54 protein-coding genes and 1 pseudogene (2 of these 55 cut by a window edge) are annotated in these 56321 nt (G+C 62.2%); 40 read left to right on the plus strand and 15 right to left on the minus strand.

What is annotated here, in order from left to right; all coding sequences use genetic code 11:
- A protein-coding gene (gene secA / locus IEX53_RS09635; RefSeq protein WP_188823850.1) for a preprotein translocase subunit SecA crosses the window boundary here: on the minus strand, positions 1-2720 show its 5' portion. The gene continues 7 nt to the left of window position 1, outside the view; only the first 2720 of its 2727 coding nucleotides appear in the window; its start codon is at positions 2718-2720; its stop codon lies off the left edge, out of view.
- A gap of 345 nt (positions 2721-3065) precedes the next feature.
- On the opposite strand from secA, the gene IEX53_RS09640 reads away from it, so the two are divergent.
- The 5 genes from IEX53_RS09640 (at position 3066) to IEX53_RS09660 (ending at position 7073) form a co-directional block, all read left to right on the plus strand.
- Positions 3066-3968 carry a peptidylprolyl isomerase gene (locus IEX53_RS09640; RefSeq protein ID WP_188823852.1) on the plus strand — a complete coding sequence of 301 codons (903 nt, stop codon included), beginning with the start codon at positions 3066-3068 and terminating at the stop codon, positions 3966-3968.
- Positions 3969-4210: 242 nt separating this feature from the next.
- Positions 4211-5452, plus strand: coding sequence for a bifunctional glutamate N-acetyltransferase/amino-acid acetyltransferase ArgJ (gene argJ, locus IEX53_RS09645; RefSeq protein ID WP_188823854.1), 1242 nt, complete (start codon positions 4211-4213; stop codon positions 5450-5452).
- 42 nt (positions 5453-5494) lie between these two features.
- Positions 5495-6253 carry a GNAT family N-acetyltransferase gene (locus IEX53_RS09650; RefSeq protein WP_188823855.1) on the plus strand — a complete coding sequence of 253 codons (759 nt, stop codon included), beginning with the start codon at positions 5495-5497 and terminating at the stop codon, positions 6251-6253.
- Positions 6250-6669: a (deoxy)nucleoside triphosphate pyrophosphohydrolase gene (locus tag IEX53_RS09655; RefSeq protein ID WP_188823857.1), complete on the plus strand. Its 420-nt coding sequence runs from the start codon at positions 6250-6252 to the stop codon at positions 6667-6669. The genes IEX53_RS09650 and IEX53_RS09655 overlap by 4 nt, the downstream gene beginning before the upstream one ends.
- Before the next feature lie 77 nt (positions 6670-6746).
- Positions 6747-7073 (plus strand): hypothetical protein, encoded by a 327-nt coding sequence (locus tag IEX53_RS09660; RefSeq protein ID WP_188823859.1) that lies wholly within the window; start codon positions 6747-6749, stop codon positions 7071-7073.
- Here the strand turns inward: IEX53_RS09660 and IEX53_RS09665 are convergent.
- Positions 7070-7954: a methyltransferase domain-containing protein gene (locus IEX53_RS09665; RefSeq protein ID WP_188823862.1), complete on the minus strand. Its 885-nt coding sequence runs from the start codon at positions 7952-7954 to the stop codon at positions 7070-7072. The two genes, IEX53_RS09660 and IEX53_RS09665, sit on opposite strands and share 4 nt — an antisense overlap.
- 115 nt (positions 7955-8069) lie before the next feature.
- Between IEX53_RS09665 and IEX53_RS09670 the strand changes: the two genes are divergently transcribed.
- The gene (locus IEX53_RS09670; protein ID WP_236016116.1) at positions 8070-8804 is read left to right on the plus strand and encodes a ComF family protein; all 735 of its coding nucleotides are present in this window, start codon (positions 8070-8072) and stop codon (positions 8802-8804) included.
- A 144-nt stretch (positions 8805-8948) separates the two neighbouring features.
- Here the strand turns inward: IEX53_RS09670 and gloB are convergent, their stop codons facing one another.
- The 6 genes from gloB to IEX53_RS09700 all read right to left on the minus strand — a co-directional run bounded on the left by gloB (position 8949) and on the right by IEX53_RS09700 (position 14188).
- Positions 8949-9734, minus strand: a complete 786-nt coding sequence (gene gloB / locus IEX53_RS09675) for a hydroxyacylglutathione hydrolase (RefSeq protein ID WP_188823866.1) — start codon at positions 9732-9734, stop codon at positions 8949-8951.
- A complete protein-coding gene (locus IEX53_RS09680) occupies positions 9734-10402 on the minus strand; it encodes a septation protein A (RefSeq protein WP_188823868.1) in 669 nt (222 codons plus the stop codon). Before IEX53_RS09680 ends, gloB begins: the two co-directional genes overlap by 1 nt.
- Positions 10403-11713 carry a signal recognition particle-docking protein FtsY gene (gene ftsY / locus IEX53_RS09685; RefSeq protein ID WP_188823870.1) on the minus strand — a complete coding sequence of 437 codons (1311 nt, stop codon included), beginning with the start codon at positions 11711-11713 and terminating at the stop codon, positions 10403-10405.
- A 25-nt stretch (positions 11714-11738) separates the two neighbouring features.
- Positions 11739-13022, minus strand: coding sequence for a tRNA (N(6)-L-threonylcarbamoyladenosine(37)-C(2))-methylthiotransferase MtaB (mtaB, locus tag IEX53_RS09690; RefSeq protein ID WP_188823872.1), 1284 nt, complete (start codon positions 13020-13022; stop codon positions 11739-11741).
- The gene (gene dapF, locus IEX53_RS09695; RefSeq protein ID WP_188823874.1) at positions 13022-13921 is read right to left on the minus strand and encodes a diaminopimelate epimerase; all 900 of its coding nucleotides are present in this window, start codon (positions 13919-13921) and stop codon (positions 13022-13024) included. The genes mtaB and dapF overlap by 1 nt, the downstream gene beginning before the upstream one ends.
- A 102-nt stretch (positions 13922-14023) precedes the next feature.
- Positions 14024-14188 carry a DUF1328 domain-containing protein gene (locus IEX53_RS09700; protein WP_188823875.1) on the minus strand — a complete coding sequence of 55 codons (165 nt, stop codon included), beginning with the start codon at positions 14186-14188 and terminating at the stop codon, positions 14024-14026.
- 338 nt (positions 14189-14526) lie between these two features.
- Between IEX53_RS09700 and IEX53_RS09705 the strand changes: the two genes are divergently transcribed.
- The 11 genes from IEX53_RS09705 (at position 14527) to lpdA (ending at position 27798) form a co-directional block, all read left to right on the plus strand.
- Positions 14527-15090, plus strand: coding sequence for a protease inhibitor Inh/omp19 family protein (locus IEX53_RS09705; protein WP_188823877.1), 564 nt, complete (start codon positions 14527-14529; stop codon positions 15088-15090).
- Between the two features lie 123 nt (positions 15091-15213).
- Positions 15214-16401 (plus strand): cell division protein ZapE, encoded by a 1188-nt coding sequence (gene zapE / locus IEX53_RS09710; RefSeq protein ID WP_188823879.1) that lies wholly within the window; start codon positions 15214-15216, stop codon positions 16399-16401.
- Between the two features lie 373 nt (positions 16402-16774).
- A complete protein-coding gene (gene mdh, locus IEX53_RS09715) occupies positions 16775-17737 on the plus strand; it encodes a malate dehydrogenase (RefSeq protein ID WP_188823881.1) in 963 nt (320 codons plus the stop codon).
- 153 nt (positions 17738-17890) lie between these two features.
- Positions 17891-19087 (plus strand): ADP-forming succinate--CoA ligase subunit beta, encoded by a 1197-nt coding sequence (gene sucC, locus IEX53_RS09720; RefSeq protein WP_188823883.1) that lies wholly within the window; start codon positions 17891-17893, stop codon positions 19085-19087.
- A gap of 4 nt (positions 19088-19091) precedes the next feature.
- Complete coding sequence (locus tag IEX53_RS09725; RefSeq protein ID WP_188823884.1) at positions 19092-19463, plus strand: cupin domain-containing protein; 372 nt, start codon at positions 19092-19094, stop codon at positions 19461-19463.
- 9 nt (positions 19464-19472) lie between these two features.
- Positions 19473-20375: a succinate--CoA ligase subunit alpha gene (gene sucD, locus IEX53_RS09730; RefSeq protein ID WP_188823886.1), complete on the plus strand. Its 903-nt coding sequence runs from the start codon at positions 19473-19475 to the stop codon at positions 20373-20375.
- Between the two features lie 199 nt (positions 20376-20574).
- On the plus strand, positions 20575-23580 hold the full coding sequence (locus IEX53_RS09735; RefSeq protein ID WP_188823888.1) for a 2-oxoglutarate dehydrogenase E1 component: 3006 nt from the start codon (positions 20575-20577) through the stop codon (positions 23578-23580).
- A gap of 45 nt (positions 23581-23625) precedes the next feature.
- Entirely contained in the window at positions 23626-24861 is a 1236-nt protein-coding gene (odhB, locus tag IEX53_RS09740; RefSeq protein WP_188823890.1) for a 2-oxoglutarate dehydrogenase complex dihydrolipoyllysine-residue succinyltransferase, read from the plus strand.
- A 264-nt stretch (positions 24862-25125) separates the two neighbouring features.
- Positions 25126-25767 carry a LysE family translocator gene (locus IEX53_RS09745; protein ID WP_188824009.1) on the plus strand — a complete coding sequence of 214 codons (642 nt, stop codon included), beginning with the start codon at positions 25126-25128 and terminating at the stop codon, positions 25765-25767.
- A gap of 21 nt (positions 25768-25788) precedes the next feature.
- On the plus strand, positions 25789-26316 hold the full coding sequence (locus tag IEX53_RS09750) for a hypothetical protein (RefSeq protein ID WP_373288621.1): 528 nt from the start codon (positions 25789-25791) through the stop codon (positions 26314-26316).
- Between the two features lie 78 nt (positions 26317-26394).
- Positions 26395-27798 carry a dihydrolipoyl dehydrogenase gene (gene lpdA, locus IEX53_RS09755; protein ID WP_188823893.1) on the plus strand — a complete coding sequence of 468 codons (1404 nt, stop codon included), beginning with the start codon at positions 26395-26397 and terminating at the stop codon, positions 27796-27798.
- 385 nt (positions 27799-28183) lie between these two features.
- On the opposite strand, the gene IEX53_RS09760 is transcribed toward lpdA, so the two are convergent.
- Complete coding sequence (locus tag IEX53_RS09760; protein ID WP_188823895.1) at positions 28184-29140, minus strand: tyrosine recombinase XerC; 957 nt, start codon at positions 29138-29140, stop codon at positions 28184-28186.
- 121 nt (positions 29141-29261) lie between these two features.
- Here IEX53_RS09760 and rimM point away from each other — a divergent pair, with 121 nt between their 5' ends.
- From rimM to IEX53_RS09785, 5 genes and pseudogenes are all read left to right on the plus strand, one after another.
- Positions 29262-29804: a ribosome maturation factor RimM gene (gene rimM, locus IEX53_RS09765; protein ID WP_188823898.1), complete on the plus strand. Its 543-nt coding sequence runs from the start codon at positions 29262-29264 to the stop codon at positions 29802-29804.
- A complete protein-coding gene (trmD, locus tag IEX53_RS09770) occupies positions 29801-30499 on the plus strand; it encodes a tRNA (guanosine(37)-N1)-methyltransferase TrmD (RefSeq protein ID WP_188823900.1) in 699 nt (232 codons plus the stop codon). Before rimM ends, trmD begins: the two co-directional genes overlap by 4 nt.
- Before the next feature lie 182 nt (positions 30500-30681).
- Positions 30682-31116 (plus strand): 50S ribosomal protein L19, encoded by a 435-nt coding sequence (gene rplS / locus IEX53_RS09775; protein WP_188823902.1) that lies wholly within the window; start codon positions 30682-30684, stop codon positions 31114-31116.
- A 149-nt stretch (positions 31117-31265) separates the two neighbouring features.
- A pseudogene (locus IEX53_RS09780) lies at positions 31266-32055 on the plus strand (transporter substrate-binding domain-containing protein).
- Positions 32056-32067: 12 nt separating this feature from the next.
- Positions 32068-32883 carry an amino acid ABC transporter permease gene (locus tag IEX53_RS09785; RefSeq protein WP_188823904.1) on the plus strand — a complete coding sequence of 272 codons (816 nt, stop codon included), beginning with the start codon at positions 32068-32070 and terminating at the stop codon, positions 32881-32883.
- Here IEX53_RS09785 and IEX53_RS09790 read toward each other — a convergent pair.
- Positions 32880-33086, minus strand: a complete 207-nt coding sequence (locus IEX53_RS09790; RefSeq protein ID WP_188824017.1) for a hypothetical protein — start codon at positions 33084-33086, stop codon at positions 32880-32882. The genes IEX53_RS09785 and IEX53_RS09790 overlap by 4 nt on opposite strands.
- A gap of 40 nt (positions 33087-33126) precedes the next feature.
- Between IEX53_RS09790 and leuC the strand changes: the two genes are divergently transcribed.
- The 10 genes from leuC to IEX53_RS09840 all read left to right on the plus strand — a co-directional run bounded on the left by leuC (position 33127) and on the right by IEX53_RS09840 (position 41323).
- A complete protein-coding gene (leuC, locus tag IEX53_RS09795; RefSeq protein ID WP_188823906.1) occupies positions 33127-34536 on the plus strand; it encodes a 3-isopropylmalate dehydratase large subunit in 1410 nt (469 codons plus the stop codon).
- 178 nt (positions 34537-34714) lie between these two features.
- The gene (locus tag IEX53_RS09800) at positions 34715-35929 is read left to right on the plus strand and encodes a GGDEF domain-containing protein (protein ID WP_188823907.1); all 1215 of its coding nucleotides are present in this window, start codon (positions 34715-34717) and stop codon (positions 35927-35929) included.
- A 104-nt stretch (positions 35930-36033) separates the two neighbouring features.
- Positions 36034-36501, plus strand: a complete 468-nt coding sequence (locus tag IEX53_RS09805) for a GNAT family N-acetyltransferase (RefSeq protein ID WP_188823909.1) — start codon at positions 36034-36036, stop codon at positions 36499-36501.
- 273 nt (positions 36502-36774) lie between these two features.
- Positions 36775-37173 carry a succinate dehydrogenase, cytochrome b556 subunit gene (gene sdhC / locus IEX53_RS09810; protein WP_188823911.1) on the plus strand — a complete coding sequence of 133 codons (399 nt, stop codon included), beginning with the start codon at positions 36775-36777 and terminating at the stop codon, positions 37171-37173.
- A gap of 3 nt (positions 37174-37176) precedes the next feature.
- Entirely contained in the window at positions 37177-37569 is a 393-nt protein-coding gene (gene sdhD / locus IEX53_RS09815) for a succinate dehydrogenase, hydrophobic membrane anchor protein (RefSeq protein WP_188824011.1), read from the plus strand.
- 8 nt (positions 37570-37577) lie between these two features.
- Entirely contained in the window at positions 37578-39422 is a 1845-nt protein-coding gene (sdhA, locus tag IEX53_RS09820) for a succinate dehydrogenase flavoprotein subunit (protein WP_188823913.1), read from the plus strand.
- A gap of 15 nt (positions 39423-39437) precedes the next feature.
- Positions 39438-40217 carry a succinate dehydrogenase iron-sulfur subunit gene (locus IEX53_RS09825; RefSeq protein ID WP_188823915.1) on the plus strand — a complete coding sequence of 260 codons (780 nt, stop codon included), beginning with the start codon at positions 39438-39440 and terminating at the stop codon, positions 40215-40217.
- A 77-nt stretch (positions 40218-40294) separates the two neighbouring features.
- Positions 40295-40528 carry an AbrB/MazE/SpoVT family DNA-binding domain-containing protein gene (locus IEX53_RS09830; RefSeq protein WP_188823917.1) on the plus strand — a complete coding sequence of 78 codons (234 nt, stop codon included), beginning with the start codon at positions 40295-40297 and terminating at the stop codon, positions 40526-40528.
- Positions 40525-40932: a type II toxin-antitoxin system VapC family toxin gene (locus IEX53_RS09835; RefSeq protein WP_188823919.1), complete on the plus strand. Its 408-nt coding sequence runs from the start codon at positions 40525-40527 to the stop codon at positions 40930-40932. Before IEX53_RS09830 ends, IEX53_RS09835 begins: the two co-directional genes overlap by 4 nt.
- A 19-nt stretch (positions 40933-40951) precedes the next feature.
- A complete protein-coding gene (locus tag IEX53_RS09840) occupies positions 40952-41323 on the plus strand; it encodes a VOC family protein (RefSeq protein ID WP_188823921.1) in 372 nt (123 codons plus the stop codon).
- Between the two features lie 43 nt (positions 41324-41366).
- Here IEX53_RS09840 and IEX53_RS09845 read toward each other — a convergent pair whose 3' ends face one another.
- Both IEX53_RS09845 and IEX53_RS09850 read right to left on the minus strand, forming a co-directional pair.
- Positions 41367-41804: an OsmC family protein gene (locus tag IEX53_RS09845; protein WP_188823923.1), complete on the minus strand. Its 438-nt coding sequence runs from the start codon at positions 41802-41804 to the stop codon at positions 41367-41369.
- A gap of 138 nt (positions 41805-41942) precedes the next feature.
- Positions 41943-43184, minus strand: a complete 1242-nt coding sequence (locus tag IEX53_RS09850; RefSeq protein WP_188823925.1) for a ubiquinone biosynthesis hydroxylase — start codon at positions 43182-43184, stop codon at positions 41943-41945.
- A gap of 124 nt (positions 43185-43308) precedes the next feature.
- Here IEX53_RS09850 and tesB point away from each other — a divergent pair, with 124 nt between their 5' ends.
- From tesB to IEX53_RS09885, 7 genes are all read left to right on the plus strand, one after another.
- A complete protein-coding gene (gene tesB / locus IEX53_RS09855; protein ID WP_188823927.1) occupies positions 43309-44178 on the plus strand; it encodes an acyl-CoA thioesterase II in 870 nt (289 codons plus the stop codon).
- A gap of 265 nt (positions 44179-44443) precedes the next feature.
- Positions 44444-44782 carry a P-II family nitrogen regulator gene (locus IEX53_RS09860; RefSeq protein ID WP_188824013.1) on the plus strand — a complete coding sequence of 113 codons (339 nt, stop codon included), beginning with the start codon at positions 44444-44446 and terminating at the stop codon, positions 44780-44782.
- Between the two features lie 257 nt (positions 44783-45039).
- Complete coding sequence (locus IEX53_RS09865; RefSeq protein ID WP_188823929.1) at positions 45040-46359, plus strand: ammonium transporter; 1320 nt, start codon at positions 45040-45042, stop codon at positions 46357-46359.
- A gap of 450 nt (positions 46360-46809) precedes the next feature.
- A complete protein-coding gene (locus tag IEX53_RS09870; RefSeq protein ID WP_188823930.1) occupies positions 46810-49365 on the plus strand; it encodes an FtsK/SpoIIIE family DNA translocase in 2556 nt (851 codons plus the stop codon).
- Positions 49366-49674: 309 nt separating this feature from the next.
- On the plus strand, positions 49675-50361 hold the full coding sequence (locus tag IEX53_RS09875; RefSeq protein WP_188823932.1) for an outer membrane lipoprotein carrier protein LolA: 687 nt from the start codon (positions 49675-49677) through the stop codon (positions 50359-50361).
- 275 nt (positions 50362-50636) lie between these two features.
- Positions 50637-51443 (plus strand): exodeoxyribonuclease III, encoded by an 807-nt coding sequence (locus tag IEX53_RS09880; protein ID WP_188823934.1) that lies wholly within the window; start codon positions 50637-50639, stop codon positions 51441-51443.
- Between the two features lie 108 nt (positions 51444-51551).
- Complete coding sequence (locus tag IEX53_RS09885; RefSeq protein ID WP_188823936.1) at positions 51552-53132, plus strand: ABC-F family ATP-binding cassette domain-containing protein; 1581 nt, start codon at positions 51552-51554, stop codon at positions 53130-53132.
- A 104-nt stretch (positions 53133-53236) separates the two neighbouring features.
- On the opposite strand, the gene IEX53_RS09890 is transcribed toward IEX53_RS09885, so the two are convergent.
- Together IEX53_RS09890 and optR are read right to left on the minus strand one after the other, a co-directional pair.
- Complete coding sequence (locus IEX53_RS09890; protein ID WP_188823938.1) at positions 53237-53701, minus strand: Crp/Fnr family transcriptional regulator; 465 nt, start codon at positions 53699-53701, stop codon at positions 53237-53239.
- 36 nt (positions 53702-53737) lie between these two features.
- The gene (optR, locus tag IEX53_RS09895) at positions 53738-54421 is read right to left on the minus strand and encodes a response regulator OptR (RefSeq protein WP_188823940.1); all 684 of its coding nucleotides are present in this window, start codon (positions 54419-54421) and stop codon (positions 53738-53740) included.
- Positions 54422-54543: 122 nt separating this feature from the next.
- Between optR and IEX53_RS09900 the strand changes: the two genes are divergently transcribed.
- Positions 54544-55086 (plus strand): L,D-transpeptidase family protein, encoded by a 543-nt coding sequence (locus IEX53_RS09900; RefSeq protein WP_188823942.1) that lies wholly within the window; start codon positions 54544-54546, stop codon positions 55084-55086.
- Between the two features lie 67 nt (positions 55087-55153).
- On the opposite strand, the gene IEX53_RS09905 is transcribed toward IEX53_RS09900, so the two are convergent.
- Positions 55154-56321 carry the 3' portion of an aminotransferase-like domain-containing protein gene (locus tag IEX53_RS09905; protein ID WP_188823944.1) on the minus strand. 290 nt of this gene lie beyond the right edge of the window, so the window shows 1168 of its 1458 coding nt (coding positions 291-1458); the start codon falls outside the window, past its right edge — the gene reads right to left on this strand; it ends in the stop codon at positions 55154-55156.

The raw sequence follows: 56321 nt of genomic DNA on the forward strand, positions 1-56321 counted from the left end.
AACGCGCCGTGGCAGTGCTTGTATTTCTTGCCCGAGCCGCAGGGGCATGCCTCGTTGCGGCCGACCTTGCCCCAGGTGGAGGGATCGTTCGGGTCCCGGTCTTCGGGATCCACCACGCGCGCTTCTTCGTGGCGCACCAGAAGCTCGCCCTCGCCGAAATCATTCTCGCCGGTGGTGCCGTCGATATGCTCGCCATACATGGGCGGAGGGGTCGGCTCCGGCGCGGCGGCGGCCTCGCGGACGATCTCGACGCGCATCAATTGCGCCGTCACGGCCTGACGCAGATTGCCGAGCATGGCCTGGAACAACTCGAAAGCCTCGGTCTTGTATTCGTTCAGCGGGTCGCGCTGGGCGTAGCCGCGGAAGCCGACGACGGAGCGCAAATGGTCGAGATTGACCAGATGCTCGCGCCAGAGATGATCGAGCGATTGGAGCACGATGGATTTTTCGACATAGGCCATGACCTGCGGGCCGAAGCGTTCCGCTCGCTCGGCGGCAACCTTGTCGGCGGCTTCCGTCACGCGGGCGAGGATTTCGTCCTCGGCAATGCCTTCTTCCGCCGCCCATTCATGCACAGGCAGGTCGAGATTGAGGTGCTCGCGGAGACCTTCCTTCAGTCCGTCTATATTCCATTGCTCCGCATAGGCATTTTCCGGAATGTGGGTGCGAACGAGATCCTCGATCACCTCCTGCCGCATCTCGGCGACGGTTTCGCCCAAGTTCTCGCCGTCCATCAGCTCCAGACGCTGCTCGAAGATCACCTTGCGCTGATCGTTCATCACATCGTCATATTTGAGCAGGTTCTTGCGGATTTCGAAGTTGCGCGCCTCGACTTTGGTCTGCGCCTTCTCAAGCGCCTTGTTGATCCATGGGTGGACGATGGCTTCGTCTTCCTTGAGGCCGAGTTTCTGCAGCATCCCGTCCATGCGATCGGAGCCGAAGATGCGCATCAGATCGTCCTGAAGCGACAGGAAGAATTTCGAGCGGCCCGGGTCGCCCTGGCGGCCTGAACGGCCACGCAGCTGGTTGTCGATACGGCGGCTTTCGTGCCGCTCGGTGGCAAGCACATAGAGGCCGCCGGCGGCCAGCGCCTGCTCCTTCAGCTTGGCGATATCGGCCTTGATGGCAGCGATTGCGGCGTCGCGCTCCGGCCCTTCCGGCATGTCGGCCAGTTCCTGGCGAACGCGCATTTCCAGATTGCCGCCAAGCTGGATGTCGGTGCCGCGACCGGCCATGTTGGTGGCGATGGTGATGGCGCCGGGAACACCCGCCTGCGCGACGATATAGGCTTCCTGCTCGTGATAGCGGGCGTTCAGAACCTGGAAGTCCTTGATGCCCTCTTTACGCAGCCGCTCGGCCAATTGCTCCGACTTCTCGATCGAGGTGGTGCCGACAAGGACCGGCTGGCGCTTGGCATAGGCCTCGCGGATGTCCTTGACGATGGCGCGGTATTTTTCCTCGACGGTGCGGTAGACCTCGTCGTCCTCGTCGATGCGGCGGACGGGGAGGTTGGTCGGCACTTCAGTCACTTCCAGGCCGTAGATATTGCCGAATTCCTCGGCTTCCGTGTTGGCCGTGCCGGTCATGCCGGCCAGCTTCGTGTACATGCGGAAGTAATTCTGGAAGGTGATGGAGGCCAGCGTCTGGTTCTCCGGCTGGATGGTGACCTGTTCCTTGGCCTCCAGCGCCTGGTGCAGTCCTTCGGAATAGCGCCGCCCCGGCATCATGCGGCCGGTGAACTCGTCGATGATGACGATCTCGTCATTGCGGACGATATAGTCCTTGTCGCGCTGGAACAGCTTGTGAGCGCGCAGTGCATTGTTGACGTGGTGGACGATGGCGACGTTTTCGATATCGTAGAGCCCCTCGCCCTTCAGATGCCCGGCTTCCTGGAGCATCTGCTCCAGCTTCTCGGTGCCTTCCTCGGTGAAGGTCGCGGTCTTCTGCTTCTCATCGATCTCGTAATCCGAAGGCTCGAGGCGCGGAATGAAGGTATCGATCAGATTGTAGAATTCGGAGCGGTCCTCGAGCGGGCCGGAAATGATGAGCGGCGTGCGCGCCTCGTCGATGAGGATCGAATCGACCTCGTCGACGATGGCGTAGTGATGGCCGCGCTGCACCATCTGCGTGCGGTCATATTTCATGTTGTCGCGCAGATAGTCGAAGCCGAATTCGTTGTTGGTGCCGTAGGTGATGTCGCAGGCATAGGCTTCGCGGCGCTCATCGTCGTCGAGGCCGTGGACGATGACGCCGGTGGAAAGGCCGAGGAAGCCATAAAGCTTGCCCATCCATTCCGCGTCGCGGCTTGCCAGGTAATCATTGACGGTGACGACATGGACGCCCTTGCCTTCGAGGGCGTTGAGGTACACGGGCAGCGTCGCCATCAGCGTCTTGCCTTCGCCGGTGCGCATTTCGGCGATGCCGCGATTGTGCAGCACCATGCCGCCGATCAGCTGCACGTCGAACGGGCGCATGCCGAGCACGCGCTTGGCCGCCTCGCGCACCGTGGCGAAGGCGTGGGGCAGGAGATCATCGACCTTGGTGCCATTGGCCAGGGCGGCGCGGAACTCGGCGGTCTTGCCCCTCAGCTGGTCGTCCGTCAGGGCCTCATAGGTCTTCTCGAGCGCGGTGATCTCGTCGGCGCGCGGACGCAGGCCCTTGACGCGGCGGTCGTTGGAGGAACCGAAAATCTTGCGGGCTAGACCGCCGAAGCTGACCATCACTGGTCCTTTCTTATCCGTTCAGCCGGTGATCCGGCGCTATCATAGGCTTTATTTATTCTCATAGAAACATTTGCAAGAAAAGTCGCCTCATTGGTTCTCCCGAACCATGCGTACTTGTTCCGGCAAGCTCTGGACGCAAAGCCGAAGGACAGATAAGAGGGGTGCTGATTGATGTCAACGCTGGAGCATGGTGGAATTCCCTCCTAACTTGTATGTATTGCGTTCTGCAATGAAAAGTTGTTAGCGTGGCGCCGTAAAATGCGCTGTCATTTCAGATGCAAATACATTAGCAAAATTCCGCCGTATTCATGAAGCCGTAAGGCCCTCAAAGGAGTGACCCCAATGACATATTATAAGAAAGTCTTTTCCGCTCTCGCCGCGACCGCATTGATCGCATCCGTGACCTATGGCGCGTCGGCGCAGGAAAAGGCGCCCGCTTCGGACCCGGCCAAGGTGCTCGCCACCGTCGACGGCCAGAAGATCACGCAGGGCGAGGTGGACCAGGCGTCGAGCGATCTCGACCCGCAATTCTCGCGCCTGCCGGAAGAGCAGCGTCGCCTTGCCGCGCTTGCCGCGCTCATCGACATCAAGGCGCTCGCCACGCAGGCCAAGGCTGCCAAGCTCGACCAGACCAAGGAATTCGCGCAGCGCATGGATTTCCTCAGGGACCGGGCGCTTCATAACGAATATTTCGAGAAGGAAATCGTCAACAAGATTTCCGATGCCGATATCCGCGCCCGCTATGACAAGGAAATCGCCGCGACGCCGCCGCAGAACGAAGTGCGCGCCCGCCATATTTTGGTGAAGACCAAGGAAGAGGCTGAGGCGATCATCAAGAAGCTCGAGGGTGGCGCGAAGTTCGAGGACCTGGCGAAGGAAAGCTCCACCGATGGTTCGGCACAGAATGGCGGCGACCTCGGCTATTTCGCGCAAGGCCAGATGGTGCCTGAGTTCGAGAAGGCCGCCTTCGCGCTGGAGCCGGGCGCCTACACCAAGGAACCGGTGCAGACGCAGTTCGGCTTCCATGTGATCAAGCTGGAAGACAAGCGCGCCCAGCAGCCGCCGGCATTCGACCAGGTCAAGGAACAGGTGCGCTCGATCCTCATGCGCGAGCGCTATGTCGATCTCATGAAGAAGCTGCGCAGCGATATGAAGGTCAGCTATGCCGATCCTGATATCGAGAAGGCCATGAAGCAGGCGAGCGGCGAGCAACCGGCCCCGGCTGCGGAAACGCCGAAGAAGTAATTTTGAGGTCGGTTCGCGCCCTCCTTCCCCCTTGCGGGGAAGGTGCCCGCGTTAGCGGGCGGATGGGGGTGGTAACGTTTGCGCTTGCTTCGAAGATCCTAGCGCAAACGTCACCACCCCCACCCGACCCTTCGGGCCACTTGCCGGGGCCGAGCCACGGGTCTCGACCCGTCCTTCGGACCCCCGCAAGGGGGAGGGAGGGGGCGAGCTGGAACAAACGCTTCACTATCCGAGGGGACCCCATGTCGGCATCCGTTTCTCCACTTGCTCCGAAACATTATCCCGCGATGCCTGTCATCGAGGGAGTGCGTATCGCCACCGCCGGGGCTGGGATCAAATATAAGGGGCGCACGGATGTGCTGCTCCTCGTCTTCGACAGGGAAGCGGAGGCGGCGGGCGTGTTCACCCGCTCGAAATGCTCATCCGCGCCAGTCGATTTCTGCCGGCGGAACCTGCCGGGCGGCAAGGCGCGCGCGGTTGTCATCAATTCGGGCAATGCCAACGCCTTCACCGGGCGGAAGGGCCGTGACGCGACGGAGATGACCGCCGCTGCGGCTTCCGCGGCCGTCGGCTGCACGTCGGCAGAGGTTTTCCTTGCCTCGACGGGCGTGATCGGCGAGCCGCTCGACGCGGGCAAGTTTTCGCATCTCCTCGCCGGCATGGCGCGTGACGCGCAGGCCGACCGTTGGCTCGATGCGGCGAAAGCCATCATGACCACCGACACCTATCCGAAAGTGGCGACCGAGACGGTGCTGTTTGGCGGCGTGCCTGTCACGATCAATGGCATCGCCAAGGGAGCGGGCATGATCGCGCCCGACATGGCGACCATGCTCTCCTTCGTGGTGACCGACGCGCCGATCAAGGCTCCCGTTCTGCAGGCGCTGCTGGAGCGTAGCGTGGGCGGAACGTTCAACTCTGTGACGGTCGATAGCGACACCTCGACCTCCGACACGCTGATGCTGTTCTCGACCGGCAGCGCGGCTGAGCGCGGCGCGCCTGCCGTCACCGGGCTCGACGACGAGCGCCTTCCTGATTTCGCCAAAGCGCTCGGCCACGTGCTCCAATCGCTGGCCTTGCAGGTGGTGCGCGACGGCGAAGGCGCACGCAAGATGATTGAGGTTCGCGTGACGGGCGCCGAATCGGCAGCTTCCGCCAAGCGCGTCGCGCTTTCCATCGCCAATTCGCCGCTGGTGAAGACGGCGGTGGCGGGCGAGGACGCCAATTGGGGCCGCGTCGTCATGGCCGTGGGCAAGGCCGGGGAACCCGCCGACCGTGACCGGCTTTCGATCTGGTTCGGCGATATCCGCGTTGCGCATCAGGGCGAGCGCGATCCGGCCTATTCGGAAGCCGAGACCTCAGCCTATATGAAGCAAGAGGACATTGTCATCCGCGCCGATCTGGGCTTGGGCGAGGGCGAGGCGACGGTGTGGACCTGCGACCTCACCAAGGAATATGTGGCGATCAATGGCGATTACCGAAGCTGAGGCATGTCTCCCAGAAGCGGAGACCGGTTTTGGGAAAAAGACATGATGCCCGGGCTTGCGACTGTCCGGCAGGTCGAGGCGGTCGGCTTTCGCGCGTGGCCCGCAGCCAATGTGCATTATGACGGCACCTGGGCAATCCGGGTGACGCCGGGGTTCCCTTCCCGGCGGCTGAACTCCGTCAACGCTCTCGATCCCGCCGATATCAGCGACATTCCCGCCCGCGTCGCGCGCGCCTCGCAGCATTTGCGGGAGCATGGCAGGCGTCCGGCCTTCCGGCAGACGCCGCTGACCCCGCCGGAGCTTATCAATTATCTCGACGCCAAGGGCTGGGCATCCGGCAACGAGACATCGGTGATGATCGCTGATCTCTCGGCGATGAATCTTGAAGGAGCAATCGACCAACTGCCTTTGCGCGATATCGGGCGCTATGCCGACGCCTCGCTGAAAATCCATTGTCGCGAGGATGATCTACAGCCAGGATTTTTGCAGGTTCTGGGCGGTATCAAGCCGAACCGGGGCATGTTCGTGATCGAGGAGGAGGGCAGCCCGCTTGCCACCGCGCTTTGCGTGCAGGATGGGGCGATGGCGGGCATCTTCGACGTGGCCACCGCCGAGGCAAGCCGCCGGCGCGGCCATGCGCGCGCCATTGTCGCCTCCGCGTTCAAATGGGCGCGCAAGAACGGCGCCAAGACCGCCTGGCTGCAGGTCGAGGCGGACAATGCTCCTGGGCGTGCGCTCTATGAAGGCTTCGGCTTCAGGGAAATCTATCGCTACATTTATCGTGAAAGCCCGGAAGCATGAAGGAAGAGAACCCCACACGCCCGATTCTCCTCGTTGCCGCCTGCGCGCTCATCGATACCGATGGCCGGGTGCTTCTGACGCAGCGCCCAGAGGGCAAGCCGCTTGCCGGGCTCTGGGAATTTCCGGGCGGCAAGGTGGAGCCGGGCGAGACGCCCGAGGAAACGCTGATCCGAGAGCTTGCGGAAGAGATTGGCATCGTGACCAAGCCCACCTGCCTCGCCCCGCTCACCTTCGCGAGCCATGCTTACGAGAATTTCCATCTGCTGATGCCGCTCTATGTCTGCCGCCGTTATGAGGGAATCGCGCGTCCTCTCGAAGGCCAGCAGCTGAAATGGGTTCGCCCGGTGAACCTGCGCGACTATCCGATGCCGCCGGCGGACGAGCCGCTCATTCCCTTTCTCATCGACCTTTTATGATGCGTTAACCCAACGGTTTAAACGATCCTTCACCTCGATCTGGCAAATCTGGAACCGGGCGGGACCGGAGTTTTCAGATGAGTTTTGACGATCGTTCCTTCAAAAAGAATTATAGCGGCTATTATTCCAAGCCCATGGCGGAAGCGCGTTCGGGCGCATTGCGGGTTGCGCTGCTGTTCGGTTCGGCGGTGATCGCGCTGGCGCTGATCCTGGTGCCGGTCCTCAACAACCGCCCCAACAATGATGTCGTGACGCAATCGCTGTTTCCGACTGGGGTCGATACGATGGCGACCGGATCGATCCGCAATTCGCAGGGCTACACCGTGCGCAGAAGCGTGCTCCAGCCGACGCCCGATGCGGTGTGCATCATTCATCAGGACGGAACGAAGAAGGGCGCTTGCTAGGACTTGTTCTCCGCCGCTTTCAGCGCCTCGGCCAGTGAGGCCTTGGCGGAGCCGGGCTTCAAGGGCTGCTGCTGCGAGGCGTGCGGAGCCCAGCCGGACATCCAGATCAATGAGAAGGTGGCGCGGATGCGGCCGTCGGGGTCGCTGAAGCGTTCGGCATAGATCTCAGCCGCGCGGGCGAAGAAGCGGCGGGTGAGCGGCTTGCGCGAGCGTCCGGCGAGGCTGTTTTGCATCCCCATGGCTCGCAAATCCCTTATCAGCGCGAACATGTGATCGTAGCGCACAGTGAAGCTTTCGACATCGGTGACGGGCAGCGCAAAACCCGCCCGTTGCAGGAGCGCGCCCACATCGCGCACATCGGCAAAGGGCGCGACGCGGGGCGATGCGCCGCCGGTCAGTTCCGCTTCCGCCGCCAGCAAGCTTTCGCGCAATTCGCCCAGCGTGCCGCCGCCCGCCATCGCACCGAGGAAAAGCCCGTCCGGCTTCAGCGCATGGCGAATCTGGAAAAGGGCGCCGGGCGTGTCGTTGGTAAGTTGTAGCGACAGGAGCGAGACGATCAGGTCGGCGCTGGCGGGGCCGAGCGGCAGCGCTTCGTCATCGGCGATGATGCCAGGGTGGGACGTGCGCAGAAAGGTTCGATCCTGCTCGATGCGGAGGATCGTTTCAGCCTTGCCGGAGCGCTCGATGGCTTCGGCGCCAAGACCGGTATGGCCGCCGAGGTCGATAGCCACGGGAAATCTGCGTTCCACTGTGGTCAGACGGTCTTCGAGATCGTCCGCCGCCCGCGCCAGCAGGAAATCATCGCCCGGCGCGAATTTCGCCATGGCGCGCTTGCGGTGCGTCTGGATGAGCTTGCGGTCGAACAGGCCGTTTTCCTGCATGGATCGCGCCTTTTCCTTCCCTGCCTGTTCCGGCATGATATGCTTTGCGAAGCCTAAATGCGTCCGAACGGGGGCAATTGCAATGGATGAAAAGGGGCAAAGCCGTGCAGCCGGGATGCGCGCGATCACAAATTGGGTGGTTCAGACGACGGCGAGCGTGCTCTTTCCTGCGCAATGCGCCGGTTGCGGGCGGGCAGTAGCCAATCCCGGCACGCTGTGCGGGCGGTGCTGGCCGCGTTTGCGCTTCATCGAGCGACCATATTGCGCGGTGATGGGGACGCCCTTTTCGCACGATCTGGGCGATAATTTCCTTTCAGCCGAGGCCATTGCTGATCCGCCGCCTTTCCGAAGGGCGCGGGCCGCGGTTATGCATGACGGCGTTCCGCAACGGATGGTCGTCGGCCTCAAATATCATGACCAGACAAATCTTGCGCCCTGGATGGCGCGGTGGATGCTACGGGCCGGAAGCGAGCTTTTCGCGGATTGCGATGTTGTCATACCGGTTCCCCTCCATCGCTACCGCCTGTGGTCGCGGCGCTTCAACCAGGCGGCGGAGCTCGCTCGCGCGCTTGCGCGAGAGTCTGGCAAGCCATTCGAGCCGGAAGCGCTACGCCGCGTCAAGCGTACCCGCCAGCAGGTGGGTCTTCCCGCTACCGAGCGCCAACGCAATGTGAGCGGCGCATTCCGCGTGCCGCCGGAGCATGAAATCAAGGTGCGAGGTCGAAACGTCCTGCTGATCGATGATGTATACACCACCGGCGCCACTGTGAAGGCGGCAACGCGAGCGCTGCTGCGCGCCGATGCGGCGGCGGTGGATGTGCTGACGTTTAGCCGGGTATTAAATGAGTGAGTGGATGGGAACGAACACTCGTCGTCCTCGTCCTTGTGGTGAGGATGCCATCACTGCAAAGCCGCGCCAGAATAAGACATGTCGTTGAATCGCACCCGCAGTAGATCCTCGCCACGAGGGCGAGGATGACGGAGAGGCAGGATCTCAGAAATGATCCTTCCGCTTGCGGATTTCCGCAAAGATCTCCTCATTACTGGCATTCTGCATCCCCAGCCTTACGCGGATTCCCTGATCGTGCCAGCGCAGGAAGGGGTTGGTGGCCATTTCGAGGGCGATGGTGGTGGGAAGGGTCGGCTTGCCGGCTTCGCGCAGGCGGGTGATTTCCTTTGCGCGCTCCTTCAGCGCCGGGTTTTCCGGATCGATGGTGAGGGCGAAGCGGGCGTTGCTCTCGGTATATTCATGGCCGCAATAAACCGCCGTCTCGCCAGGCAGCGCCACGAGACGGGAGAGTGAGCGGAACATGGTCGCCGGGGTGCCTTCGAAAAGCCGGCCGCAGCCCAGCGCGAACAGCGTGTCGCCCGTGAAGACCACCTTGGCCTGTGGGAGATAATAGGAAACCTCGCCCGCCGTATGACCGGGGGTTTCGATCACCTCCACGTCGAAGCGGCCGAACTGGAAACGGTCGCCATGGGAAACGGTGCGGTCGATGCCGGGAATCTTGTCCTTCTCCGCTTCCGGACCGGTGATCGTCAGGCCGAACTTGGCTTTGAGGGCCAGGTTGGCTTCGACATGGTCGATGTGGTGGTGGGTGGTGTAGATCTCGTCCAGCGTCCAGCCGCGCCGTTTCAGGGCAGCCAGAACAGCCGTTTCTTCCGGCGCGTCGATGGCGGCGGTGAGGCCGCTTTCGGGGTCGTGGATCAGCACGCCGAAATTGTCGCTGCGGCAGCTGAATTGCTCGATTTCGAGTGGCGGTAGTGGAGCTATGGGCATTATTTCTTCTCCGGGGCAGCTTCTAGAGAATGTTTCATGATGAGCGGCATCTGGGAAAGCGTGAAAATCACGGTGATGGGCATGATGCCCCAGACCTTGAAGGCAACCCAGGTATCGGTGGAAAAATTGCGCCACACCACCTCGTTGAGGACGGCGAGCAGCAGGAAGAACAGGCCCCAGCGGAAGGTGAGCTTGCGCCAGCCTTCCGCGTCGAGCTTGAAAGCCTGATCGAAGACATAGCCGAGCAGGGATTTGCCGAAGACGAGGCCGCCCAGGAGCACGACGCCGAAGAGGCCGTTGATGATGGTCGGCTTCATCTTGATGAAGGTGTCGTTGTGGAGCCACAGCGTCAGCGTGCCGAAGACGAGGACGACGACGCCCGATACGAGCGGCATGATCGGCAGGGTGCGCGTCATCGCCCATGAGACGGTGAGCGCGATCACCGTCGCGGCCATGAAGAGAGCAGTGGCGAGAAAGATCGGCCCGCCGAAAAGCCCAAGGGACGGAAAGCGCTCAAGCAGCCATTCCCCGCGCGAATTGGCGAAGAAGAAGACGAGCAGCGGACCAAGCTCCAGCGCCAGTTTCAGGAGCGGCGGCACTTCCTTGCGAATAGGGTCCGACGCGGCTGCCGGGTCGGAGGGATCGCGTTCGAAAATCGGATGTTCCATTCATGCCACTCCTGCGATTGCGCGGGCGAAATCATTCGCGGCGAAGGGTTCGAGGTCGTCGATGCCCTCGCCGACGCCGATGAAATAGACCGGCAGCTTGTGGCGGGCTGCGATGGCGACAAGGATGCCGCCGCGCGCCGTGCCGTCGAGCTTGGTCATGACGAGGCCGTTGACGCCAGCGATATTCTTGAAAATCTCCACCTGGTTCATGGCGTTCTGCCCGGTGGTGGCGTCGAGGGTCTGAAGCACCGTATGCGGCGCTTCCGGGTCGTTCTTACCGAGAACGCGGACGATCTTGGCAAGTTCATCCATCAGTTCGGTCTTGTTCTGCAAGCGCCCGGCGGTGTCGATGATGAGCACATCGCTGCCCGCGGCCTTCGCCTTTTCCCATGCATCATAGGCAAGGCCGGCGGCATCGGCGCCGAGCCTGGAGGAGACGACCGGCGCGCCGGTGCGCTCGCCCCAGATGTGGAGCTGCTCGATCGCGGCGGCGCGGAAGGTGTCGCCCGCCGCCAGCATCACTTTGAGCCCGCCCGCTGTGAGCTTTGCCGCCAGCTTGCCGATGGTGGTGGTCTTGCCGGTGCCGTTGACGCCGACGACCAGAATTACATGGGGCTTGTGGGAGAGGTCGAGTTCCAGGGGCTTCGCGACCGGGGCCAGCACCTTCTCGATCTCCGCGCTCATGATGGCGCGCACTTCGTCCGTGGCGATGTCCTTGCCGTAGCGTCCGGAAGCCAACGCGTCGGTGATGCGCGTCGCGGTCTCTAAGCCAAGGTCGGCCTGGATCAGTACGTCTTCCAGATCCTGCAGCGTATCTTCGTCCAGCTTGCGCTTGGTGAAGATGCCGCCGATGGAATCGCCCAATTGCTGCGAGGAGCGCGACAGGCCCTTGCGCAGGCGCTGAACCCAAGTGCCCTTCTTTTCCGGCTCGGGGGCGGGGGCTTCTTCCTCGTCGCGTGCTTCGACCGCCTTGCCGACCGCGACCTTTTTCGGTTGCGGCTTTTGCGGGGCGGGCTCGAGGATGAATTCTTCCCCGGTGGACGGCGTTTCCGGTAGAGGCGCGGCAGGGGACGGCTCGACGGCAGGGGGCGCGTCGATGGTGATTTCGAATTCGGTGACCGGCGCTTCTTCAGCCTCGGCGAGAGGCTGTTGAGCCTCCTCCTCGAAGGCTTCTTGCGGCGCTATTTCCTCGGCAGCCTGCGCCGCCGCGACCTCTTCAGGCGCATCCGCGTTCGGCGCCTCTTCGACCGGCGTTTCCTCGACCTTTTTTTTGCCGAAGGAAAAGATCTTCTTGATGAATCCGATAGCCATCTAGGGTTAGGACCTGTTCAATCTATCAAGCTGCCTGGGCGTTTGCAGGCTTAGCGATCAGTTTCTCGCCGTCATGTCCGGTGATGCGGCGTTCGATGATGGTGCCCGGCTCGCCGCCGTCGAGCGCGGTGAGAGTAAACCCGTCGGTGCGGCCCAGCCCTTCGCGCTCCACCAATATTTTCTGCACGGTGCCCTGAAGCTTATCGAGGTGCGCGGCATAGGCGCGGTCGCCTTCTGCGCGCAGCCGCGCGGCGCGTTCCTTCACCGTCTGGCGCGCCACCTGCGGCATCCGCGCGGCGGGGGTGCCCTCGCGGGGCGAGAAGGGGAAGACGTGCAGATGCGTCAGCCCGCATTCTTCCACGATATCAAGCGAGTTCTGGAACATCTCCTCGGTTTCGGTCGGGAAACCGGCGATGATGTCGGCGCCGAAGACGATGTCGGGGCGGATCTGCCGTACCGTCTCGCAGAAGCGGATGGAATCGTCGCGCAGGTGCCGGCGCTTCATGCGCTTGAGGATCATGTTGTCGCCCGATTGCAGCGACAGATGCAGATGCGGCATCAGGCGCTTCTCACTCGCCAGCGCCTCCATCAGGTCGTCATCGGCCTCGATGGAATCGATGGAGGAAAGGCGCAGGCGCTGGAGGTCCGGCACCTGGGAGAGGATGGTCTTGATAAGCTTGCCAAGGCGAGGAGTGCCCGGCAGATCGGGACCGTAGCTGGTCATATCGACGCCGGTCAGCACCACCTCCAGATAGCCATTGCCGACGAGGCGCTTCACCTGCTCCACCACCGCGCCCATCGGCACGGAGCGGGAATTGCCGCGGCCATAGGGGATGATGCAGAAGGTGCAGCGATGGTCGCAGCCATTCTGAACCTGCACGAAGGCGCGGGCGCGGCCCTCTATGGCGTCTACCATGTGGCTCGCGGTCTCGCGCACTTCCATGATGTCGTTGACGCGGACCTTTTCGAACTGGTTCACTCCGAAATCCGGCAGCATGCGGTAGGAGTTGGCTTTCAGCTTTTCTTCATTGCCGAGAACGAGGTCGACCTCATCCATGGATGCGAAATCGTCCGCGCCGGTCTGCGCGGCGCAGCCGGTGACGATGATGCGCGCCTTGGGGTTCTCGCGTCGTGCCTTGCGGATCGCCTGCCGCGCCTGCCGTACGGCCTCGCTGGTGACGGCGCAGGTGTTGAAGACGATGGCGCCGCCTTCGACCTGCCCCAGACCCGCTGCGTCGGCCTCCCGCTTCATCACCTCGGATTCGTAGGTGTTGAGGCGGCAGCCGAAGGTGACGATCTCGACGGCCATTATGCGCTACCCCGCTCGGCCATCTGGAGGGGGACGTTGGAACTCCATTCGCCCGTGGCGGGGTCGAAACGTCCGGAGAATTCAAACTCCGCCGGGCCGGTCATCAGCACATGATCATCCTTGCGCCATTCGATCTCCAGCGAGCCGCCGGGAACGGTAACGGTGACGCTGCGGCTGGTCCGCCCGGTGCGCGCAGCGCTGACGGCGGCGGCGCAGGCGGCGGAACCACAGGCGCGGGTGAGGCCCGCGCTGCGCTCCCAGGTGCGCAAGGTCAGCGCATCGTTCGCCGTGACCTCAGCAATGGAGATATTGGCGCGCTCGGGGAAGATCGGGTGGTTTTCCAGGAGCGGGCCGAATTTTTCGAGTTCATAGGACCAGACGTCGCGCTCGACCCAGAAAATCGCGTGCGGATTGCCCATGGAGGCGACGGAAGGCGAATGCAGCACGGGCGCGTCGATGGGACCGACCTGCAATTCGATCCGGCGCGTATCGGCGAATTCCTCGGCAAGCGGGATTTCCTGCCAGCCGAAACGCGGCTTGCCCATATCTACGGTGATGAGCCCATCGGAGCGTTCTTCAGCTGTCAGGATTCCTGCCAGGGTCTCGAAGGTGAAGCGGTCGTGCCCGGTTTCAGCGCCAAGCGCCTGCACGACGCAGCGCATGCCATTGCCGCAGGCCTGGGCGAGCGTGCCGTCGCAATTGATGATCTCGATATAGTAATTGGTATCCGGTGTGCGCGGATCGTGAATGGCCATGATCTGGTCGAACTTCGTCGCCGGGTGACGCGCGAGCGCTATGGCCGCCGCCGGAGCGATACGGTCGCCGCGCCCGCGCATGTCGGCAACGATGATCTCGTTGCCCAGTCCGTTCATCCTGGCAAAAGCCGCCTGTACGCCCATGGCTCTTCGCTATGGTCCCATATTGTTGCGAATAATGGGACTATATGGCGGAATTGGCGGCCAATTGCCAGACTCTCATTCCGGACATGGTTTCAGGCGCCATCACCGGGGGATGAAGCCGCCGAAGAGGACCGCGAGCAGGAGCAGGATAAGGCCGACGAAAATCAGCAGCCTGACGCCGGTCGCGGCGACTCCGGCAATGCCGTGAAAACCCAAAAAGCTGGCGATGACCGCCACGACGAAAAGAACGATAATCCAATGCAGCATAATTCAGTCCCCTTCCAGCGGTTTTAATCGGTAGTACAGTTCTTCAATGATTGAAGTCCGTTCCGGTTCCGCTTTGCTGGCTCACGGCAGAGGAAGGGTGTGACATCCTTGCCCCAGTCATGGAGTTTTTTCGGCTGAAATGCGGGGCCGGGGAGGCCATGGCGGCGAAAAACTGCACGCGTGGTTGCATTTTCGACAACATCGCCATTTTATCACCATGGCTTTAGTCGCATGGTCTTTTCCGAAAAGTCTCCAACTTTTCGGGACATGCTCTGGAATATTGATTGACCAAAGGCAGTGCCGGGAATACGAGGCCCGCCTGCGCAGAGGAGATAGTGATGGAGATTTCAAGAACGAGGGGAATTTCGAAGGCGGGGCTGATGAGCCTTGCGGCGGTCGCCATTCTTGCTACTGGCTGCCAGAGCGAGCGGATGGGCAATCTCGACACCGTTTCGCCGCCCCCTCCGCCGCCGCCCTTGCGGGCCGCGCCCACCGGCAATGTGCAGCAGAGCGCTCTGCCTGCGCCGGGCGCCTCGCAATTTCCGGCTCCGCCCTCCGGCCCGCAGGGCGCGGCTCCCGGCGAAGGCACGCAGATGGCCAGCCTGCCGCCCGAAACAGCGCCGGAACTGACGCCCGGCAAGGTTGCCGGCGTCTGGACGGCTTCGATTGCGGGGCAGACCTGCAAGATCGCGACGCCACAGACGAAATTCGGCCAAGGCTATCGCGCCGGTCCGCTGAAATGCCCGGCGGAACTGGCCAGTCTCGGTTCCTGGATGGTCAACGGCAAGCAGCTCGCCCTCTATGACAAATCCGGCGGTACGGTGGCGACGCTCTATTCGTCCAGCGACGGCCGTTTCGACGGGCAGACCTCCAGCGGCCAAGCTATCAGCCTCTCGCGTTAGAGCGCTATTCGCTCCGATGGTATCAGAGCGGCAATCTAACTATTCGTTTTAGGCCGCATGATCTTATCCGAAAAGTCTGCAACTTTTCGGGATCATGCTCTAATCAATATCGGCGGAACGGAAATGTCTTTTGACCAGAAGCTGAAGGCGTTTCCGTCTGTCCGCGAGCGTTATGATGCGCTGGCCTCCGCCGGGGAAATCGATCCGGATGCGGCCCAGCGGGCGCTGGCGGGCCGATTCGACCGGCTGATCGAGGAGATCGGCGAAAAGCGCCTCTCCAAGAAGACGAGCGCGCTTGGCTGGCTGTTCGCGCGCAAGGCGGCGAACCGTGAGCCAGTCAAAGGCCTCTATGTCTATGGCGAGGTCGGGCGCGGCAAGACCATGCTCATGGACATGTTCTACGGGCTGGTGCCGGTGAAGCGGAAGCGCCGCGCGCATTTCAACGATTTTCTAGCCGATGTGCACGAGCGCATCCATGCCCACCGGCAGGCGTTCAAGCGCGGCGAGACGAAGCAGGAAGACCCGATCCCGCCGGTCGCCGATGCCTTGGCGGAAGCGGCATGGGTGCTCTGTTTCGACGAGTTCACGGTGACCGATATCGCCGATGCGATGATCCTGTCGCGGCTCTTCAGCGCGCTGTTCGAGCGCGGCGTGGTGCTGGTGGCGACGTCGAATGTCGCGCCCGATAATCTCTATCGCGACGGGCTTAACCGCCAGCTCTTCCTGTCTTTCATCGATTTGCTGAAGACCCATGTGGATGTCGTCAATCTCGACGCCCGCACGGATTACCGGCTGGAAAAGCTCAACCGCCAGCCGGTCTATGTGACGCCGCTGGGAGATGAGGCGAAGCGCCAGGTGGACGCGGCGTGGGCTGTGGCCACTGACGGCGCGAAGGAGCATTCTGACGTTCTGGTCGTGAAAGGGCATGAGGTGGCAGTGCCGCGCGCGGCGGGAAGCGCGGCGCGTTTCTCCTTCGGCGACCTCTGCACCAAACCGCTCGGCGCGTCGGACTACATAGCGGTGGTCAGGCGCTATCACACGATCTTTATCGATGATGTGCCGGTGCTCGATTATTCGCGCCGCAATGAGGCGAAGCGGTTTATTCTGCTGATCGATACGCTCTACGACCATCACGCCCGGCTGGTAATCTCGGCGGAAGCGATGCCGGACAAGCTCTATTCCGCGCCATCGGGCACCGAAGTCTTCGAGTTCGACCGCACTGCGTCACGCTTGTTTGAGATGCAGAGCGAGGAGTATTTGCGGGACGCGGAGGTGGGGGATCCGCGGGTGGTTGCCGAGGGTGCGGCTTGATTACCCCTCATCCGACCGCGCTTCGCGCGCCCACCTTCTCCCACAAGGGTAGAAGGGAGGTAACTGGCATCGCCGCAATTGCCAATCGCCAAACGTCAGCGACTCGCGGGGTCGATGATGCAGCGCTCCGGATGAGGGGTTCAGGCTGCGACAGATGCGTATATCCCCTCGTTCCGCCATTGATCTGCCAAATTTAATTGACGTTTACGTAAGAGTTTTTATTTCTAACCGATTGAAAATATTGATCACAAAAGAATCGGTTGAGTTCTTTTTCAAACAGGCATATCGACAAGCCCAGTTGCTTGAGCCTTTCGGGAAGGTTGCCGGGGATTCAGGCATTTCTTGGCACCACAGTTCAGGGAAGAAAACCAGCATGGCACGCAACAAGATTGCCCTCATTGGCGCTGGCATGATCGGCGGCACGCTCGCCCATCTGGCCGGTCTGAAGGAACTCGGCGACGTCGTTCTGTTCGACATCGCCGAGGGCACCCCGCAAGGCAAGGGCCTCGACATTGCCGAATCCTCGCCCGTCGATGGGTTCGACGCCAAGTTCACCGGCGCGAACGACTATGCCGCCATCGAGGGCGCTGACGTCGTCATCGTCACCGCCGGCGTGCCGCGCAAGCCGGGCATGAGCCGCGACGATCTGCTGGGCATCAACCTCAAGGTCATGGAGCAGGTAGGCGCGGGCATCAAGCAATATGCGCCTGATGCCTTCGTCATTTGCATCACCAACCCGCTCGACGCCATGGTCTGGGCGCTGCAGAAATTCTCCGGCCTGCCGCAGAACAAAGTGGTCGGCATGGCGGGCGTGCTCGACTCGGCCCGCTTCCGCTATTTCCTTGCCGAAGAGTTCGGCGTGTCCGTGGAAGACGTGACGGCCTTCGTGCTCGGCGGCCACGGCGATTCGATGGTGCCGCTGGCCCGTTATTCGACCGTCGCCGGCATTCCGCTGCCTGACCTCGTCAAGATGGGCTGGACCTCGCAGGAGAAGCTCGACCAGATCATCCAGCGCACCCGTGACGGCGGCGCGGAGATCGTTGGTCTCCTCAAGACCGGCTCGGCTTTCTATGCCCCGGCTGCCTCGGCCATTGCCATGGCGGAGAGCTATCTCAAGGACAAGAAGCGCGTTCTTCCGGTCGCGGCCCATCTTACCGGCCAGTATGGCGTCAAGGACATGTATGTCGGCGTTCCCGTCGTCATCGGCGCAAACGGTGTGGAGCGTGTGATCGAGATCGCCCTCGACGCCGGCGAAAAGGCGGAGTTCGACAAGTCGGTCGCCGCGGTCAAAGGCCTCTGCGACGCCTGCGAAACCATCGCGCCGTCGCTGAAGTAAAAATTCAACCGATCGTGATCTTACCATCACGATCGGTTCACCATCATCTGGATATGTTCCGCGTGTTTTATCGCATGATCTTATCCGAGAAAGTCTGCAACTTTTCGGGATCATGCCGAAGCCCGCGCCAGCCATCCGACAAAGGACATCCGTATGAACATTCATGAATATCAGGCCAAGCGCCTGCTCCACTCCTACGGAGCGCCGATCGCCAATGGCGTGGCCATCTATTCCGCAGAGCAGGCGGAGGAGTGGGCCAAGGCGCTGCCGGGCCCGCTCTATGTGGTCAAGAGCCAGATCCATGCCGGCGGTCGCGGCAAGGGCAAGTTCAAGGAGCTCGGCCCCGACGCCAAGGGCGGCGTGCGCCTCGCCAAGTCGGTCGACGAAGTGGTCGCCAACGTCAATGAGATGCTGGGCAAGACGCTCGTCACCAAGCAGACCGGCCCCGCCGGCAAGCAGGTGAACCGCCTCTATATCGAGGACGGCGCGGATATCGAGCGCGAGCTTTATCTCTCGATCCTGATCGACCGCTCGGTCGGCCGCCCGGCCTTCGTCGTTTCGACGGAAGGCGGCATGGACATCGAGGCGGTCGCCGAAGAGACGCCTGAAAAGATCGTCACCGTCGCCATCGACCCGGAAGCAGGCGTGACGGACGAGGACGCGGCCAAGCTCGCCGATGCGCTGAAGCTGGAAGGCGCGGCGCGTGAAGACGGCCTCAAGCTCTTCCCGATCCTCTACAAGGCCTTCACCGAGAAGGACATGAGCCTCCTCGAAATCAACCCGCTGATCGTGATGACGAACGGCCGCCTGCGCGTCCTCGACGCCAAGGTGTCCTTCGACAACAATGCGCTGTTCCGTCATCCTGATATTGTCGAGCTGCGCGACACGACCGAGGAAGATGACAAGGAAATCGAGGCGTCCAAGTATGACCTCGCTTATGTGGCGCTCGACGGCAATATCGGCTGCATGGTCAATGGCGCGGGCCTCGCCATGGCGACGATGGACATCATCAAGCTCTACGGCGCGGAGCCGGCGAACTTCCTCGATGTCGGCGGCGGCGCTTCCAAGGAGAAGGTCACGGCGGCGTTCAAGATCATCACCGCCGATCCCGCGGTCGAGGGCATCCTGGTCAACATCTTCGGCGGCATCATGAAGTGCGACGTTATTGCCGAGGGCGTGATCGCGGCGGTGAAGGAAGTGGGCCTCAAGGTTCCGCTGGTCGTCCGTCTCGAGGGCACCAATGTCGAACTCGGCAAGAAGATCATCAACGAGAGCGGCCTCAACGTCATTTCGGCCGACGATCTCGACGACGCGGCGCAGAAGATCGTTGCGGCCGTGAAGGAGGCATGATCCCATGCCACCCCGGAAAATCAATCTGCTCGAGGCGGCGGACAATAGCATCGACAAGGTGTTCGATCCTCATGTCGCCGGCGACGTGAATGATTCCCAGGTGAAGGTCGCAAAATTTGGCGAGGTTTTCGATTGGCATGCGCACGAAAACGAGGATGAAGGCTTCCTCGTGCTTCGTGGGCGGATCGCGATCGATTTCCGGGATGGTTCCGTCGAGCTCGGTGAGGGCGAATTCCTTGTCGTGCCAAAAGCGGTTGAACACCGTCCGCGTTCGCTGACCAATGAACCCGTGGTCCTGATGTTCGAGCCGGCCACGACCCTTAATACAGGCAACGCCAAGAGTGACCTTACCGTCACCGAGCTGAAGCGGCTGTAGGAGATAGAATTGTCAATACTCGTCAACAAGGACACCAAGGTCCTCGTGCAGGGCCTCACCGGCAAGACCGGCACCTTCCACACCGAACAGGCGCTGGCCTATTACGGCACGCAGATGGTCGGCGGCATCAATCCGAAGAAGGGTGGCGAAACCTGGACCGGGTCGAAGGGCGAAAGCCTGCCGATCTTCGCGACCGTTGCGGAAGGCAAGGAAGCGACCGGCGCGAATGCATCGGTCATCTATGTGCCGCCCGCAGGCGCGGCGGCCGCGATCATCGAGGCGATCGAGGCGGAAATTCCGCTGATCGTCTGCATCACCGAGGGCATCCCTGTCATGGACATGGTGCAGGTGAAAGCGAAGCTCGACAAGTCGAAGTCGCGCCTTCTCGGGCCGAACTGCCCCGGCGTCCTGACCCCGGAAGAGTGCAAGATCGGCATCATGCCGGGCAATATCTTCAAGAAGGGCTCGGTGGGTGTTGTTTCTCGCTCCGGCACCCTTACCTATGAGGCAGTGTTCCAGACGTCGAACGAAGGCCTCGGCCAGACGACGGCGGTGGGCATTGGCGGCGACCCGGTCAAGGGCACGGAATTCATCGACATCCTCGAGATGTTCCTGGCCGATGACGAAACCAAGTCGATCGTGATGATCGGCGAAATCGGCGGCTCGGCGGAAGAAGACGCGGCGCAGTTCCTCAAGGACGAGGCCAAGCGCGGACGGAAGAAGCCGATGGTCGGCTTCATCGCCGGACGCACCGCCCCTCCGGGACGCACCATGGGCCATGCTGGCGCCGTCATCTCCGGCGGCAAGGGCGGCGCGGAAGACAAGATCGCGGCGATGGAGTCGGCGGGCATCCGCGTTTCCCCGTCGCCTGCACAACTCGGCAAGACCCTTGTCGAGGTGCTGAAGGGCTAAGGCAGCAAGGGAATAGGGCAACAAGGCAGTAGGGAATAATAAATCATATTGCCTGTTGCCGGATTACCCTAGCGCCCTTTCGAGTATTAAGAGAGTAAGCGAATAGGGCTGCGAAGAAATATTGGCGACATGATGCCTTATTACTTTGCAGCTCTCTTCAACTCTTTACAGGAGACGGAGCGAGCCTCCGGCAGGACAAATGGCAAGGCAGGAACAAGCCAACGACGTTTTCGCTCTTACTTCATTCCTCTACGGCGGCAATGCCGACTATATCGAGGAGCTATACGCGAAGTATGAGAACGACCCGGCATCGGTCGATCCGCAGTGGCGGGATTTCTTCGCCAATCTCAAGGACGATGCCGCGGATGTGAAAAAGAACGCGCAAGGCGCGTCCTGGACGAAGCCGAACTGGCCGATCGTCGCCAATGGCGAACTCGTCTCCGCGCTCGACGGCAATTGGGGCGAAGTCGAAAAACATATTACCGACAAGCTCAAGGGCAAGGCGGCGAAGGGCGCGGCCAATGGCGCCGGCGCTCCGGCCTTGACCGAGGCGGAAATCACCAATGCGGCGCGCGATTCCGTCCGCGCCATCATGATGATCCGCGCCTACCGGATGCGCGGCCATCTGCATGCCAAGCTCGACCCGCTGGGCCTTGCCGAGCCGCCGGAAGACTACAAGGAACTGGCGCCGGAAACCTATGGCTTCACGCCCGCCGATTACGACCGCAAGATCTTCATCGATAATGTGCTGGGTCTCGAATACGCGACGATCCCGCAGATGCTGGAGATCCTGAAGCGGACCTATTGCTCGACCATCGGGGTCGAGTTCATGCACATTTCCGATCCCGCCGAGAAGGCATGGATCCAGGAGCGCATCGAAGGGCCGGACAAGGCCATCACCTTCTCGCCCGAGGGCAAGAAGGCGATCCTGTCGAAGCTCATCGAGGCTGAGGGGTTCGAGCAGTTCCTCGACGTCAAGTACAAGGGCACCAAGCGCTTCGGCCTCGACGGCGGCGAGTCGCTCATCCCGGCGCTGGAGCAGATCGTCAAGCGCGGCGGCCAGATGGGCCTCAAGGAAGTCGTGCTGGGCATGGCGCATCGCGGCCGTCTCAACGTGCTTTCCCAGGTGATGGCGAAGCCGCACCGCGCGATCTTCCACGAGTTCAAGGGCGGCTCCGCCGCGCCTGACGATGTGGAAGGATCGGGTGACGTGAAGTACCATCTGGGCGCTTCCTCCGACCGCGAGTTCGACGGCAACAAGGTTCACCTGTCGCTGACGGCCAACCCCTCGCATCTGGAAATCGTCAACCCCGTGGTGATGGGCAAGGCGCGCGCCAAGCAGGACCTGCTTGCGGGCCGCATCCGCGACGAGGTGGTGCCGCTTTCCGAGCGCGCCAAGGTAATGCCGCTGCTGATCCATGGCGATGCGGCGTTTGCCGGCCAGGGCGTGGTGGCGGAGTGCTTCGGCCTTTCCGGCCTCAAGGGCTACCGGGTCGGCGGCACGCTGCACGTCATCATCAACAACCAGATCGGCTTCACCACCAATCCGGCCTTCTCGCGCTCCTCGCCCTATCCGTCCGATGTGGCGAAGATGGTTGAAGCGCCGATCTTCCATGTGAATGGCGACGATCCGGAAGCTGTGGTCTATGCGGCGAAGGTTGCGACCGAATTCCGCATGATCTTCCACAAGCCTGTCGTCATCGACATGTTCTGCTATCGCCGCTTCGGTCACAATGAAGGCGACGAGCCGGCATTCACGCAGCCGCTGATGTACAAGGTGATCCGCGCACAGCGGACGACGCTGCAGGTCTATGGCGACAAGCTCATCGCTGAAGGTCTCGTCACGCAGGACGAGGTCGACAAGATGAAGGCTGACTGGCGCGCGCGTCTCGAAAACGAGTTCGAAGCGGGCCAGAGCTACAAGCCGAACAAGGCCGACTGGCTGGACGGCGCGTGGTCGGGCCTGCGCAAGGCGGACAATGAGGACGAGCAGCGCCGCGGCAAGACGGCGGTGCCTGTCAAGACGCTGAAGGAAATCGGCAAGAAGCTGGTCGAAGTGCCCGCGGGCTTCCATGTCCACCGCACCATCCAGCGCTTCCTCGATAACCGTGCCAAGATGATCGAGACGGGCGAGGGTATCGACTGGGCGACCGCCGAGGCGCTGGCTTTCGGCTCGCTGGTGACGGAGGGCCATCCAATCCGCCTTTCGGGCCAGGATGTCGAGCGCGGCACCTTCTCGTCACGCCACTCCGTGCTCTACGACCAGGAGAACGAGCAGCGCTATATCCCGCTCAACAATCTGCAAAAGGGCCAGGCGATCTACGAGGTCATCAACTCGATGCTTTCGGAAGAAGCGGTGCTGGGCTTCGACTATGGCTATTCGCTGGCCGAGCCGCAGGCGCTGACCCTGTGGGAAGCGCAGTTCGGCGATTTCGCCAATGGCGCGCAAGTGGTGTTCGACCAGTTCATCTCGTCGGGCGAGCGCAAATGGCTGCGCATGTCCGGCCTCGTCTGCTTGCTTCCGCATGGCTATGAGGGACAGGGGCCGGAACATTCGTCGGCCCGCCTGGAGCGCTGGCTGCAGATGTGCGCGGAAGACAACATGCAGGTTGCCAACGTTACCACGCCGGCTAACTATTTCCACATCCTGCGCCGCCAGATGAAGCGCGACTTCCGCAAGCCGCTGATCCTGATGACGCCGAAATCGCTGCTGCGCCACAAGCGCGCCGTATCGACGCTGGCCGAAATGTCGGGCGAGAGCGCGTTCCACCGCCTGCTGTGGGACGATGCGCAATATCTCAAGGACCAGCCGATCAAGCTTGCCAAGGATTCGAAGATCCGCCGCGTCGTCATGTGCTCGGGCAAGGTCTATTACGATCTTTACGAGGAACGCGAGAAGCGCGGCATCGACGATGTCTATCTGCTGCGCATCGAGCAGCTCTATCCGTTCCCGGCCAAGGCGCTCATCACCGAGCTCTCGCGTTTCCGCGGCGCGGAGATGGTGTGGTGCCAGGAAGAGCCGAAGAACATGGGCGCGTGGTCTTTCATCGATCCGTATCTCGAATGGGTGCTCGCCCATATCGACGCCAAGCATCAGCGGGTGCGCTATGCCGGGCGTCCGGCGGCGGCCTCTCCGGCCACGGGGCTGATGTCCAAGCACCTCTCACAGCTCGAAGCGTTCCTCGAAGATGCTTTAGGCTCCTGAAACAAACGCAACCGAACAGACTGATCCAAACGGAAGAGCAAGATCATGGCGACCGAAATCCGCGTTCCCACTCTCGGGGAATCCGTCAGCGAGGCAACCATCGGAAAGTGGTTCAAAAAGGTGGGCGACGCGATCGCCGCCGACGAACCGCTGGTCGAACTTGAAACCGACAAGGTGACGGTCGAGGTTCCCGCCCCGGCGGCAGGGACCCTTGGCGAAATCTCCGCCAAGGAAGGCGATACGGTGGAGCCCGGAGCGCTGCTGGGAATGATCGAGGCTGGCGGCGCTGCCGCCGCTCCGGCGGCGAAAAAGGAAGAGGCGAAGGCGGCTGCCGAGGCTCCGAAGACCTCGGCTCCCGCCTCTGCGCCCGCACTGTCAGCTTCCGGCCCGGCCATGGCTCCGGCTCCCTCCGCCGCGAAGCTCCTGTCGGAGTCCGGTGTTTCCGCCGATCAGGTGGAAGGTTCCGGCAAGCGCGGCCAGGTGCTGAAGGGCGACGTGCTGGAAGCCCTGTCGAAGGGAATCGCGGCTCAGGCGCCTGAAGCGCCGAAGGCGGCCCGTGCGCCGTCCGCAGCTCAGGATGAGGCGCGCGAGGAGCGGGTGAAGATGACCCGCCTGCGCCAGACCATCGCGCGGCGTTTGAAGGACGCGCAGAACACGGCGGCGATGCTGACCACCTTCAACGAGGTGGACATGAAGCCGGTCATGGACCTGCGCAACCGATACAAGGAGCTGTTCGAGAAAAAGCACGGCGTGAAGCTGGGCTTCATGGGTTTCTTCACCAAGGCGGTGACCCATGCGCTGAAGGAAATCCCGGCAGTCAATGCCGAGATCGATGGCACCGACCTCATCTACAAGAACTATTGCAACATCGCGGTGGCTGTCGGCACCGACAAGGGGCTGGTGGTTCCTGTCGTGCGCGACGCCGACGAGATGACGATCGCCGAGATCGAAAAGGAAATCGGCCGGCTCGGCAAGGCCGCGCGCGACGGCCAGCTCTCTGTTGCCGACATGCAGGGCGGCACCTTCACCATCTCGAATGGCGGCGTCTATGGCTCGCTGATGTCGACGCCGATCCTCAATGCGCCCCAGTCCGGCATCCTCGGCATGCACAAGATTCAGGAGCGTCCGGTCGTCGTCGGCGGGCAGATCGTCATCCGCCCGATGATGTATCTGGCGCTCTCCTACGATCACCGCATCGTCGACGGCAAGGAAGCGGTGACCTTCCTCGTCCGCGTCAAGGAGACGCTGGAAGATCCGGAGCGTCTGGTGCTGGATTTGTAAAGCGGTCTTAATTTGAAATGCTGGTGCGAGGCGCCCCCCCCTCTGTCCTGCCGGACATCTCCCCCGCAAGGGGGGAGATTACGCCTTCATCAACGCTTGGCGCTAATCGCTAGCGTTGTAGAATGTGCGTGGAGGGTGGCGCCAGCCAATCTCCCCCCTTGCGGGGGAGATGCCCGGCAGGGCAGAGGGGGGCGCTGTCCCGCCGACGTTACTATTTGAATACCAGGTGCTCTAACTTCACCGGCGTCCCGGAGAACGACCATGATGCAGTACGCGATCGAATTTGCCGGGCTGATGGCGGTGTGGTCGATCATGATCGTGTCGCCGGGCGCGGATTTTGCGCTGGTGGTGCGCCAGAGCATCGTGCATGGGCGCCGCGCGGCAATCATCACCAGCTTCGGCATCGGCTGCTCGATCCTGTTTCATATCGGCTATACGATCCTTGGGCTGGGCCTGCTCGTATCGAAATCGCTGCTGCTCTTCTCCATTATCAAATGGGCGGGCGCGGGCTATCTGATTTACCTCGGCATCAAGGCGCTGCGGGAAAAGGAGACCGGGACGCCCGACATAGCCGCTGATATTCCCGAGACCGAGGCCGCGCGCATTTCCGCGTGGCGCTGCTTCCTCATGGGCTTCGTCACCAATGCGCTCAATCCGAAAGCAGTGCTGTTCTTCCTGTCGCTGTTTTCCTCGCTCGTCAGCCATGAGACGCCGATCGCCATCCAGGGCATTTACGGGCTCATCATGGCCACGACGCTGATCGCCTGGTTCGTCGGCGTCTCGACCTTCTTCACGCTCGCCTCGGTGCGCGAGCGCTTCACCGCCTGGGGCCGCTGGTTCAACCGCGTTACCGGCATGGTGTTTATCGGTCTGGGCATCAGGCTTGCCGCGCAGCAGGCGAATTGAGGGAGCACACGCATGCGCATGATAAAGACGATTGCATTCATGACGGCGACTGGCGTGAGCCTCGCCATGCCGCTTTCGGCTTACGCCGCCTGTACGCAGGATCGTGCGATCTACACCGACCGCGACGACCATTATGTGCTCGCTTTCAAGTCCATGCCGGAAGGCGCTCCGGTGACGACCACCAATGAATTCACGATCACCCAGAAGGGCGAGGCAGCGGACGCCAAGAAGGCTTTCAAGCTCGATGGCGTGGTGATGTGGACGGATGGCGTTTCCCGACCGAGCGGCCAGATCATGTATAATTGCCCCGATGGAGATGTCACCGGCGAGGAGCTCGAAGCCTGCATCGTGTGGCAGGGCGTCATCTATGGGCTGAAAGAGGGCGCGGAGGCGGAGTTGCTGCCGAAGGCCAAGGAGCCGGCGGCGCAGGCGTTGCTATTCCCCGATCTCGCCGGGGCGCTTGGGGCGACGGAGTTCGGCGAGACCAAGCCCGCCGAGCCGCTGTCGTGGGAAGTTTTTCGTTTCAAGGAATGTGCGCCTGAACAATAGGCGCTGTTGTTTAGCCGCATGATCTTACCTGGAAGTCTGCAACTTTTCGGGGATCATGCTTAGAAGAAGGATAGCTCAATGTCTTATGATGTCGTCGTCATCGGAACGGGACCCGGCGGATATGTTGCAGCCATCAAGGCGGCGCAGCTTGGCCTGAAAGTGGCCGTGATCGAAAAGCGCAAGACCTTTGGCGGCACCTGCCTCAATATCGGCTGCATCCCCTCCAAGGCGCTGCTTCATGCCTCGGAGATGTTCGCGGAAGCGGGCCATTCCTTCGATGCGCTCGGCGTCGAAGTCGCGCCGAAGCTGAATCTCACGAAGATGCTGGCGCATAAGGACGCGACGGTGAAAGCCAATGTCAACGGCGTCGAGTTCCTGTTCAAGAAGAACAAGATCGATACCTTCATCGGCACCGGCAAGGTGGTTTCCGCAGGCAAGGTTGCCGTGACGGCCGAAGACGGCACCACTCAGGAAATCGAGACGAAGAACATCATCATCGCCACCGGCTCTGACGTCGCGGGCATTCCCGGCGTCGATGTTGCCTTCGACGAGAAGATCATCGTCTCCTCCACCGGCGCACTCTCCTTCGACAAGGTGCCGGGCCATCTGGTCGTGGTCGGCGGCGGCGTCATCGGTCTGGAGCTTGGCTCTGTCTGGGCACGCCTTGGCGCGAAGGTGACGGTGGTCGAATATCTCGACAAGATCTTGGGCACCATGGATGGCGAGGTTTCGCGCCAGTTCCAGCGCATGCTGGAGAAGCAGGGAATCGAGTTCAAGCTGGGCGCGAAAGTGACCGGCGTCGAGAAGCTGAAGAAGGGCGCGAAGGTCACGTTCGAGCCGGTCAAGGGCGGCGACGCCGAGACCATCGAAGCGGATGCGGTGCTGGTGGCAACCGGCCGCAAGCCTTACACCGAAGGGCTGGGCCTCGAGGCGGCGGGCGTCACGCTCGACGAGCGCGGCCGCGTCGCCATCGACGATCATTGGCGCACCAATGTGCCGGGCATCTATGCTCTCGGCGATGTGGTGAAAGGCCCGATGCTGGCGCACAAGGCGGAAGACGAGGGCGTCGCGGTCGCGGAGATCATCGCTGGCCAGGCCGGACATGTGAATTACGACGTCATCCCCAGCGTCGTCTATACGCAGCCGGAAGTGGCTTCCGTCGGCAAGACCGAAGAGGAACTGAAGGCCGCGGGCATCGACTACAAGGTCGGTAAGTTCCCCTTCACCGCGAACGGCCGTGCCCGCGCCATGCTGCATACGGACGGCTTCGTGAAGATCCTCGCCGACAAGGCTACGGACAAGGTGCTCGGCGCGCATATCCTCGGCTTCGGCGCAGGCGAAATGATCCATGAACTTGCCGTGCTGATGGAATTTGGCGGCTCCTCGGAAGACCTCGCCCGCACCTGCCACGCGCACCCGACCATGTCGGAAGCCGTGCGCGAGGCGGCGCTCTCGACCTTCTTCAAGCCAATCCATATTTGAGGCCTTGCCTTATCCATCGAATACAAAAGCCCGGATCGCTCCGGGCTTTTGATTTTAGGGAGCCGGTGCTGTCGGCGTAGCCGGTTGCGGTGGTGGCGGGGCGCTGGTCCGATCGCCGCCTGCATAAATGTAATACACCGCACCCACGATAATGACGAGCAGGACCGCAGCCCAGATATAGGTGCTGCTGGACACGCCCGGCCTGGCCGTACCGCTGTCCATCGGACGCGGACGGTTCACGACAGGGTCATTGATCGTGCTTTGCCTGCCTTGCTGCAGGTTTGGGTCGAGTGGGTCAACCATTGCGCTCTCCTCCATCGATTGAGCAACGCCCCCACATGAAGCCAGAACGCCAAAAGTTTGGATTCGTTCCGGATGCCAAAGGCTATGCCCTTGGATGGGCCTTGTCGTAGATCTCCAGCAGCCGGGCGGTGTCCACGCCCGTATAGATCTGCGTCGTCGAGAGGCTGGCGTGGCCGAGCAGTTCCTGGATGGAGCGGAGATCACCGCCGGCGGCGAGCAGGTGCGTGGCGAAGGAGTGGCGCAGGGCGTGGGGGGTTGCCGTGTCGGGCAGGTTTAGAGCGCTGCGCAGCTTCTGCATTTCGCGCTGGATGATCGCGGGCTGCAACGGGCCGCCACGCGCGCCGCGAAAGAGCGGCGTGCCGGGCGCGAGGTCATAGGGGCAGAGGCGGCGATAGGCGTCGACGGCGCGGTGAACCACCGGTAGCAGCGGCACGAGACGGGTCTTGCCGCCCTTGCCCTTGATGGGAATGGAGCGGGCGGTGGCATCGGTGAGATCGGCCCCGTCGAGGCCCAGTGCTTCCGAAATGCGCAGGCCGCAGCCATAGAGCAGGGTCAGCACGGCGGCGTTGCGTGCGGCGATCCATGGCTCTTCGGCAAGCTGCTCGCCCGCTTCCACGACACGCTTTGCCTCCGCGGCGGCCAGGGGCTTCGGCAGGGATTTCGGCTGGCGCGGCGCGCGGATGGCGCTCGCTCCGGCGGCATTGGCCAGGCCCTGCCTTTCCAGATGGCGCAGCAGCGAGCGGATGCCGGCCAGCCCGCGCCCGAGCGTGCGTGCGCCCGCGCCGCCATTGCGCCGGTTCGCCAGGAATGAGCGCAGATCGGCAACGCGAAGCGCGCTCACATCCTTCAGGCAAGGTGGGCCGCCCAGATGTCCGGTCAGAAATTGCAGGAACTGCCGGGTATCGCGCTCATAGGCGTCCAGCGTGTTCTGCGACAGCCGGCGCGTGTTCTTGAGCGCGCTCAGCCATTCTGTCCGCGCCGCCATGAGATCGTCCTGCGCGGGCACGAGAAATTCTGTTTGGGCGGGTTTGGCGGTCATGAATCTTTTCCCCGGTCGTGACCCGGACCATGCCACTCATATGTTACAGAGTGGTTGCTTGTTTTTCCGGACTTCTGGTAAGCCGCAAGCGACAAATGATTGGCGCGGATAAGGAAATCCCATGCCCAAACCAGAAAATCCGGTGCTGATGGCCATTGTCGGCGCGGCGCACGGCACACGCGGCGAAGTGCGGGTGAAGACCTTTACCGGCGATCCGCTTGCGCTCGCTGATTACGGCCTGCTCTATGACAATACGGGCCGCAGCTTCGAAATCCTTGAAATCCGGCCGTCCAAAACGGTCGTTGTCGTACGGTTCAAGGGTGTCAACGACCGCACGGCGGCGGAAAAGCTGAACGGAACGGAGCTGTTCATCGACCGCGCGCAATTGCCCGAGGAATTGGACGAGGACGAGTTCTACCACGAAGACCTGATCGGCCTCGAAGCGGTCGACCTCGACGGCGCGTCCATCGGCGAGGTGACGGCGGTGTTCGATTTCGGCGGCGGCGATCTGCTTGAGCTTTCGACGCAGGGTCGCAAGCCCTATCTCATCCCCTTCACACAAAGCGCGGTGCCGCAAATCGATCTCGAGGGCGGGCGTCTGGTGGTCGATCCTGCCGCCGCCGGCCTCGTCGCCGACGACGACACGGATGGGCCCGACAAATGAGTTTTCGCGCGACGGTTCTGACCCTTTATCCCGAAATGTTCCCCGGGCCGCTCGGCATCTCCTTGGCGGGCAAGGCGCTGGCGGAAGAAAAATGGCGGCTGGAGACGGTGCAGATCCGCGATTTCGCCGAAGGCAAGCACCGTATGGTGGACGACACGCCTGCCGGCGGCGGTGCGGGCATGGTGATGAAGCCCGATGTGGTGGCGCGCGCCATCGACCATGTGGCGGATGACCGGCCCAAGCTCCTGATGAGCCCGCGCGGCGAGCCGCTGACGCAGAAGCGGGTGCGCGCATTGGCGGAGGGGCCGGGCGCGATCATCCTGTGCGGGCGCTTCGAAGGCGTCGACGAGCGGGTGATCGAGGGGCGCCATCTCGAAGAGATTTCCATCGGCGATTATATTCTCTCGGGGGGCGAAACGGCGGCTTTCGTGCTGCTGGACGCCATTGTCCGGCTGCTGCCCGGCGTCATGGGCAATGAGGAATCCGGCGAGACGGAGAGCTTCGAGACCGGGCTTCTGGAACACCCGCATTATACGCGGCCCCAGGTTTGGGAAGGGCGTACGATCCCGGAAATCCTCACGTCAGGCAATCACGGCGCCATCGACAAATGGCGGCGCGCGGAGGCGGAGCGCATCACGCGGGAAAGGCGACCGGATCTTTGGGAGGCCTATCAGGCGTCAACAAAGAAAAAGTAGTCTGCTTGATTAAATGCGCTCGATAGTGTATCTGCCGCGCAATCTCGGGGAAAAATCCCGAAATCCAGCAACCAATGAATGGTGAACTCGCTCCTGCCGCAAGGCATAGCTGCCCGGCCATGAGACTGTGCAGCAAGCGTCGAGCGCTCTGACCGTTCGAAAAGAACGAGAGGATTAGACGCATGGATATCATCCGTCAGCTCGAAGCCGAGCAGGCCGCCAAGATCGCCGAAAAGCGCACGCTTCCCGATTTCAAGCCGGGCGACACGGTTCGCGTGCAGGTCCGCGTCACGGAAGGCACCCGTACCCGCGTGCAGGCCTATGAGGGCGTCTGCATTGCCCGTTCCGGCTCCGGCATCCATGAGAGCTTCACCGTCCGCAAGATTTCCTATGGCGAAGGCGTGGAGCGCGTGTTCCCGGTCTATTCCCCGGCGGTTGAAGCTGTTGAATTGGTTCGTCGCGGCAAGGTCCGCCGCGCCAAGCTCTACTATCTGCGCGGCCTGACCGGCAAGGCGGCCCGCATCGTCGAGAAGAAGGACAACCGCAAGGCCAAGGGCGCCGTGGAAGCGGCCAAGCCCGCGGTTGAAGCGGAAGCCGCCGCTCCCGCCGCTGAATAAGCCGGGAAATACGTATTACGAAAAGGCGGTCTCAGGGCCGCCTTTTTTGTTTGGCTTTGGCTGATGGCAGGCATCATTTTCTTGCAACGGGACAAGCTTTCCGACAGGTTGGGGCGTTCTGTCTGCCGTGTGTGAGAGGGGGGGATGAAATTGAAATCACTGGTTTCCGGCGCGCTTGCGCTGTCCTGACAAGTATTGCCGCTCATGCCGCAAGCCTGCCGGATCTGGGCGGAAAGACGGTGACCGTGGTGACGGAGAATGCCTATCCGCCGCTGCAATTCGTCGATCCCAAATCCGGCGAGGCCGTTGGCTGGGAATATGATGCGATGAACGAGATCGCCAAGCGCCTCAACTTCAAGGCGGTCTACCAAGAATGCCAGCTGGGACGCGATGATCCAGGCCGTGGCCGATGGGCAATACCAGATCGGCATGGACGGCATCGGCATCAAGGACGATCGCAAGCAGAAGGTGGATTTCTCCGAGCCTTACATGCGCTCGGAAGTGTTCATGCTGGTGCGCGGCGACGAGAAGCGCTTCCATGACGCCAAGAGCTTCGCCGCCTTCAAGGATGGGCTGATCGGCGCTCAGCTCGGCACGACGCCTTTTTACGTCGCCGTTTATGACGTGCTCGACGGCAATGAGCAGAACCCGCGCATCAAGCTATTCGAAACCTTCGGCGCGACCGTGCAGGCGCTCAAGACAGGCGATGTCGATGTGGTGCTGACCGACAGCACGGCGGGCAAGGGCTATGAGGAGACATCCGGCGGCGCGTTGAAGCTGACCGGCGGGCCGCTCGGCGCGGAGGATTTCGGTTTCATTTTTGCCAAGGGCTCCGACCTGAAAGCGCCCGTCGATGCGGCGATCAAGGCGCTGAAGGAGGACGGAACCTTCGACCGGCTGACGAAGAAATGGTTCCTCGACTACAAGCTCGGCGAATGATGTTTCGCTGAAATGCCCGGGTCCAACAGAAACAGCAGCCACGACGATTTTCCCTGGTGGCTCGTGGCAGCGGGGCTTTTGGCCGCGGCGATGGCTGCGCTCATTGCAACGAGCGGCCTTTATGCGCAGGTCTTTACCGTTGTTGTCAAAGGCCTCGGTGTTACGGTTTTCGTGGCGCTCGCGGGCTTCGTGCTTGCATCGGCGTTGGGGCTGGCGCTGGCGCTGATGGCGCTTTCGGGCTCGGTGATGCTCAGGCAGGCCGCCCGCTTCTATATCGAGATCATCCGCGGCGTGCCGATGCTGGTGCTGCTGTTCTACGTGGCCTTTGTCGGCGCGCCGGCCTTCGTCGCGCTCTGGAATGCGGTGACGCAGCCCTTGCAGGAGATCGGGCTGATCGGGGCGTTGCAGGTGCGCGACGTGTCGCTGATGTGGCGGGCGATCATCGCGCTCACCATCGCCTATTCGGCCTTTCTGGCGGAAATCTTCCGTGCGGGAATCGAGGCCGTGGACGAGGGGCAGATCGAAGCCGCCAAGGCGCTGGGGCTGACCCGCTTTCAGCGTTTCCGGCTGGTGGTCATGCCACAAGCGCTGCGGATCATCCTGCCGCCTTTCGGAAATGACTTCATCGCCATGGTCAAGGATTCCTCGCTCGTCTCTGTGCTCGGCGTTGCCGATATCACCCAGATGGGCAAGGTCTATGCCTCCGGTTCCTTCCGCTTCTTCGAAACCTATTCCATCGTCGCCTATGTCTATCTGCTGCTGACCGTGGGCCTGTCTATCGGCCTGCGGCGGCTGGAGAAACGGCTGCGGCAGACCGAGCGGGGTTAGAACAATTCTATTTGATTGCCCGCAGCGGCAAAGGTTGGTAAAACAGCCGCATGAACGCGAGAAATGAATGGAACGGGCATAAAGTGTTCGTGCTGCAGGACCGCAAGCGGCTGCCGCAACGCTTTTCCGCGCGCGTTTCCGGGGCGCTCACCAGCCGACTTAGCTAAAGGCTGCCCAGGCTTGCCAAGGCCTTCTTTTGGCATACCCAATTTCCCTCTGCCTATTTAAAAACGGATACGTACAATGAGCGCACCCCGCACTCTCTATGACAAAATCTGGGACGACCATCTGGTAGACCGTCAGGATGACGGCACCTGCCTTCTCTATATCGACCGCCATCTCGTGCATGAGGTGACGAGCCCGCAGGCCTTCGAGGGCTTGCGCATTGCCGGGCGCAAGGTGCGCCACCCCGAGAAGACGCTCGCCGTGGTCGATCATAATGTGCCGACCTCGCCTGACCGCAAGAACGGCATCAAGAACGAGGAAAGCCGCATCCAGGTCGAGGCGCTGGCGAAGAACGCCGCCGATTTCGGCGTGGAATATTATTCGGAAAACGATATCCGCCAGGGCATCGTCCATATCGTCGGGCCGGAGCAGGGCTTCACGCTGCCGGGCATGACGATTGTTTGTGGCGACAGCCACACCTCCACCCATGGCGCGTTCGGCGCGCTGGCGCATGGCATCGGCACGTCGGAGGTGGAGCATGTGCTCGCGACCCAGACGCTGATCCAGAAGAAAGCCAAGAACATGCTGGTGCGGGTCGACGGCCAGTTGCCCGAGGGCGTGACGGCGAAGGATATCATCCTTGCCATCATCGGCGAAATCGGCACGGCGGGCGGCACCGGCTATGTCATCGAATATGCTGGCGAGGCGATCCGCGCGCTTTCGATGGAAGGCCGCATGACGGTTTGCAACATGTCGATCGAAGGCGGTGCGCGCGCGGGCCTCATCGCGCCGGACGAGAAAACCTTCGAATATATCAAGGGCAAGCCGCGCGCGCCTCAGGGCGAGGAACTCGAGCAGGCCATTGCCTATTGGAAGACGCTGAAATCGGACGAGGGCGCGCATTTCGATAAGATCGTCACGCTCGACGCCGCCAATCTGCCGCCCATCGTCTCCTGGGGTTCGTCGCCCGAGGATGTGGTTGCGGTGACGGGCGAGGTGCCCAACCCCGACGATATCGCCGACGTGACCAAGCGGGCTTCGAAATGGCGCGCGCTCGACTATATGGGTCTGAAGCCCGGCACGAAGATTACCGACATCGCGCTCGACCGCGTGTTTATCGGCTCATGCACCAATGGCCGCATCGAGGATTTGCGCGAGGTGGCGAAGGTGGTCGAGGGCCGCAAGGTAGCTCCGACGGTTAGTGCGATGATCGTGCCGGGGTCGGGCCTCGTCAAGGAACAGGCGGAAGCCGAAGGGCTGCACAAGATATTCATCGAGGCGGGCTTCGACTGGCGCGAGCCGGGCTGTTCCATGTGCCTTGCCATGAACGATGACCGCCTCAAGCCGGGCGAGCGCTGCGCCTCCACCTCGAACCGCAATTTCGAGGGCCGCCAGGGCTTCAAGGGCCGCACCCATCTTGTCTCGCCCGCCATGGCGGCGGCGGCGGCAATATCAGGGCATTTCGTCGATATCCGCGAGTGGAAATAGCCAATCGGGTTTCCATTACTTGGCGGACGGAGCGTCAAAGCGTTCCGTCCGCCTTTTTATTAACCATATTGCAAGCGATTCGGATTTTCCGAATAATTTTAGTTCCGCAAGGGCAGGGATTTACGCTTCCTTGTACTCGCCTGAATAAGCGTTTCGCCAAGCGGGGGCAGAACATGAGATGAGTGGCGCAGATTTCGTTCTCACCATCAATATGGTTGTCGCGGGGCTTTTCGCGGTCGCGTTTCTCGGCATTGCCGTCTACGAGAAGACCTATATCTGCGCGCGCCTCTTCGCCCTCGCCTTCGTCTTCGCGATGATGAATTTCGGCGCCGAACTGCTGGTGCCGTTGATCAGCAATCCGAAGCTCGGTTATATGCTGGCCTTCAGCACTTTCCTTGGCACACTCATCTGCGTGACGATCGGCATGGCCGACAAATATTCGGTGCGCGTGCCCTGGCGGTGGCTTGCGGTCCTGTCGGTCGCTTCGCTCGTGATGGTCTATTCCATCTACGATATCGCGCGCGTGACGCTTTCAGGCATGCTCCTTTACCAGGCGCCCTATTTCGCGCTTCTTTGCCTCAACAATTATATCATCCTCAAATCCCGGGCGCGCGGCGTCATGGATATGCTGCTCTTTGCGGCCATCCTCGCGAGCGCGGCGCATTTCCTGCTCAAGCCCTATCTCGCCATCGCGGCGGGCGGCATGGGCCTGACGCCGCAGGACTATATCCATACGCGATACGCGCTTTTCTCGCAGACGATCGGCGCGGCGCTTTCGGTCGCCAACGGCCTGCTCATGCTGGTGATCCTGACGCGCGACCTGGTGGCGGATATGTCGGCGCGGTCGGAAACGGACGTACTGTCGCGGCTGTTGAACCGGCGCGGCTTCGAGGTTAAAAGCGAGGCGGCGATCGCGCAGGCAAAGCGCGTGAGCATGCCGATCTCCCTCATCATCTGCGATCTCGACAGCTTCAAGATGATCAACGACACCTACGGCCATGGGCTGGGCGATTCGGTGATATCGGCCTTTGCCGCGGGCCTGAAGGAGATAGCCTCGGAACAGGATGTGGTGGCGCGCATCGGCGGCGAGGAATTCGCCATACTGCTGCCGGGGAGGGGCCTGCAAACGGCGCGTCTCTTCGCGGAAAAGGCGCGCACCAATTTCGCCACCAGGCGCGTGCGGGACCTGCCGGAGGACAGCCGTTTCACCGCCAGCTTCGGCGTGGCGGAACTGCAGGACGGCGATGCGCTCTCCGATCTCATGCGCCGCGCCGACAATGCGCTCTATGATGCCAAGAAGGCCGGGCGCAATTGCGTGCGCTTGGCGCTGCCCTTCGCCGACCAGCAAAAGATCGTGGAACTGCGCCCGCCGGGCGGAGGGCGGACGGGATGATCGATCAATCGATTAAATTGAATCGGGGCAATGTCCGCGCTCAAAAAGCTGTTTGAATAATTCCGATAGGATGACACTATTCCGGGCGGAAAGGATTCTGCCCCATGCCCGAGAGCCAAACCGCCCATGCCGTCGATATTTCGCTTCTGCATCTGCGCGATGCGCATGAATTTGCACCGCTGCTGGCCAGCTATGCGCAGGCGCTGAAGCGCGGGGCCCCGCGGCGCCCGGACGAGTATTATGCCGAAAACCTCTTGCAGGATCGGGCGGCGGAGATCGCTGGCGCACGGCTCGATGGGGTGCTGGTCGGCTTCGTCATCTTCTATGACCTGCCGGAGCCGGTTTCCGGAATGCGCTGCGGGCAGGTGGATCACATCTATGTCCATCACGACCATCGCGGCAAGGGCATAGCCAAGGCGCTGATCGACGTGCTTGCCGACAAGGCGGAGGAGCGCAGCTGGTCGAAGCTTATCCTCAACGCGCCGCGTCAGCCCGAGGACGGTCGCAAGCTTTATGAGCAGATGGCAGCGCCGGCGGACTGGACGAGCTTCGTGATTCGCTTCGGGGCGTAATCCCGCTGGGGCCGGGATTCGCGGTAAACTTTTCGCGAGGCATTCCCGGTTCAAACGATTGAAGCCCGCAGTTCCCGCCGGCTGCGGCAAAAAGCAGCCAAAAGCATGGCTTCATGCAGCTAAGTACCTTTGACGCCACCGGAAAAGCGCAGTAGATAACCCGCGAGATCACGATCCGGGATCACGCTCGAATTCGAGCGCGGGCTGCCTTTAACAGCCACCGCGCCCACGCACATGCCGGATGCACTTGAGAAAATCACTTCTGGGGGAGCCATGACGCGACCGACAGCCACCCGCCAACGCCCGCTTTCTCCGCATTTGAGCATTTATCGTCCGACGATCACGATGACGATGTCGATCGTGCATCGCGCTACAGGCATCGCGCTTTATGCCGGCACGCTGCTGGTCGCGCTCTGGCTCATCACGGCGGCGACGAGCGAGGATGCCTTCAACATCGTCAACGGGTTCTTCGGTTCCTGGTTCGGCCGGCTCATCCTCTTCGGCTATACTTGGGCGCTCATGCATCACATGCTGGGCGGCATCCGCCATCTGATCTGGGACACCATAACCGGGCTCGAAAAGCACACGGCCTCCAAGATGGCCTGGGCGACGGTTATCGGCTCCGTCGCGCTGACGGTTCTCATCTGGGCCGCCGCCTTCGTGCTAGGTTAAAGGATTAACGCCATGAAAGACATGCGCACGCCTCTCAACAGGGTTCGGGGCCTCGGCTCGGCCAAGGAAGGGACCGAACATTTCTGGCGCCAGCGTCTGACCGCCGTCGCCAATGTGCCGCTGATGCTGTTCTTCGTCGGCCTCATCGCGTCGCTGAACGGCGCGGATTTCGCGACGGTGCGCGCGGCCCTGTCGCATCCGCTGACGGCGCTGGTGATGATCCTGATGCTGCTCTCGGGGCTTTATCACATGCGCATCGGGATGCAGGTCATCATTGAAGACTATGTGCATGGCGAAGGCGCGAAGGTGATTTGCCTGATGTTGAACACGTTCTTCACGATCGTGATCGGCGTCGCCTGCATTTTCTCCATCCTCAAGCTCAGCTTCGGAGGTTGATCGCCATTATGGCTAAAACGACAAAGCGCGCGCCTCAGGCCGCGGACGGTAAATCCTATCAGTTCGTCGATCATAAATTCGATGTCGTGGTGGTGGGCGCGGGTGGCGCGGGCTTGCGCGCAACGCTGGGCATGGCCGAACAGGGCCTGAAAACCGCCTGCATCACCAAGGTGTTCCCGACCCGCTCGCACACGGTCGCGGCGCAGGGTGGCATTGCGGCTTCGCTCAGCAATATGGGCCCGGATTCATGGCAGTGGCATATGTACGATACCGTCAAGGGATCGGACTGGCTGGGCGATACGGACGCGATGGAATATCTGGCGCGCGAAGCACCGGCCGCCGTCTACGAGCTGGAACATTACGGTGTGCCGTTCTCGCGCACCGAGGAAGGCAAGATTTACCAGCGGCCTTTCGGCGGCCACATGCAGAATTTCGGCGACGGCCCCCCGGTGCAGCGCACCTGCGCGGCGGCGGACCGCACCGGCCACGCCATCCTGCATACGCTCTACGGCCAGAGCCTGAAGAACAACGCGCAATTTTTCGTCGAATATTTCGCGCTCGACCTGATCATGACCGATGGCGTCTGCACCGGCGTCGTCGCGTGGAACCTCGATGACGGCACGATCCATCGCTTCGCCGCCAAGATGGTTGTGCTGGCGACGGGTGGTTATGGCCGCGCCTATTTCTCGGCGACATCGGCCCACACCTGCACGGGCGATGGCGGCGGCATGGCCGCCCGCGCGGGCCTGCCGCTGCAGGACATGGAATTCGTGCAGTTCCATCCGACCGGTATCTATGGCGCGGGCTGCCTCATCACCGAGGGCGCGCGCGGCGAGGGCGGCTATCTCGTCAATTCCGAGGGCGAGCGCTTCATGGAGCGCTATGCGCCTTCAGCCAAGGACCTTGCCTCGCGCGACGTGGTTTCGCGCTGCATGACGCTGGAAATCCGCGAGGGACGCGGCGTTGGCAAGAACAAGGACCACATCTATCTGCATCTCGATCATCTCGATCCGGCGGTGCTGCATGAGCGGCTCCCAGGCATTTCGGAATCAGCGAAGATTTTCGCCGGCGTCGATCTGACCAAGGAGCCGATCCCGGTGCTGCCGACCGTCCACTACAATATGGGCGGCATCCCCACGAACTATTGGGGCGAGGTGCTGAACCCGACGCCCGAAAATCCGGACCGCGTCCAGCCCGGCCTGATGGCCGTGGGCGAGGCGGGCTGCGCCTCGGTGCATGGGGCGAACCGGCTTGGCTCCAACTCGCTCATCGACCTCGTCGTGTTCGGGCGCGCAGCGGCGATCCGCGCCGGTCAGGTGATCGACAGCGACGCGAAGATCCCCGATATCAACGAGGAAGCGGTCGACAGGATCATGGACCGCTTCAACCGCATCCGCTTCGCCGATGGCCATACGCCGACAGCGAAGCTGCGCGAGAAGATGCAGCGCACCATGCAGGACGACGCCGCCGTGTTCCGCACGTCGGAATCGCTCAAATCAGGCGTCGAGCGCATGGAAAAGCTCTGGCACGAGCTGCCCGATATCCAGGTGTCCGACCGCTCGATGATCTGGAACTCCGATCTGGTGGAGACGCTGGAGCTGGAAAATCTGATGATCAACGCGATGGCGACAGTCGTTTCGGCGGAAGCCCGCAAGGAAAGCCGCGGCGCGCATGCGCATGAGGATTTCCCCGATCGCGACGACGTCAACTGGCGCAAGCACACGCTGGCCTGGGTGGAGCCGGATGGCCTGGTCAAGCTCGGCTACCGGCCCGTACATGTCGATCCGCTCGTTCCGGAAGCGGAAGGCGGCATCAGCCTCGCCAAGATCGCGCCCAAGAAGCGCGTCTATTGATAAAGGCATAGAGCAATGGCCGAATTTACACTTCCCCAGAATTCGAAAATCCAGCCGGGCCATGTCTGGCCCCGGCCTGAGGGCGCCAATCATCTGACGGAATTCAAGATCTATCGCTGGTCGCCGGATGACGACGAAAACCCGCGCATGGACACCTATTATGTCGACCGCGATGATTGCGGGCCGATGGTGCTCGACGGGCTGCTCTGGATCAAGAACAATGTCGATCCGACTCTGACGTTGCGCCGCTCCTGCCGCGAGGGCATTTGCGGCTCCTGCGCGATGAATATCGACGGCGCCAACACGCTCGCCTGCACCAAGGGCATGGACGAGATCAACGGCACGGTGAAGATTTATCCACTGCCGCATATGCCTGTCGTCAAGGACCTGGTGCCTGACCTGACGGTGCCCTATGCGCAGCTCGCCTCGATCGATCCGTACTTGAAGACGGTTTCGCCGGAGCCTGCCAAGGAGTGGCTGCAGAGCCATGACGACCGTGCGAAGCTCGACGGGCTCTATGAGTGCATCCTGTGCTTCTGCTGCCAGACCTCGTGCCCGAGCTATTGGTGGAACGGCGAGCGCTATCTCGGTCCCGCCGTGCTCTTGCAGGCCTATCGCTGGCTCATCGACTCCCGCGACGAGGCGACGGGCGAGCGGCTCGACAATCTGGAAGACCCGTTCCGGCTCTACCGCTGCCACACGATCATGAACTGCGCCCAGACCTGCCCGAAGGGCCTCAACCCGGCGAAGGCGATTGCCGAGATCAAGAAGATGCTGGTGGAACGGCGGGTGTAGCGCATTCTGTTGCGGGATTGAAAACCGGTCGCGCTGGCAATACCTTCAGGAACAGAAGGCATTGCCAGGAGGCGATTATGGTTACGACGGTTACCGCAAAAGGGCAGGTCACGATACCGAAACCCGTGCGCGATCTTTTGGGGATCGGGCCCGGCAGCAAGGTCGATTTCCGGCAATCGTCCGATGGCAGCGTGGTTCTTACTCGGGCTGATGTGGCTCCCCCGGCAAGCCGTTTCGAGGAGTTGCGCGGCCACGCCGGCCCAGGGCCGAGCACCGACGAAATTATGGCTTTGACGCGTGGCGAAGAGTGACGCTTGTCGATACCAACGTCCTGCTGGATCTGGCTACTGACGACCAGAAATGGTTTGATTGGTCGACGGGGCAGCTTCGTTCGGCGAGCCTTGCTGGGCCGCTGATGGTTAATGTTGTCATCTATGCCGAGCTTGCTGTTCGGTACGAGGATATCGGGGCGCTCGACGCATTTTTGAGAAAAGTCGGGTGTGAAATTGTGCCGATTCCCAAGGAGGCGCTGTTTCTTGCCGGAAAGGTCTATGCCCAATATCGCAGAGCCGGAGGGACGCGCACGGGTGTTCTGCCTGACTTCTTCATTGGCGCGCATGCATCTGTTGCCGGAATTCCACTGCTGACGCGAGATATCAGGCGCTACCGGACTTATTTTCCGGCGCTACAATTGATCGCGCCTGATTCCGAGTAAAATCGCGAGGTAATGTTCCATGCTCGATCATATCGGTTTCAACATTTCCGACATGCAGAAGTCGCGGGCGTTCTATGATGCGGTGCTTGCGCCGCTAGGGATCGACCCCATCATGGAATTCGGCCATTGGGTCGGCTATGGCCGCCATGGCAAGCCGGAGTTCTGGATTGGGGCGCAGAAGAATGCGCGGCTGATGGGGCAGCTCCATATCGCCTTTTCTGCAGGGACCCGCGCCGAGGTGGACCGGTTCTATGCCCAGGCGCTTGCCGCGGGCGGCCGCGACAATGGCGCGCCCGGTATCCGCGCGCATTACCATCCGGATTATTACGGGGCGTTCGTGCTGGATCCGGACGGGCACAATATCGAGGCGGTGTGCCATCTTCCGGAGTAGACTTGGCTCCCTCCTTCCCCGCAAGGGAAAGGAGGGCGCGTAATCACGCCAGACGTGCGTCGAGCGTGACCTCGATCGCGCCGAGCGCCTTCGACAGCGGGCAGGCTTCCTTGGCCTGGCTGGCGAATTTGCGGAAATCGGCCTCGCTGATGTTCGGCACGGTGCCGACCAGCGTCAGGGCGCTCTTGGTGATTTCAAATCCGCCGCCGGGGGCAGGATTGACGCTGACCGTGGCGGTGGCGTCCAGCTTCTGGGCCGGGGTGCCGTTTTCCGCCAGGAAATGGGAAAGCTGCATGGCGAAGCAGCCGGCATGGGCCGCGGCGAGCAGTTCCTCCGGATTGGTTCCGGCCTTGCCGCTTTCATCCTCGAAACGGGCCTTGAAATTATAGGGCAAGTTCTTGAGCGCGCCGCTTTGCGTGTCGAGTATGCCCGTTCCACCCGTGAGGCCGCCCTTCCAGACCGCCGTTGCTTTCCTGTCCATCTGCTGTCTCCTTCATTTGAGAAGCGTTTGCATGATTGCAGTTGCAGATGGAAATATAGGGGCGTGTACCACTGCTCGCCAGTGCAGCGGTACGAGCTTTTTACTCATGGTTAATCATAATATTGCGAGCGGCGGACCCTAAATCGCCTCACCCTGCAAAAGGCGCGGCGTGCCTTCCGAAAGTCCTGCCGCCTGGCGAATGAAAAAACGCTTCATGCCCGGCATGCGGTCGACGAGTCCCAAGCCGATGTCGCGGATGGCGCGGACGGGGGTGATGTCGTTGGAGAACAGGCGATTGAGCAGATCGGTCGTGACGCCCATCTGCACCGTGTCGAAGCGCCGCCAGGACTGATAGCGCTCCAGCGCGGCGAGCGAGCCGATGTCGAGACCGAGCCGGTCTGTTCCGACGATGATTTCGGCAAGGGCGGCGGCGTCGCGGAAACCCAAATTGAGGCCCTGTCCGGCGATGGGGTGGATACCATGGGCTGCGTCGCCGACGAGCGCAAAGCGCGGGCGGACATATTCGCGCACCAGCATCAGGCCGAGCGGGAAGGCGCGGCGCGGACCTTCGACGTGGATAGCGCCCAGCTTGTGGCCGAAGCGCTGTTCCAGCTCCGCCTCGAAGCGGAAATCATCGAGGCTGACGATACGCTCCGCGTCGCGGGTGCTTTCGGTCCAGACGAGGGACGAGCGGTTGCCCTTTAGCGGCAAGGTTGCGAAGGGACCGGCGGGCAGGAAATGCTCTTCGGCGCGGCCATTGTGCGGGCGCTCGTGATGCACGGTGCAGACGATGCCGGACTGGCCATAATCCCATTGCACCGTCTTGATGCCGGAGCGCTCGCGCAAGCGGGAGCGCACGCCATCGGCGGCGACGAGTAGCCGCGCCGTCAGTGCGCGCCCGTCGCTCAAGGTGACGGTGACGCTGTTCGCGCCCGTGGCGAAATTCTCGACGCCGACGCCTTCGATGATTTCGACGCCCATCTCTTCCGCCTTGGCATGGAGCGCGGCATTGAGGTTGCGGTTCTCCACCATATGGGCGAAGGGCTCGCCCGGCGTGACATCGCCGTCGAAGGTGAGGAAAACGGGACGCACGGGATCGGAGGTGCGGGAATCGGTGACGATCATCTCGGTGATCGGCTGCGCCTCCGGCAGGATCGACTGCCAGCAGCCGAGCCGGTTCAGCATGCGCGAGGCGGCGGCGGCGATGGCCGAGGCGCGTGGGTCATTCTTCCAGCTTCCGGGAGGGGCGGCATCGATGACGAGAACACGCAGGTGCGTCGCGGCGGCCTTCACCGCCACCGCCGTGGCGAGCCCGACATAGCCGCCGCCCGCAATCAGAACGTCGACCGGGGCGGTTTGGGTAGAGGTCTCAACGGTCATCGCTTCATCCCTTCCGTCACTTCTTGCCCATCAGTGCATGGGCCTATCCTTGACGCCTGTCAACGTTCCTGATTTCGATCATATCGAACACAATATAGGCACACCCAAGCGCAAGGCGAATCCGATGTCCGCAGCCATGGAAGAACTGCTTTCCATCCTCGATCTCGAGACGCTGGAACATGATCTGTTCCGTGGCCGCAGCCCGCAGGTGGGGTGGCAGCGGGTGTTTGGCGGGCAGGTGATCGGGCAGGCGCTGGTGGCGGCGCAGCGCACCGTGGAGAAGGACCGGCATGTCCATTCCCTCCACGCCTATTTCGTGCGTCCCGGCGATCCGGCGGTGCCGATCATCTACGAGGTGGACCGCATTCGCGACGGGTCCAGCTTCAGCACGAGGCGCGTCCTCGCCATCCAGCACGGCAAGGCGATCTTTTCGCTGTCGGCCTCGTTCCAGGTGGACGAGGATGGACTCTCGCACCAGAAGGCCATGCCGCAGGACGTGCCGCCGCCGGAGAAGCTGGTGAGCGACAGGGAGCTGAAGGAGCAATATCTGCATCTCGCGCCGGAAAATGTGCGCCGCTATTGGGGCAGCGAACGCCCGATCGAGATGAAGCCGGTTTCGCTCACCCATTATTTCTCGCGCGAGAAGCTGCCACCGGAACAGCAGGTCTGGATAAGGACCACCGGGCCGGTGCCCGACGACCGCGCATTGCAGGCGGCAGTGCTGGCCTATATCTCCGACATGACGCTGCTCGACACGTCGCTCTATGCCCATGGCCGCTCGATCTTCGACCGCGACCTGCAGGTGGCGAGCCTCGACCATGCCATGTGGTTCCACCATCCCTGCAAGCTCGATGACTGGGTGCTTTATACGCAGGACAGCCCCAACGCCTCCGGCGCGCGCGGCTTCAACCGCGGCTCCATCTATACCCGCGATGGTCTGCTCATCGCCTCCGTGGCGCAGGAGGGGCTGATCCGGGTGAGGGAAGATGATTAAAATCGCGCCATCTCGCGTGAGTTGAAAATATTCCGGCTGTTTTTTAGGCATTTTGTACGCGCGCCATTTGTGGTGCGTGAAGAATCCTTTGTGAAATCAACGCGATAATCCATCTGGCATGAAGCTTGTATCAATCCCTGCAGTCACCGGCGCGGCGCTGCCAAGCCGTGTGGCCTCAACCGCGGGAAACCGCAACTTTCGCCGCATGATCTTGCCTGGAAAGCTGCGGCTTTTCGGGATCATGCCAAAGCAGGGGTAGATGCAGATGAAAATCGTGATGGCGATCATCAAGCCATTCAAGCTGGACGAGGTGCGCGAAGCGCTCACCACTATCGGCATCCAGGGCCTGACCGTAACTGAGGTCAAGGGCTACGGGCGGCAGAAGGGGCATACGGAAATCTATCGCGGCGCGGAATATGCCGTGAGCTTCCTGCCGAAGATCAAGATCGAAGTCGCTGTCGCGGGCGACCTCGTTGAGAAGACCGTCGAGACGATCACCGCCGCGGCCAAGACCGGCCAGATCGGCGACGGCAAGATATTTGTGATCCCCCTTGACCAGGCGGTGCGCATCCGCACCGGCGAGACCGACGGCGACGCGCTTTAGAAGCGGCGGGGGATTATCATGCCTTCCGCAGGGTCGAAATGCACAAACAAACGGCACACTTTGGCGGATTGGCTGCTTTTTGTGCAGTGTGCGCAGGCGCAGCGAACGGTCCTGTCGAGGGGAAACAAAATAATCAACCTTTATAGCCGGTTAGGCGCCAGGACGGGAATTGGCACGGAATTTGGTTATGGGGCATTGGGCCGGGACTTGGGACGCGGAAGTCGCGCGTTTGGGCCGGTGTACGACGGAGATTTTTGATGTTCACACTGAATAGACATGCGCGGACCGCTTTCGGTTCGCTCGCTCTTCTGGGCGCTTTTGCCGGAACGGCCATGGCGCAGGACGCGCCCGCCGCTGCCGCCGCCGCGCCTGAATTCAACACCGGCGACACAGCATGGATGCTGACATCGACAGCGCTGGTGCTGATGATGACCATCCCCGGGCTGGCGCTCTTCTATGGCGGCATGGTCCGCAAGAAGAACGTGCTCTCCACGGTCATGCAGAGCTTCGCCATCTGCTGCCTCGTCAGCATATTGTGGATGGTGTTCGGCTATTCGCTCGTCTTCACCGATGGCGGATCGCTCAACGCCTATCTCGGCGGCTTCAGCAAGACCTTCTTCTCCGGCGTCAGCATGACCACCGCCCATCCGCTGGCGGGCACGATCCCGGAATATCTCTTCATCATGTTCCAGATGACCTTCGCGATCATCACGCCTGCCCTGATCTGCGGCGCGTTTGCGGAGCGCATGAAGTTCTCGTCCATGCTGCTGTTCATGGCGCTCTGGCTTCTCATCGTCTATGTGCCGGTGGCGCATTGGGTCTGGGGCGGCGGCTTCCTCGGTTCGGACGGCGTTCTCGACTTTGCGGGCGGGACGGTGGTTCACATCAATGCCGGTATCGCCGGCCTCGTCGCGGCGCTCGTCATCGGCAAGCGCGAGGGTTATGGCCAGGTCAACATGGCGCCGCACAATCTCGTGCTCTCGGTCGTCGGCGCCTCGCTGCTGTGGGTCGGCTGGTTCGGCTTCAACGCCGGCTCGGCGGCCGGCTCCAACGCGCTCGCCGCGGTCGCCATGCTGAACACGCAGGTCGCCACCGCGGGCGCGGCGCTCGCCTGGATGTTCGCCGAATGGATCATCGCCAAGAAGCCCAGCGTGCTCGGCATCATCTCCGGCGCGGTCGCGGGCCTCGTCGCGGTCACCCCGGCGGCGGGCTTCGTCAACCCCACCGGCGCGCTGATCATTGGCCTCATCGCCGGCGTCGTCTGCTACATCGCCGCGGTCAAGGTGAAGCATGCGCTCGGCTATGACGACTCGCTCGACGCCTTCGGCGTCCATGGCGTGGGCGGCATTGTCGGCGCGATCCTGACCGGCGTGTTCGCCGACCCGGCGATCAACAGCTTGAGCGAAGGCGCATCGGTCGGCAAGCAGATCTACGGAGTCGTCTTCACGGTGATTTATTCGGCCATCGCCACGGCGATCATCCTCTACATCGTCAAGGCGATCGTGGGGCTGCGCCCGACCAAGCAGGAAGAAATCGAAGGTCTCGATATCAACCTGCATGGCGAGACGGTGCATTGACAGTCCGCGCAATATACTGAACGCGAAAGGCCCGGGTTCGCTCGGGCTTTTCTTTTTATGTTGACGCTCTACGTCGCCCCCCTCTGTCCTGCCGGGCCAGGCTCGCGCTTTCCCTCCCCCTTGCGGGGAGGGTGGCCCGAAGGGTCGGGTGGGGGTGGTGACGTGTGCGCTGAAATTTCCAGCAAAAGCGCAAACGTCACCACCCCCATCCGCCCGCTAACGCGGGGTTCGTCGCTGGAAAAGCCAAATCGTTGGCTTTTCCTCGGCCTTCGGCCGAACGCTCCTCAATCCCCGCAAGGGGGAAGGAGGGGCCACGGTGAATGCTTCATCCCTCGCATGGTTAATGCGACCTTAACCTTCCCTGCCTTAGGGTTGGACCCGAATCCGCCTCGATAAGGGGTTATCAGGCGCGGACAGGCGACCATTTTACAGGCACTCGGGAAAAGCTTCATGCGGCAAGGATACTCGCCCTCATATGCGGTTCGAGACGAGAGAACGCGGAACGCTCGCCTGGAACTGGCGGGGATTTTCCGGCGGCAGATCGATATTCTGCTGGGGGTGCTCATTCTCGCCGGCGTGGCGCTCGCGGCGGGTGCGCTGGCGACGTGGAATGTCGCCGATCCGAGTTTCAGCCATGCCACGTCCAATCCGGTCACCAATGCGCTCGGCTATCCGGGCGCGGTGTTCTCGGACATTGCCATGCAGTTCCTGGGCCTGTCGAGCGTCGCCGCGCTGCTTCCCGCCGTGTTCTGGGGCATGCTGCTGATCGCCCATGGCCATATCGGGCGCTTGCCGAAGCGCGTGCTTGCCTGGGCCGGCGCTGCTCTGCTTTTCGCCGCCATCGCCAGCTGCTTCGCCGTGCCGGAAAGCTGGCCGATGCCCATCGGGCTCGGCGGCGTGCTGGGCGATCTGGTCCTGAAACTTCCGAGCCTCTTCCTCGGCGAATTTCCGCGCGGCTCCGCCGCGTCGATCATCATCGCCGTGCTTGCCGTTCCCGCGCTCTTCCTGTGTGCTTTCGCCAGCGGTTTGACGGGGCGGGCGCAGCCGCTGGCAAGCCCGGCCCGGCCAAAGGCGCGCACGCCGCAGGAACTGGACGAAGAGGACGAAGACGATGAGGAGGATGACAGCGGCTCGCTTGCGCTCGGCGCGGTGACGCACTGGTATTACAGCGCGCGGGCGACGCTGCATCGTCTTACCTCGCGTGTGCCGAAGCCGCGCGGGCGGCAGGACGAGGACGATCCGTTCGCCGCCGTCCCCGCCCGTTCGGGTGCGCGGCGCGAGCCCGGTTTCGACGGTGGGCGCGAGCCTCTCGATGTCGCGCCGTTCGATGACGATGATGATGACGATATCGACCTGCCCGCACCGGCCGGAATGGCGGCTGCCGACCGTCCTCTGGCGACCGGACGCGTCGAGGTGCCGCCGCGCTCGGTGAAGCCGGGAGCAGGGCGCGCTCAGGACTCCGTGAAGCCGCCGCGCAAGATCAGCGGCGTGTTCGAATTGCCGCCGTTGAAGCTGCTGGCCGAGCCGAAGGCGGTGGTGCGCGATGCCAGCCTTTCCAAGGAGGCGCTGGAGCAGAATGCGCGGCTTCTCGAAGGCGTGCTCGAGGATTTCGGCGTCAAGGGCGACATCATCCATGTGCGCCCAGGGCCTGTCGTGACGCTCTATGAACTGGAACCCGCGCCCGGCATCAAATCCTCCCGCGTCATCGGCCTTGCCGATGACATCGCCCGCTCGATGAGCGCCATTGCCGCGCGCGTTGCGGTCGTGCCGGGGCGCAATGCCATCGGCATCGAGCTGCCGAACCAGAAGCGCGAAATGGTCTATTTGCGCGAGATGCTGGCGAGCCGGGATTTCGAGCAGACCAAGACCAAGCTGGCGCTGGCGCTCGGCAAGACGATCAATGGCGAGCCCGTCATCGCCGACATCACGAAGTTCCCGCATCTGCTCGTCGCGGGCACCACCGGCTCGGGCAAGTCGGTCGCCATCAACACGATGATCCTGTCGCTGCTCTACCGCATGACGCCGCAGGAGTGCCGCCTCATCATGATCGATCCGAAGATGCTGGAACTTTCCGTCTATGACGGCATCCCGCATCTGCTGACGCCTGTGGTGACCGATCCGAAGAAGGCCGTCGTCGCGCTCAAATGGACCGTGCGCGAGATGGAGGACCGCTATCGCAAGATGTCGAAGGTGGGCGTGCGAAACATCGACGGTTTCAACGCCCGCGTCGGGCAGGCGCAGATGAAGGGCGAGCGCATCGCCCGCACGGTGCAGACCGGTTTCGACCGCGACACCGGCGAGGCGGTCTACGAGACCGAAGAACTCGATCTGGAGCCGATGCCCTATATCGTCGTCATCATCGACGAGATGGCCGACCTGATGATGGTCGCGGGCAAGGACATTGAAGGCGCGGTGCAGCGCCTCGCGCAGATGGCGCGTGCGGCGGGCATCCATGTCATCATGGCGACGCAGCGGCCTTCGGTCGACGTCATCACCGGCACGATCAAGGCCAATTTCCCGACGCGCATCTCCTTCCAGGTGACCTCGAAGATCGACAGCCGCACCATTCTCGGCGAGCAGGGCGCGGAGCAATTGCTCGGGCAGGGCGACATGCTGTTCATGGCAGGCGGCGGGCGCATCCAGCGCGTCCACGGGCCGTTCGTCGGCGACGACGAGGTGGAGAAGGTCGTGCAGCATCTGAAGCGCCAGGGCGCGCCGGAATATCTCGACGCCATCACCCAGGAAAACGACGAGGATGGCGAGGGCGGCGGCGGTCCCGCGGGCACCTCAAATCTGGACGATTCCGACGATCCCTACGATCAGGCGGTGGCGGTGGTGCTGCGCGACAAGAAGGCCTCGACCTCCTATATCCAGCGTCGTCTGGGCATCGGCTACAACCGCGCCGCCTCGCTCATCGAGCGCATGGAGAAAGAGGGTATCGTCGGCCCTGCCAACCATGCGGGCAAGCGCGAAATCCTCGTGCCGGGCGAGGGGGATGAGTATTAGAGTTACTTGCTTAAATGGAAGCGCCAGTCCTCTCATCCGATCGCGCTACGCGCGGCCACTTTCTCCCACAAGGGGAGAAGGCAGGAGCGCTGCATCAAGCTCACCGCCAATCGCCAACGCTAGCGGTTTGGCATGAAGGCAAGTGCCAGTCCCTCCCTTCTCCCCTTGTGGGAGAAGGTGGGCGCGCGTAAGCGCGGTCGGATGAGGGGTAATGCTCCAAGATGTATCAGTAAAGCGGAACGAACCACGAGCATTGGCCGTTGAGACGCCACACTCGCGTCAAACTATTGATCCAACCTGGAAAGAATAATGAGAGATAGGTTTTTGATGAAAACGGAAAAGATTCGGCTTGGTGCGGTTCTGCGCGGGGCCATGCTCGGCCTTACCGCCATGGCCGCCTCGACGATGGCGCCGCTGGGCGGGGCAGTCTCTCCGGCGCATGCCCAGGTTACGCCGGAGTCGACCGCCGCAGCGCAGCAGATCGCGAATCATTTCTCGGCGGTGCGCACCATGACCGGCGAGTTCGTGCAGTTCGGCCCGCGCGGCGAACAGAGCGGCGGCACATTTTATATAGAGCGCCCGGGCAAGATCCGCTTCAATTACAACAATTCGCCGATCCGGGTGATCTCCGATGGCGAGTCCGTCGTCGTCAACAACCGCAAGCTCGATACCTGGGATCTCTATCCCCTGTCGAAGACGCCACTGAAGCTTCTGCTCAATGACCGCATCGACCTTGGCGGCGGGCGGTTGAGGCAGGTCAAGCAGGAGCCGGACATGACGACCATCGTGCTCGGAGACAAGTCCGTCTTCGGCGATTCGAAGATCACCATGATGTTCGATCCGAAGACCTATGCGCTGAAGCAATGGACGATCACCGACGCGCAGAATCTCGACACGACGGTCATGATCTTCAATGTCCGCGAGGGTGTGCGCTTTGCGCCGGATATGTTCAAGATTGATTACCAGCGCATCGCGATGAAGCGTAAGGGGCAGTGACGCCTTCTCCTTCCCCCTTGCGGGGAAGGTGCCCGCGTAGCGGGCGGATGGGGGTGGTGACGTTTGCGCTTTTGCTGAAGACGGTGGTGTAAACGTCACCACCCCCACCCGACCCTACGGGCCTCCCTCCCCGCAAGGGGGAGGGAGAGTGCTCGCTGGCCCGCCGCCCCGCACACCTTTCCATCACAACACACCGCGCCAATTTTCAGGCTGGCACCGCCGCTCCGATGCTGTAAGTTCGCCCGCGATTCATCTCCCGCGAGCGAGCCAATTCCATGCCCTTTTCGATCGCCACCTGGAACATCAATTCCGTGCGCCTGCGCTTGCCGCTGGTCGAGCGCTTTCTCCGGGAGCATCAGCCCGACGTGCTCTGCCTGCAGGAAATCAAATGCACGGACGATCTCTTTCCCTATGAGGCGTTCCAGGCGCTCGGCTATCAGCATATCGCGGTCAGCGGCCAGAAGGGCTATCACGGCGTCGCCACCCTCTCGCACCGTCCGCTGGAGGGGATCGAGCGAAAGGGGTTCTGCAATATCGTCGATTGCCGCCATGTGAGCAGCGTGGTGACGGCTGGGGGCAAGCGCCTGCGCATCCATAATTTCTACGTCCCCGCCGGGGGCGACGAGCCTGACCCGGCCATCAACCCGAAATTCGCGCACAAGCTCGGCTTCCTCGAGGAGATGAAAGCCATCCTCGCCAATACAGGCGACGGCTGCTCGTCCATGCTGGTGGGCGACCTCAACATCGCGCCGCTCGAAACCGATGTCTGGTCGCACAAGCAGCTTTTGAATGTGGTCAGCCACACGCCTGTCGAGACCGAGGGGCTGGAAATGGCGCGCCGTATCGGCGGGTGGAGCGACCTCGTGCGCCATCACATCGCGCCGGAGCAGAAGGTATTCACCTGGTGGAGCTATCGTGCTCGCGACTGGGAGGCGTCAGACCGCGGCCGCCGTCTCGACCATATCTGGGGCTCGCCCGATCTCGAAACCGACCTCCACTCGGTCTCGATCCTGCGCGAAGCGCGCGGCTGGGACCGGCCTTCGGACCATGTGCCCGTCATCGCCACTTTTGGTCTGGATTAAGCGGCGCGCCGAACCTATAATGGACGGCGTTGAATAGAGGAGAAAAAGCGATGGATCGGATTTCACTGTTTCTGACGACCAGTGTTTTCAACGATTCCATGGCTTGCAATGACCGCTCTTCTCACGCTTCAGGACATATCCTGCACCACGGCTGATGGCCGCCTTCTTTTCCACTCCGTCAATCTCAGTGTTACGGCTGGCCGCATAGGTCTCGTCGGGCGCAATGGCGTCGGGAAGACAACGCTGCTGCGGATCATCAGCGGCGCGTTGTCGCCCACCAGCGGAACGGTTTCCATCAACGGCAAGATCGGCGTGGTCAGGCAGAATACCGGCACTGATTCACATGAAACGCTGGCGGATGTTTTCGGCATCCGACCGGGTCTCGATATTCTCGCACGTATCGAATCCGGCTCTGCCAGCGATGGCGACCTTGCCGAGGCGGACTGGCTGCTGCCGCAGCGGTTCGCCCAAGCCTTGCAAAAATTCGGCCTGGCTGAACTCGATCCCAGCGTCCCTGTCTCCTCTCTAAGCGGCGGGCAGCAGACGCGCGCCGCGCTGGCCGCTCTCCTCTTCCACGAACCCGATCTCATCCTGCTCGACGAGCCCACCAACAATCTCGACCGCGACGGAAGGGAGACCGTCTTGGCGCTTCTGTCCGGCTGGCGCGGCGCTGCCCTGGTGGTCAGCCATGACCGTGAACTCTTGCGAGCCATGGATGCCATTGCAGAGCTATCGCAGGATGGGCTCCATCTTTATGGCGGGAACTGGGATTTCTATCGCGAGCAGAAAGCGCGGGAGCGCGAAGGCGCTGCGCGCGATCTGCTGTTGGCGCAGCGCGAGGCCAAAGCCGTCCAGCACAAGGCGCAGGCGGCTGCGGAGCGGCAGGCGCGCAGCGATGCCAGGGGGCGCAAATCCCGCGTCGATGCCGGGATGAGCAAGCTGCTGCTCGATGCGCGAGAGGACCGAGCCCAGAAAACCGGCGGGCGGGGAAGCGCTCTCGCCAGCCGTCAGGCGGCGGAAGCCGAGGAGCAATTGCGCGCAGCCGAGGCGAAGGTGGAGCGGGTCACGCCGTTGCGCTTCGAGGTGGCGGGAGCATCCGCGCCTTCCGGCAAGGTATTGCTGAGCATGGAGAATGTCTCGGGCGGTCCCGTGCCTGACGGGCCGGTCATCCGCGATTTCTCACTTAAGATCGTCGGGCCGGAGCGCATAGCCGTGACGGGGCGCAATGGCGCGGGGAAGACCAGCCTGCTCCGCCTCATAACCGGAGAGCTTCAGCCCGTGGCAGGCAAGGTGGGCCGATATGCTCGCACCGTCATGTTCGATCAGCAGATGAGCCTCATGGACCGGGCGGCAACGCTCCATGCGAATTTCCGCCGGCTCAATCCCGGGGCGAACGACAATGATGCCCACGCGGCGCTGGCGCGCTTTTCATTTCGGGGGGCAAGTGCTTCGCGTCTTGCCGGGACGTTGAGCGGCGGGGAGTTGCTGCGCGCAGCGCTTGCCTGCGTGCTCGACGGTACGCAAAAGCCTGAACTGTTCATCCTCGACGAGCCGACCAATCATCTCGATCTCGATTCCGTCGAGGCGCTGGAAGCGGCACTCAACGACTATGACGGCGCATTGCTGGTGGTGAGCCATGACCGGGCTTTTCTCGATGCGATCGGCGTCGAGCGGACGGTTGAACTATAGAGCATGATCCCGAAAAGTTGCAGACTTTTCGGATAAGATCATGCGGAAGAACAAAGAGAGTTAGAGCGTGATGCCCGCACGGGCTTAATGCATCACGCTCTAGATCAATCCTCTGGGGCGAGGCGCGGGGCGACCTTCTCGATCTCGCTTATCAGCTGAAGGAGATCGCGGCTGATGTGAGAATGGAGCGCCACGGCAACTTCGGGGAATTCTTCGAGGATGCGGTGGAAGATGGCGCGGGAGAGGCGCAGGACTTCCGTTTCGCTCTCGGCGAAGGCGCCGGTCAGCCGTGCGGTCTGGGCGATGAGCGCCATCTCACCCAGCACCGCGCCGGGGCCGACGGAGCGGATCGTCAGGCGGTTGCCGCGCTCGTCTTCCTGGAAAAGGCATATGCTGCCGGAAACGATGACATAGGCGCAGTCGGCGCTCTGTCCCTCGCGGAACAATTCGCGGCCCGCCCTCAGCACCAGCCGCTCCGCCCCGAACGCGAGCAGCCGCAGCTGTTCGGGCGTAAGTGAGCCGAACAGATCTACGGTGCCAAGAATGCGGATGTCATCGTCGAGCGCCATGTTACCGTCAATACACCGCCCTGACGGATGGGGCTATCAGGGAACGAGCTTGTATCCCCCGCTTTCTGTTACGAGAATCGCCGCGTTGGACGGATCTTTCTCGATTTTCTGGCGCAGGCGGTAGACATGGGTTTCGAGCGTATGTGTGGTGACGCCCGAATTATAGCCCCAGACTTCTTCCAGCAGCATGTCGCGCCCGATGACCTTGTCGCCGGCGCGGTAGAGATATTTGATGATCGCCGCTTCCTTCTCGGTCAGGCGGATCTTGCCGCCCTTCTCGTCGATCAGCAGCTTCTGGCCGGGCTTGAAGGTGTAGGGGCCGACGGTGAAGGTCGCGTCCTCGCTCTGCTCGTGCTGGCGCAGCTGGGCGCGGATACGGGCGAGCAGGACGGCGAAGCGGAAAGGCTTGGTCACATAATCGTTAGCGCCGGATTCGAGCCCCAGAATGGTGTCGGAATCGGTGTCGTGCCCGGTCAGCATGATCACGGGCGCCTTGAAGCCACCCTTGCGCAGCAGCTTCACCGCCTCGCGGCCATCCATGTCCGGCAGGCCGACATCCATGATCAGCAGGTCGACCATTTCACTGCGCGCCGTCTGAATGCCTTTCGTGGCGGTATCCTCCTGCAGGATGTGAAATTCCTCGCAGAGCGCGAGCTGCTCCACCAGGATGGAGCGGAGGTCCTCATCATCGTCCACAATCAGAATTGTACGACCTGTCATGCGTATCCTCGTCTATTGTGTTCAGTCGGCATTGACGTTTTATCGCATTTAGAGCGAGATGAGGCCAGAAGGAAACCAATTAGCGGTTAATCCGGCGGCAATAACCCATCCGCGGGCGGGAAATGAAAAGAGCTGACAGCAAGTCCTTGCGCCGGATCGACGTTCGGTCCCGCCCGGGAAATCCATCGCAGGGGCTTCTCGTTACCCGTAATCTGGTGTTGCCTTGTGCGCTCGGCAAGAGGGGCATCACCGCTTTCAAGCGGGAGGGGGATGGCGCAACGCCGCTTGGGGCGATGCGCCTTCTCTATGGATGGCGCAGGCGGCGGAGGAATTTCGCGCCCGTTTCGCTGCTACCGTTCCGCACCATCCACCCCGATGACGGATGGTGCGACGCGTCCGCCGACCGTAATTACAACAGGCGGGTGGCGGTGCCCTACGGACCGAGCCATGAGAAGCTCTGGCGCGACGACGGGCTTTACGACATATGCATCGTGCTTGACTGGAACATCCGCCCTCGCCGTCGCGGGCGAGGCAGCGCGATCTTCTTTCATCTCGCGCGGACTGGGTATCTTCCCACCGAAGGGTGCATAGCCCTTAAGCGCGCCGACATGGCGCGGCTGCTGCCATATCTCAATAGCGGGACGACGATCCGCGTGCTGCGTTAAAGCACCCTGCGTCGTCATACTCGGGACAGGCCCGAGAATGACGACGGAGAGGGTATCGCCTGTCTTATTAGCGTGCTCCGCGTGCTGCGGTGAGCATCGCGTCGTGCAGCACTTCGAACACTCGCGGCTGGGCGGATTGGGCCACGTTGAAGCGCAGATAGTTGGCGGCGTTGCGCGAGAGACTGAAGACATTGCCCGGCGCGAACACCACGCCGCGCTCCAGCGCGTGGCGGGCGATGAGCGCCGAATCCATCCCCATGGGAAGCCGCGCCCAGAGGAAGAGGCCGCCTTGCGGCTCGGTCCATAATTCCAGACCCGCCGCCTTCAGCCGGTTCGACGCGAGCGTCATGGCGGCGGCGAGCTTCTGGCGCAATGCTTCTATATGTCGGCGATAGGTGCCGTCGATGAGAAGCGTGTGGACGAGCTGCGCGGAGAGCTGGCTCGATCCGAAACTTGTTGCGAGCTTCATGTCGGTGAGGGCGTCGATCCAGTCGCCGCGCGCGGCGATGTAGCCGACTCGCGCGGCGGCGGTGAGCGTCTTGGAGAAGCTGCCGATATGGACGATCCGTTCCAGCCCGTCGAGTTCGGCCAGCAGCGGCGAGGGCGAGGCGTGGAAGTCGGCAAAGATGTTGTCCTCGATGACGATCATGCCGTGTTGTTCGACGAGCTTCAGCAGGCGGTGCGCTACCGCCGGGGTCATCATGCCGCCGGTTGGATTATGGATCCCGGCATTGGCGATGTAGAGCTTCGGGCGATGCTCCTCCGCCGCGCGGGCGAAGGCGTCGAGGTCGGGTCCGCCCGGCGTATAGGGAACGCCGATGGCCCGCACGCGGTGCATCTGCAGCAGCGCGAGGAAATTGAAATAGCAGGGATCGTCCACCAGCACCGTGTCGCCGGGCTGGAGGAAGAAGCGGCAGAGCAGGTCGAGCGCCTGCGTGCCTGAATCGACCAGCAGCACCTGGTCGGGCGGCGCTTCGACGCCCTGCTCGGCGAGGCGGCGCGAGAGGTGCAGGCGCAGCGGCGCATAGCCCTGGGGGTCGCCGTAATCGGTAAAGATCGCCGCCTCGTCGCGAGCAAGGGAGCGCATGGCGCGGCGGATGCCTTCCTGCGGCAGCCAGTCATCCGGCAGCCAGCCGCAGCCGGGCTTGAGCGTCGCGCCATCGGTTTCGAGAGACTGGCGCATGATCCAGAGCGGATCGATTTCGCGGTCGAGACGAGGGGCGGCGGGAGCGAGC

Source organism: Paramesorhizobium endophyticum (assembly GCF_014640615.1).
GTDB classification, from domain to species: domain Bacteria; phylum Pseudomonadota; class Alphaproteobacteria; order Rhizobiales; family Rhizobiaceae; genus Paramesorhizobium; species Paramesorhizobium endophyticum.

Excerpts from the sequence above, each read along its gene's own strand:
- IEX53_RS09640 (WP_188823852.1), top strand. The coding sequence starts at position 3,066 with ATGACATATTATAAGAAAGTCTTTTCCGCTCTCGCCGCGACCGCATTG.
- argJ (WP_188823854.1), top strand. The coding sequence starts at position 4,211 with ATGTCGGCATCCGTTTCTCCACTTGCTCCGAAACATTATCCCGCGATG.
- IEX53_RS09650 (WP_188823855.1), top strand. The coding sequence starts at position 5,495 with ATGATGCCCGGGCTTGCGACTGTCCGGCAGGTCGAGGCGGTCGGCTTT.
- IEX53_RS09655 (WP_188823857.1), top strand. The coding sequence starts at position 6,250 with ATGAAGGAAGAGAACCCCACACGCCCGATTCTCCTCGTTGCCGCCTGC.
- IEX53_RS09660 (WP_188823859.1), top strand. The coding sequence starts at position 6,747 with ATGAGTTTTGACGATCGTTCCTTCAAAAAGAATTATAGCGGCTATTAT.
- IEX53_RS09665 (WP_188823862.1), bottom strand. The coding sequence starts at position 7,954 with ATGCAGGAAAACGGCCTGTTCGACCGCAAGCTCATCCAGACGCACCGC.
- IEX53_RS09670 (WP_236016116.1), top strand. The coding sequence starts at position 8,070 with ATGCGCGCGATCACAAATTGGGTGGTTCAGACGACGGCGAGCGTGCTC.
- gloB (WP_188823866.1), bottom strand. The coding sequence starts at position 9,734 with ATGCCCATAGCTCCACTACCGCCACTCGAAATCGAGCAATTCAGCTGC.
- IEX53_RS09680 (WP_188823868.1), bottom strand. The coding sequence starts at position 10,402 with ATGGAACATCCGATTTTCGAACGCGATCCCTCCGACCCGGCAGCCGCG.
- ftsY (WP_188823870.1), bottom strand. The coding sequence starts at position 11,713 with ATGGCTATCGGATTCATCAAGAAGATCTTTTCCTTCGGCAAAAAAAAG.
- mtaB (WP_188823872.1), bottom strand. The coding sequence starts at position 13,022 with ATGGCCGTCGAGATCGTCACCTTCGGCTGCCGCCTCAACACCTACGAA.
- dapF (WP_188823874.1), bottom strand. The coding sequence starts at position 13,921 with ATGGGCGTACAGGCGGCTTTTGCCAGGATGAACGGACTGGGCAACGAG.
- IEX53_RS09700 (WP_188823875.1), bottom strand. The coding sequence starts at position 14,188 with ATGCTGCATTGGATTATCGTTCTTTTCGTCGTGGCGGTCATCGCCAGC.
- IEX53_RS09705 (WP_188823877.1), top strand. The coding sequence starts at position 14,527 with ATGGAGATTTCAAGAACGAGGGGAATTTCGAAGGCGGGGCTGATGAGC.
- zapE (WP_188823879.1), top strand. The coding sequence starts at position 15,214 with ATGTCTTTTGACCAGAAGCTGAAGGCGTTTCCGTCTGTCCGCGAGCGT.
- mdh (WP_188823881.1), top strand. The coding sequence starts at position 16,775 with ATGGCACGCAACAAGATTGCCCTCATTGGCGCTGGCATGATCGGCGGC.
- sucC (WP_188823883.1), top strand. The coding sequence starts at position 17,891 with ATGAACATTCATGAATATCAGGCCAAGCGCCTGCTCCACTCCTACGGA.
- IEX53_RS09725 (WP_188823884.1), top strand. The coding sequence starts at position 19,092 with ATGCCACCCCGGAAAATCAATCTGCTCGAGGCGGCGGACAATAGCATC.
- IEX53_RS09735 (WP_188823888.1), top strand. The coding sequence starts at position 20,575 with ATGGCAAGGCAGGAACAAGCCAACGACGTTTTCGCTCTTACTTCATTC.
- odhB (WP_188823890.1), top strand. The coding sequence starts at position 23,626 with ATGGCGACCGAAATCCGCGTTCCCACTCTCGGGGAATCCGTCAGCGAG.
- IEX53_RS09745 (WP_188824009.1), top strand. The coding sequence starts at position 25,126 with ATGCAGTACGCGATCGAATTTGCCGGGCTGATGGCGGTGTGGTCGATC.
- lpdA (WP_188823893.1), top strand. The coding sequence starts at position 26,395 with ATGTCTTATGATGTCGTCGTCATCGGAACGGGACCCGGCGGATATGTT.
- IEX53_RS09760 (WP_188823895.1), bottom strand. The coding sequence starts at position 29,140 with ATGACCGCCAAACCCGCCCAAACAGAATTTCTCGTGCCCGCGCAGGAC.
- rimM (WP_188823898.1), top strand. The coding sequence starts at position 29,262 with ATGCCCAAACCAGAAAATCCGGTGCTGATGGCCATTGTCGGCGCGGCG.
- trmD (WP_188823900.1), top strand. The coding sequence starts at position 29,801 with ATGAGTTTTCGCGCGACGGTTCTGACCCTTTATCCCGAAATGTTCCCC.
- rplS (WP_188823902.1), top strand. The coding sequence starts at position 30,682 with ATGGATATCATCCGTCAGCTCGAAGCCGAGCAGGCCGCCAAGATCGCC.
- IEX53_RS09785 (WP_188823904.1), top strand. The coding sequence starts at position 32,068 with ATGCCCGGGTCCAACAGAAACAGCAGCCACGACGATTTTCCCTGGTGG.
- IEX53_RS09790 (WP_188824017.1), bottom strand. The coding sequence starts at position 33,086 with ATGCCAAAAGAAGGCCTTGGCAAGCCTGGGCAGCCTTTAGCTAAGTCG.
- leuC (WP_188823906.1), top strand. The coding sequence starts at position 33,127 with ATGAGCGCACCCCGCACTCTCTATGACAAAATCTGGGACGACCATCTG.
- IEX53_RS09800 (WP_188823907.1), top strand. The coding sequence starts at position 34,715 with ATGAGTGGCGCAGATTTCGTTCTCACCATCAATATGGTTGTCGCGGGG.
- IEX53_RS09805 (WP_188823909.1), top strand. The coding sequence starts at position 36,034 with ATGCCCGAGAGCCAAACCGCCCATGCCGTCGATATTTCGCTTCTGCAT.
- sdhC (WP_188823911.1), top strand. The coding sequence starts at position 36,775 with ATGACGCGACCGACAGCCACCCGCCAACGCCCGCTTTCTCCGCATTTG.
- sdhA (WP_188823913.1), top strand. The coding sequence starts at position 37,578 with ATGGCTAAAACGACAAAGCGCGCGCCTCAGGCCGCGGACGGTAAATCC.
- IEX53_RS09825 (WP_188823915.1), top strand. The coding sequence starts at position 39,438 with ATGGCCGAATTTACACTTCCCCAGAATTCGAAAATCCAGCCGGGCCAT.
- IEX53_RS09830 (WP_188823917.1), top strand. The coding sequence starts at position 40,295 with ATGGTTACGACGGTTACCGCAAAAGGGCAGGTCACGATACCGAAACCC.
- IEX53_RS09840 (WP_188823921.1), top strand. The coding sequence starts at position 40,952 with ATGCTCGATCATATCGGTTTCAACATTTCCGACATGCAGAAGTCGCGG.
- IEX53_RS09845 (WP_188823923.1), bottom strand. The coding sequence starts at position 41,804 with ATGGACAGGAAAGCAACGGCGGTCTGGAAGGGCGGCCTCACGGGTGGA.
- IEX53_RS09850 (WP_188823925.1), bottom strand. The coding sequence starts at position 43,184 with ATGACCGTTGAGACCTCTACCCAAACCGCCCCGGTCGACGTTCTGATT.
- tesB (WP_188823927.1), top strand. The coding sequence starts at position 43,309 with ATGTCCGCAGCCATGGAAGAACTGCTTTCCATCCTCGATCTCGAGACG.
- IEX53_RS09860 (WP_188824013.1), top strand. The coding sequence starts at position 44,444 with ATGAAAATCGTGATGGCGATCATCAAGCCATTCAAGCTGGACGAGGTG.
- IEX53_RS09865 (WP_188823929.1), top strand. The coding sequence starts at position 45,040 with ATGTTCACACTGAATAGACATGCGCGGACCGCTTTCGGTTCGCTCGCT.
- IEX53_RS09870 (WP_188823930.1), top strand. The coding sequence starts at position 46,810 with ATGCGGCAAGGATACTCGCCCTCATATGCGGTTCGAGACGAGAGAACG.
- IEX53_RS09875 (WP_188823932.1), top strand. The coding sequence starts at position 49,675 with ATGAGAGATAGGTTTTTGATGAAAACGGAAAAGATTCGGCTTGGTGCG.
- IEX53_RS09880 (WP_188823934.1), top strand. The coding sequence starts at position 50,637 with ATGCCCTTTTCGATCGCCACCTGGAACATCAATTCCGTGCGCCTGCGC.
- IEX53_RS09885 (WP_188823936.1), top strand. The coding sequence starts at position 51,552 with ATGACCGCTCTTCTCACGCTTCAGGACATATCCTGCACCACGGCTGAT.
- IEX53_RS09890 (WP_188823938.1), bottom strand. The coding sequence starts at position 53,701 with ATGGCGCTCGACGATGACATCCGCATTCTTGGCACCGTAGATCTGTTC.
- optR (WP_188823940.1), bottom strand. The coding sequence starts at position 54,421 with ATGACAGGTCGTACAATTCTGATTGTGGACGATGATGAGGACCTCCGC.
- IEX53_RS09900 (WP_188823942.1), top strand. The coding sequence starts at position 54,544 with ATGAAAAGAGCTGACAGCAAGTCCTTGCGCCGGATCGACGTTCGGTCC.